The organism is Streptomyces sp. x-19 (assembly GCF_046549115.1).
Classification (GTDB): domain Bacteria; phylum Actinomycetota; class Actinomycetes; order Streptomycetales; family Streptomycetaceae; genus Streptomyces; species Streptomyces albulus_C.
Map to the genome: position 1 here is coordinate 1 of NZ_JAJPWK010000038.1, position 42,078 is coordinate 42,078.

General features: G+C 70.8%; 42 protein-coding genes, 2 pseudogenes and 1 riboswitch. Of the genes and pseudogenes, 29 read left to right on the top strand and 15 right to left on the bottom strand.

Translation table 11 applies throughout. The features are described from left to right. A partial coding sequence (locus ACLJT4_RS39315; RefSeq protein ID WP_411129851.1) for a cbb3-type cytochrome c oxidase subunit I occupies window positions 1–349 on the bottom strand: 349 nt, incomplete at its 3' end. Between the two features lie 116 nt (window positions 350–465). Between ACLJT4_RS39315 and ACLJT4_RS39320 the strand changes: the two genes are divergently transcribed. From ACLJT4_RS39320 to ACLJT4_RS39335, 4 genes are all read left to right on the top strand, one after another. Next, the gene (locus ACLJT4_RS39320; RefSeq protein ID WP_411129852.1) at window positions 466–1,005 is read left to right on the top strand and encodes an RNA polymerase sigma factor; all 540 of its coding nucleotides are present in this window, start codon (window positions 466–468) and stop codon (window positions 1,003–1,005) included. Further along, window positions 998–2,023: a CU044_5270 family protein gene (locus ACLJT4_RS39325; protein ID WP_411129853.1), complete on the top strand. Its 1,026-nt coding sequence runs from the start codon at window positions 998–1,000 to the stop codon at window positions 2,021–2,023. The genes ACLJT4_RS39320 and ACLJT4_RS39325 overlap by 8 nt, the downstream gene beginning before the upstream one ends. A gap of 472 nt (window positions 2,024–2,495) precedes the next feature. Beyond that, a complete protein-coding gene (proP, locus tag ACLJT4_RS39330) occupies window positions 2,496–3,977 on the top strand; it encodes a glycine betaine/L-proline transporter ProP (protein WP_411129854.1) in 1,482 nt (493 codons plus the stop codon). 185 nt (window positions 3,978–4,162) lie between these two features. Beyond that, entirely contained in the window at window positions 4,163–5,308 is a 1,146-nt protein-coding gene (locus ACLJT4_RS39335) for a DUF2330 domain-containing protein (protein ID WP_411129855.1), read from the top strand. 26 nt (window positions 5,309–5,334) lie between these two features. On the opposite strand, the gene ACLJT4_RS39340 is transcribed toward ACLJT4_RS39335, so the two are convergent. Then, window positions 5,335–5,571, bottom strand: a complete 237-nt coding sequence (locus tag ACLJT4_RS39340; protein ID WP_411129856.1) for a hypothetical protein — start codon at window positions 5,569–5,571, stop codon at window positions 5,335–5,337. A gap of 234 nt (window positions 5,572–5,805) precedes the next feature. Between ACLJT4_RS39340 and ACLJT4_RS39345 the strand changes: the two genes are divergently transcribed. Beyond that, a complete protein-coding gene (locus tag ACLJT4_RS39345; protein ID WP_411129857.1) occupies window positions 5,806–6,132 on the top strand; it encodes an FKBP-type peptidyl-prolyl cis-trans isomerase in 327 nt (108 codons plus the stop codon). A 194-nt stretch (window positions 6,133–6,326) separates the two neighbouring features. On the opposite strand, the gene ACLJT4_RS39350 is transcribed toward ACLJT4_RS39345, so the two are convergent. The 3 genes from ACLJT4_RS39350 to ACLJT4_RS39360 all read right to left on the bottom strand — a co-directional run bounded on the left by ACLJT4_RS39350 (window position 6,327) and on the right by ACLJT4_RS39360 (window position 8,662). Continuing rightward, the gene (locus ACLJT4_RS39350) at window positions 6,327–7,145 is read right to left on the bottom strand and encodes a phosphotransferase (protein WP_411129858.1); all 819 of its coding nucleotides are present in this window, start codon (window positions 7,143–7,145) and stop codon (window positions 6,327–6,329) included. Then, on the bottom strand, window positions 7,127–8,023 hold the full coding sequence (locus tag ACLJT4_RS39355) for a radical SAM/SPASM domain-containing protein (protein WP_411129859.1): 897 nt from the start codon (window positions 8,021–8,023) through the stop codon (window positions 7,127–7,129). Before ACLJT4_RS39355 ends, ACLJT4_RS39350 begins: the two co-directional genes overlap by 19 nt. 321 nt (window positions 8,024–8,344) lie before the next feature. Continuing rightward, window positions 8,345–8,662, bottom strand: coding sequence for a hypothetical protein (locus ACLJT4_RS39360; protein ID WP_411129860.1), 318 nt, complete (start codon window positions 8,660–8,662; stop codon window positions 8,345–8,347). A gap of 854 nt (window positions 8,663–9,516) precedes the next feature. Between ACLJT4_RS39360 and ACLJT4_RS39365 the strand changes: the two genes are divergently transcribed. The 6 genes from ACLJT4_RS39365 (at window position 9,517) to ACLJT4_RS39390 (ending at window position 12,431) form a co-directional block, all read left to right on the top strand. Further along, the gene (locus tag ACLJT4_RS39365; protein ID WP_411129861.1) at window positions 9,517–10,347 is read left to right on the top strand and encodes a helix-turn-helix domain-containing protein; all 831 of its coding nucleotides are present in this window, start codon (window positions 9,517–9,519) and stop codon (window positions 10,345–10,347) included. Next, the gene (locus tag ACLJT4_RS39370) at window positions 10,344–10,541 is read left to right on the top strand and encodes a DUF397 domain-containing protein (protein ID WP_411129862.1); all 198 of its coding nucleotides are present in this window, start codon (window positions 10,344–10,346) and stop codon (window positions 10,539–10,541) included. The genes ACLJT4_RS39365 and ACLJT4_RS39370 overlap by 4 nt, the downstream gene beginning before the upstream one ends. 243 nt (window positions 10,542–10,784) lie before the next feature. Then, window positions 10,785–10,973 (top strand): DUF397 domain-containing protein, encoded by a 189-nt coding sequence (locus ACLJT4_RS39375; protein ID WP_411129863.1) that lies wholly within the window; start codon window positions 10,785–10,787, stop codon window positions 10,971–10,973. A gap of 110 nt (window positions 10,974–11,083) precedes the next feature. Further along, on the top strand, window positions 11,084–11,272 hold the full coding sequence (locus tag ACLJT4_RS39380) for a DUF397 domain-containing protein (protein WP_411129864.1): 189 nt from the start codon (window positions 11,084–11,086) through the stop codon (window positions 11,270–11,272). Between the two features lie 179 nt (window positions 11,273–11,451). Then, window positions 11,452–11,772: an antibiotic biosynthesis monooxygenase family protein gene (locus tag ACLJT4_RS39385; RefSeq protein ID WP_411129865.1), complete on the top strand. Its 321-nt coding sequence runs from the start codon at window positions 11,452–11,454 to the stop codon at window positions 11,770–11,772. Window positions 11,773–11,885: 113 nt separating this feature from the next. Next, window positions 11,886–12,431 (top strand): GNAT family N-acetyltransferase, encoded by a 546-nt coding sequence (locus ACLJT4_RS39390; RefSeq protein WP_411129866.1) that lies wholly within the window; start codon window positions 11,886–11,888, stop codon window positions 12,429–12,431. 25 nt (window positions 12,432–12,456) lie between these two features. On the opposite strand, the gene ACLJT4_RS39395 is transcribed toward ACLJT4_RS39390, so the two are convergent. Next, window positions 12,457–14,538: an MFS transporter gene (locus ACLJT4_RS39395; protein ID WP_411129867.1), complete on the bottom strand. Its 2,082-nt coding sequence runs from the start codon at window positions 14,536–14,538 to the stop codon at window positions 12,457–12,459. 394 nt (window positions 14,539–14,932) lie between these two features. Here ACLJT4_RS39395 and ACLJT4_RS39400 point away from each other — a divergent pair, with 394 nt between their 5' ends. Together ACLJT4_RS39400 and ACLJT4_RS39405 are read left to right on the top strand one after the other, a co-directional pair. Further along, window positions 14,933–15,889 (top strand): peptidoglycan-binding domain-containing protein, encoded by a 957-nt coding sequence (locus ACLJT4_RS39400; RefSeq protein ID WP_411129868.1) that lies wholly within the window; start codon window positions 14,933–14,935, stop codon window positions 15,887–15,889. 300 nt (window positions 15,890–16,189) lie between these two features. Next, window positions 16,190–16,852: an HAD-IA family hydrolase gene (locus ACLJT4_RS39405; protein WP_411129869.1), complete on the top strand. Its 663-nt coding sequence runs from the start codon at window positions 16,190–16,192 to the stop codon at window positions 16,850–16,852. Window positions 16,853–16,942: 90 nt separating this feature from the next. Here the strand turns inward: ACLJT4_RS39405 and ACLJT4_RS39410 are convergent, their stop codons facing one another. Continuing rightward, complete coding sequence (locus ACLJT4_RS39410) at window positions 16,943–17,689, bottom strand: ABC transporter permease (protein WP_411129870.1); 747 nt, start codon at window positions 17,687–17,689, stop codon at window positions 16,943–16,945. 145 nt (window positions 17,690–17,834) lie between these two features. Between ACLJT4_RS39410 and ACLJT4_RS39415 the strand changes: the two genes are divergently transcribed. From ACLJT4_RS39415 to ACLJT4_RS39430, 4 genes are all read left to right on the top strand, one after another. Continuing rightward, entirely contained in the window at window positions 17,835–18,479 is a 645-nt protein-coding gene (locus tag ACLJT4_RS39415; RefSeq protein WP_016577384.1) for an HNH endonuclease family protein, read from the top strand. A gap of 294 nt (window positions 18,480–18,773) precedes the next feature. After that, window positions 18,774–20,696 (top strand): FAD/NAD(P)-binding protein, encoded by a 1,923-nt coding sequence (locus tag ACLJT4_RS39420; protein ID WP_411129871.1) that lies wholly within the window; start codon window positions 18,774–18,776, stop codon window positions 20,694–20,696. A 123-nt stretch (window positions 20,697–20,819) separates the two neighbouring features. Then, window positions 20,820–21,284 (top strand): DoxX family protein, encoded by a 465-nt coding sequence (locus tag ACLJT4_RS39425; RefSeq protein ID WP_411129872.1) that lies wholly within the window; start codon window positions 20,820–20,822, stop codon window positions 21,282–21,284. Between the two features lie 154 nt (window positions 21,285–21,438). Further along, entirely contained in the window at window positions 21,439–22,077 is a 639-nt protein-coding gene (locus ACLJT4_RS39430; RefSeq protein WP_411129873.1) for a DedA family protein, read from the top strand. 25 nt (window positions 22,078–22,102) lie between these two features. Here ACLJT4_RS39430 and ACLJT4_RS39435 read toward each other — a convergent pair whose 3' ends face one another. Beyond that, window positions 22,103–23,053 carry a universal stress protein gene (locus tag ACLJT4_RS39435; RefSeq protein ID WP_411129874.1) on the bottom strand — a complete coding sequence of 317 codons (951 nt, stop codon included), beginning with the start codon at window positions 23,051–23,053 and terminating at the stop codon, window positions 22,103–22,105. A gap of 254 nt (window positions 23,054–23,307) precedes the next feature. Between ACLJT4_RS39435 and ACLJT4_RS39440 the strand changes: the two genes are divergently transcribed. The 5 genes from ACLJT4_RS39440 to ACLJT4_RS39460 all read left to right on the top strand — a co-directional run bounded on the left by ACLJT4_RS39440 (window position 23,308) and on the right by ACLJT4_RS39460 (window position 28,722). Next, on the top strand, window positions 23,308–24,501 hold the full coding sequence (locus ACLJT4_RS39440; RefSeq protein ID WP_411129875.1) for a methyltransferase: 1,194 nt from the start codon (window positions 23,308–23,310) through the stop codon (window positions 24,499–24,501). Window positions 24,502–24,805: 304 nt separating this feature from the next. After that, on the top strand, window positions 24,806–25,462 hold the full coding sequence (locus tag ACLJT4_RS39445) for a nucleoside/nucleotide kinase family protein (RefSeq protein ID WP_411129876.1): 657 nt from the start codon (window positions 24,806–24,808) through the stop codon (window positions 25,460–25,462). Window positions 25,463–25,604: 142 nt separating this feature from the next. Further along, a complete protein-coding gene (locus ACLJT4_RS39450) occupies window positions 25,605–26,363 on the top strand; it encodes a MarR family winged helix-turn-helix transcriptional regulator (protein ID WP_411129877.1) in 759 nt (252 codons plus the stop codon). After that, window positions 26,360–27,208: an alpha/beta fold hydrolase gene (locus ACLJT4_RS39455; protein WP_411129878.1), complete on the top strand. Its 849-nt coding sequence runs from the start codon at window positions 26,360–26,362 to the stop codon at window positions 27,206–27,208. The genes ACLJT4_RS39450 and ACLJT4_RS39455 overlap by 4 nt, the downstream gene beginning before the upstream one ends. Before the next feature lie 69 nt (window positions 27,209–27,277). Then, window positions 27,278–27,492, top strand: a riboswitch (cobalamin riboswitch). Beyond that, window positions 27,490–28,722, top strand: a complete 1,233-nt coding sequence (locus ACLJT4_RS39460) for a HoxN/HupN/NixA family nickel/cobalt transporter (RefSeq protein WP_411129889.1) — start codon at window positions 27,490–27,492, stop codon at window positions 28,720–28,722. (Overlaps the previous riboswitch by 3 nt.) Before the next feature lie 106 nt (window positions 28,723–28,828). Here ACLJT4_RS39460 and ACLJT4_RS39465 read toward each other — a convergent pair whose 3' ends face one another. The 4 genes from ACLJT4_RS39465 to ACLJT4_RS39480 form a co-directional block, all read right to left on the bottom strand. Next, window positions 28,829–29,329, bottom strand: coding sequence for a VOC family protein (locus ACLJT4_RS39465; protein WP_016574623.1), 501 nt, complete (start codon window positions 29,327–29,329; stop codon window positions 28,829–28,831). A 106-nt stretch (window positions 29,330–29,435) separates the two neighbouring features. After that, window positions 29,436–29,987: a DoxX family protein gene (locus ACLJT4_RS39470; protein WP_411129879.1), complete on the bottom strand. Its 552-nt coding sequence runs from the start codon at window positions 29,985–29,987 to the stop codon at window positions 29,436–29,438. Window positions 29,988–30,370: 383 nt separating this feature from the next. Then, window positions 30,371–30,988, bottom strand: a complete 618-nt coding sequence (locus ACLJT4_RS39475) for a GNAT family N-acetyltransferase (RefSeq protein WP_411129880.1) — start codon at window positions 30,986–30,988, stop codon at window positions 30,371–30,373. A 146-nt stretch (window positions 30,989–31,134) separates the two neighbouring features. After that, window positions 31,135–32,043, bottom strand: a complete 909-nt coding sequence (locus ACLJT4_RS39480; protein ID WP_411129881.1) for an NAD(P)-dependent oxidoreductase — start codon at window positions 32,041–32,043, stop codon at window positions 31,135–31,137. Between the two features lie 83 nt (window positions 32,044–32,126). Here ACLJT4_RS39480 and ACLJT4_RS39485 point away from each other — a divergent pair, with 83 nt between their 5' ends. Together ACLJT4_RS39485 and ACLJT4_RS39490 are read left to right on the top strand one after the other, a co-directional pair. Then, window positions 32,127–32,498: a winged helix-turn-helix transcriptional regulator gene (locus ACLJT4_RS39485; RefSeq protein ID WP_411129882.1), complete on the top strand. Its 372-nt coding sequence runs from the start codon at window positions 32,127–32,129 to the stop codon at window positions 32,496–32,498. A 382-nt stretch (window positions 32,499–32,880) separates the two neighbouring features. Then, window positions 32,881–34,002, top strand: a complete 1,122-nt coding sequence (locus ACLJT4_RS39490; RefSeq protein WP_411129883.1) for a hypothetical protein — start codon at window positions 32,881–32,883, stop codon at window positions 34,000–34,002. A gap of 61 nt (window positions 34,003–34,063) precedes the next feature. On the opposite strand, the gene ACLJT4_RS39495 is transcribed toward ACLJT4_RS39490, so the two are convergent. Then, window positions 34,064–34,870 carry a DUF6602 domain-containing protein gene (locus tag ACLJT4_RS39495; protein WP_411129884.1) on the bottom strand — a complete coding sequence of 269 codons (807 nt, stop codon included), beginning with the start codon at window positions 34,868–34,870 and terminating at the stop codon, window positions 34,064–34,066. Between the two features lie 194 nt (window positions 34,871–35,064). Next, window positions 35,065–35,466: pseudogene (locus ACLJT4_RS39500) on the bottom strand (DUF234 domain-containing protein); the annotation flags it as partial. A 479-nt stretch (window positions 35,467–35,945) separates the two neighbouring features. On the opposite strand from ACLJT4_RS39500, the gene ACLJT4_RS39505 reads away from it, so the two are divergent. The 3 genes from ACLJT4_RS39505 to ACLJT4_RS39515 all read left to right on the top strand — a co-directional run bounded on the left by ACLJT4_RS39505 (window position 35,946) and on the right by ACLJT4_RS39515 (window position 39,972). Continuing rightward, window positions 35,946–36,971 (top strand): DUF6907 domain-containing protein, encoded by a 1,026-nt coding sequence (locus tag ACLJT4_RS39505; RefSeq protein ID WP_411129885.1) that lies wholly within the window; start codon window positions 35,946–35,948, stop codon window positions 36,969–36,971. 628 nt (window positions 36,972–37,599) lie between these two features. Then, window positions 37,600–38,775, top strand: coding sequence for an HNH endonuclease (locus ACLJT4_RS39510; RefSeq protein ID WP_411129886.1), 1,176 nt, complete (start codon window positions 37,600–37,602; stop codon window positions 38,773–38,775). Window positions 38,776–39,177: 402 nt separating this feature from the next. Next, on the top strand, window positions 39,178–39,972 hold the full coding sequence (locus tag ACLJT4_RS39515; protein ID WP_411129887.1) for an NUDIX domain-containing protein: 795 nt from the start codon (window positions 39,178–39,180) through the stop codon (window positions 39,970–39,972). On the opposite strand, the gene ACLJT4_RS39520 is transcribed toward ACLJT4_RS39515, so the two are convergent. Next, entirely contained in the window at window positions 39,956–40,963 is a 1,008-nt protein-coding gene (locus ACLJT4_RS39520; protein WP_411129890.1) for an XRE family transcriptional regulator, read from the bottom strand. The genes ACLJT4_RS39515 and ACLJT4_RS39520 overlap by 17 nt on opposite strands. 827 nt (window positions 40,964–41,790) lie before the next feature. Between ACLJT4_RS39520 and ACLJT4_RS39525 the strand changes: the two genes are divergently transcribed. Together ACLJT4_RS39525 and ACLJT4_RS39530 are read left to right on the top strand one after the other, a co-directional pair. Continuing rightward, window positions 41,791–41,931: a hypothetical protein gene (locus ACLJT4_RS39525; protein WP_411129888.1), complete on the top strand. Its 141-nt coding sequence runs from the start codon at window positions 41,791–41,793 to the stop codon at window positions 41,929–41,931. Beyond that, a pseudogene (locus ACLJT4_RS39530) lies at window positions 41,928–42,078 on the top strand (ATPase); the annotation flags it as partial. The gene ACLJT4_RS39525 and the pseudogene ACLJT4_RS39530, both read left to right, overlap by 4 nt.

Consider the following 42,078-nt stretch of genomic DNA (forward strand, 5'->3'; position numbering starts at 1 on the left):
CGTCCGGCGCACCGATCTGCAGCGGCATGATCCAGTTCGCGAACCCGGCGAACAACGGCGTCGCGAACATCAGCAGCATGATCGTGCCGTGCATCGTGAACGCCTGGTTGAACTGCTCGTTCGACATCAACTGGTGCCCTGGACGGGCTAGTTCGGCGCGCATCAACAGCGCCAGCAGGCCGCCCACGCAGAAGAAGGCGAAGGCGGTCACCAGGTAGAGCGTGCCGATGGTCTTGTGGTCGGTGGTCGTCAGCCACTTCACCGGGTTCCGCGGCGCGGCGGACCGCGCCGCGCCGTGCGGTCGCGCCGCGGACCCGGCCGCCGGTGACGACAGTGCGGGGAGCTTCATGCCCCGTTGGTGTCCGGCTCGCCGTGGAGCGTCACTCCGGGCGGCCCGCCACCGGGGTGTGAAGGGTCACCCCGGTGGGGTGTGAAGATCCAGACGTTGCCGGACACAGGGGTTCCATGAGCACGGACGACGCCTTCGCCGAGGCATATCGCGCGCACTACTGGGCGGTCAGCCGCTTCGTGGCGCGCCGGCTGGACGCCCCGGCACACGAGGTCGAGGAGGTGGTGGCGGACGTCTTCTCCATAGCGTGGCGGCGCCGGGCCGAACTCCCCGACCCGCCGCTGCCCTGGCTGTACGGAGTGGCCCGCAACTGCCTGGCCAATACGGTCCGCGGGATCGGGCGCTACCGGCGGCTGCTGCACCGGATCGGCAACCACGAGGCGGCGCACGGCCGGCAGACCGTGCAGAGCCCCGACGCCGAGCGGCCCGGCTCCTGGGTGCACGAGGCACTGGACCGGCTCCCCGCCGGCGACCAGGAGGTGCTGCGGCTGACCGCCTGGGAGGAACTGACCGTCGAGGAACTGGCGGTGGCCCTCGGCTGCGGCCGGAGCGCGGCGGCCATGCGGCTGCACCGGGCCCGGCGCCGCCTGCGCACGGAGATCGACCGCACCCGGACCACCGTGTCCGCACGAGCAGGAGGCGACGGCCATGCGTGACGAACTGGAGCTGCTGCGCGCGGCCAACCCGGTGCCGGCCGACGAGGGCCGCTGGCGGGACCGCCCGTTGGACGCCACCGCCGAACGCGGTCTGAACCGGCTGCTGCACCAGAGCCGCACCCGACGGGCCCGCCGCCGCCTGGTGCTGCGCGCCGAGGCGGCGGTGCTGGCGCTGGTCGCGGTGCTCGCCTTCACCCTCACCGACGCGGGCAGCAGCCCGGCCGTCGCGGCCCCCGCCGCCCTGGTGCCGCACGCCGCCGCTGCCGAGCCCTCGCTGGCCGGGCTCGCCCGCATCGCCCGGGCGCGGGCCCGGGCGGCCGGCCCGGCCGACGGGCCGCGGCGCGGCAGCCACCTGCAGAGCTGGACCCTGTCCATGGGGACCGGCCCGGACACCGCGTCCCCGGTGACCGTCCCCGAGGAGCGCATCACCCGGTGGAACGCCGACGGCAGCGGCTCCGAACTGGTCGTCGCCACCGACCCGCAACACCCGGGCCGCCCGGTCATCCACGATGCCGACGGCCGCTGGCGGACCGTCAGCGACGGCAAGGTGCTGCACCGCGCGACCTATCCGCCGGGGTCGGGCGCACCGCACGGGGGCCTCGCCGCCCGGACGAGGCCGCCCACCGACCCCGCGGCGCTGCGCGCGCTGCTGACCTCCCTCTACGGGGCGGCGAACGGCGACGACGGGGCGGCGACCGTCCCGCAACTGCTGATGGCGCTCTCGTCGTTCCGTCAGGAGTGGACGCCGGGCCCGCGGGAGACCGCGGCGATCGTGGAACTGCTGGCGGACACCGGGGGGCTGCGGCCGGCCGGTGCGGTCACCGACCGACTGGGCCGGCGCGGGCAGGCGTTCGTGCACGACGGGCCCGACGGCGCGATGGACGCCACCCGCCAGATGGTGATCCTCGATCCGCGCACCGGCCAACTGCTGGGCACGGAGATCACTTTCACCAAGGACCTGCCCGACTTCCGGATCACCGCGGGCGAGGTGATGTCGTACGAGGCGTGGATGCCGTGAGGCGGGCGCTTCGCGGGGAGGGGCGGCGGCCCGAGTGGCGGGACGCCCGCCCCTGGCCGATCCTGGAGGAACGCGACGATCCTTCGGCGCGGTGGGGCGCGACGCACCACCGCGCCGTTTCCGTGGGCCCCGCCGGGCCGCACCGAGAGTGGATCGTCGCGCTCCGCATCCTCACGTGCCGTTTCCGTATGCGAACGCGGAGCCTCCCCGCCCCCGCTCGCGCGTGACGCGGACCACAATCCACCCTGCGGTTGCAGCCAATCCCCGCGAGATGGATCACAAACGACACCCCGGCGAGAAAGTTCGCGGATGCACGTTTGCCCAGCGAGGAGAGGGTAGACGAGCGACTGTGCAGCCATCCGCACACCGTCCGTGATGACCCGGTCTGCCCCTATGGTCGTCCTTTGCCCCTCCACGCCATGGCGGGAGCATGCCCTTGTAGTCGTCCCAGAGAGCGCAGGCGAGCGAACACGTGCCGACGCAGTCCCCCCTCGCACCCGGGTCCCGTAAGGGCGTCGGCAAAGACTCCGACGCTGCCCCCGAGCCGCGGCAGACGGCCCCCCAGCAGCAGACACCGGGCGAGGTGACCGTCGTCGACCCCGCGATGGTGAAGCGCGCGGTGTCGGCGGCCGCCCTCGGCAATGCGATGGAGTGGTTCGACTTCGGCGTCTACAGCTACATCGCGGTCACCCTCGGCCACGTCTTCTTCCCGTCCGGGAACCCGACCGCGCAGCTGCTGTCGACCTTCGGCACCTTCGCCGCGGCCTTCCTGGTGCGCCCGCTCGGCGGGATGTTCTTCGGCCCGCTCGGCGACCGCATCGGCCGCCAGAAGGTCCTCGCCATCACCATGATCATGATGGCCGCCGGCACCTTCGCCATCGGCCTGATCCCCTCCTACGCCATGATCGGCGTCGGCGCACCGATCCTGCTGCTCCTGGCCCGCCTGGTCCAGGGCTTCTCCACCGGCGGCGAGTACGGCGGCGCCTCCACCTTCATCGCCGAGTACGCGCCCGACAAGAAGCGCGGGTTCCTCGGCAGTTGGCTGGAGTTCGGCACCCTCGCCGGCTACGTCGGCGGCGCCGGCCTGGTCACGCTGATGACCGCGCTGCTGTCCACCGAGGACCTGCACTCGTGGGGTTGGCGGATCCCGTTCCTGATCGCGGGACCGATGGGCATCATCGGCCTCTACCTGCGGATGCGGCTCGAAGAGACCCCGGCCTTCGCCCGGTTGGAGAAGGAGGCGCACGCCAAGGAGAAGGCGCGCCGCGAGGTCGAGAAGCGGATCGGGCTGCGCGAGATGATCTTCGGTCAGTGGCGCGCCATGCTGCTCTGCGTCGGCCTGGTCCTGGTCTTCAACGTCACCGACTACATGCTGCTGTCGTACCTGCCGAGCTACCTCACCTCGGAGCTGAAGTACGACGAGACGCACGGCCTGATGGTCATCCTCGTCGTCATGGTCGCGATGATGTGCGTCCAGCCGTTCGTGGGCAAGCTCTCCGACCGCTTCGGCCGCCGCCCGATCATCGCCGCCGGCTGCGTGGGCTTCCTGGTGCTGTCGGTGCCGGCGCTGCTGCTGATCCGTCAGGGTTCGCTGGCCGCCATCGCGGTGGGCACCGGCATCCTCGGCCTGCTGCTGGTGTGCTTCACCGCCGCGATGCCCTCCGCGCTGCCCGCGCTCTTCCCGACCCAGGTGCGCTACGGCTCGCTGTCCATCGGCTTCAACATCTCGGTGTCGCTCTTCGGCGGCACCACCCCGCTGGTGGTCACCGCCCTGATCGGCGCGACCGGCAACAAGATGGTGCCGGCCTACTACATGATGGCGGCGGCCGTGATCGGTGGCATCGCGGTCCTGCTGATGTCGGAGACCGCCGGCAAGCCGCTGCCCGGCTCCCCGCCTGCGGTGGAGACCGAGGCCGAGGCCCGCGAGCTGACCGCGGCGGCCGCGGCCCGCTGAACCCGCCCACACTGCACGACGGCCGGTCGCCGGACCCCACCGCGGGTCCGGCGACCGGCCGTTCGTCATGCGGCGCCACCGCGTCCGGGTGACACCGGACGGACAAGGGGAACCAGTGACACCGCTGCGCCCGTCTGTGACCCTGGCGATCGTGCGGATCGCCGGGCGCGGAACGGGAGACCACCATGACCGTGGCGACGGGCGGAACGACGGGGGCGGCGGGCACGGCGGCGCGCCGGCGGGCGCTGTGCCTGGTCCTGGTGCTGCTGGCCGTGCAGATGGGGTGGCTCGCCCGGCCCGCGTACGCCTGTGGCTGCGGGGCGATGGTGCACGGCCCGGACACCACGGTGGCGGTGCACCACGAGACGTCGGTGGTGCAGTGGGACGGCGACACCGAACGGATCGCCATGAGCCTCACCGTCGACGGCACCGCCCCGGACGCCGCCTGGATCATGCCGGTCCCGCACCGCGCCACCGTACGGCTGGGCGACCCCGAACTCCCCGACGAGCTCGGCGACATCACCGCCCCGGCCGTCGAACTCCGGCACTACTTCTGGCCGCGCGGCGGCGACTGGCCCTTCGAGGCGGACTTCGACGGTGCGGTCTCCGCCGCCCCGCCGCCCGCGGACCCGTCGGTCGGCGTCGTCGGCCGCGAACGGCTGGGACCGTTCGACGTCACCCGCCTGACCGCCACCGACCCCGGCGCGCTGCGCGGTTGGCTCGCCGCCCACGGCTTCCGTCTGCCCCCCGCGCTGGCCGAGGCGCTCCGCCCGTACGTGGCGCAGCGCTGGGAGTACGTGGCGGTCCGGCTCGCCCCCGCCGACCACGGCACCCCCCTCACCGGCACCCTGGACCCGCTCGTGCTGTCCTTCGCCTCCGACCGCCTCGTCTACCCGATGCGGCTGTCCCGCCTCGCCTCCACCCCGCAGGCGCTGAGCCTGTACCTCCTGGCCCCGCACCGGATGGCGCCGCGCGGCGCCATCGGCGGCGCACCGCCCCGCGTCGTCTACGCGGGCCGGATCCGACCCGAGGACGCCGTCCGCGACTTCGCCGGCCCCGCCCCCGTCTTCCTGACCGCCCTCGACCAGGACTTCCCGCAGCCGCAACGCATCAGCGGCGACCACGAGTTCCGGCGCGCCGCCGCGGACACCCCGTACCGGCGGGTGCGCCAGGTCGACACCCTGCTGACCGTCGGCGGCATCCCCCTCTGGATCCCCACCGCGGGCGCCGCCCTGTTCCTGCTGATGGCGGCCACCGCCGCGCTGACCGCCGGCCGCCGTCGCCGCGGCCCGGCGGTCCCCACGGCGCGGCCCCCGACGCCGCCGGGCTGACCGATGCGCCGTGGGCGGCGGCGCGACTACAGGGCCCGGTCGAGGACTTCCGCGATCACCGTGTACGACACGATGTGCGCCCGGGTCGGGTCCCCGAGGGGCGGGAACGGCATCCGCTGCCCGTCCTCGTCGTGCCAGACGCGCCCCGCCACCAGTTCCGCCGCCATCTGCCGCGCGTAGTCCCGCGCCGCCTCCAGCCGCGCCCTCGGGGCGTCCTCCGCCCCGTCAGCGCCTTCCGTGTTCCCCGCGCGTGCCTCGGCCACGTTCCGCTCCTCCCTGTCGCGTCCCTGTCACGTCCCTGTGCGGGCCCCGGACCTCCTTCGAGGGGCGGGCGGTACCTGTCCGGCCGGGCCGCCCGGTAACCGTCACAAATCAGCCGACTCGTCCGACGCCCCCGCCGGCGGACCGTCGACCGGCCCGCGCCCGTGCGGGTGTGCGAGCACGCTTCGATAGGGTCTTCTGACCGCTGTTACTGACCACTGTTGAAAGGATCTGACATGGGTGTGACCAGGGAAGTCATTACGGCCGGGGACGGCAAGAATTTTCCGAAGGCCGGTGACTCGATCACCATGCACTACACCGGAACGCTGGAGAACGGGCAGAAGTTCGACTCCAGCCGCGACCGGAACGAGCCGTTCGTCTGCGACATAGGCGTCGGCCAGCTGATCAAGGGCTGGGACGAGGGCGTTCCGCAGATGTCGCTGGGGGAGCGCGCGAAGCTCGTCATCACCGCGGACTACGGCTACGGCCCGCGCGGCGTCCCCGGCGTCATTCCGCCGAACGCCACCCTCGTCTTCGACGTGGAGCTGCTCGCGATCAACTGATCGACCGGCGGCCGGTGGGGCTGCGGGCCGGGGAGCGGTGGCTCCCCGGTCGGCCGGCCCGGCCGGCCGGCTCCGCACCGCAAGCCGCGCCGACAGTCGCACCAACTGCGCCTGGACGAGGCCCGGTTCACCCGCAGATGGCGTGCCGCTCGTCGTTCCGCAACGCAGTGCTTACCTGGACCCGCCAGAGCGACTCATGCAGTCACACCACGGTGTTCACACCATGCACGTGCGGCTTCAACCATGGACTGAAGCCATGATTCATCCGGCCGACGTTCAGCAACCGTACGATTCATACGCAGAGTTGCCGCGGCGAATGCGTCGATCTCCCGACGGCCCGCGCCAGCCCAGCCCTTACAGTCCGCAACCCAGGATTCGGCGGCCTCTGCCGTATGGCCTGCGGCGATGAGCTGAACCACCAGACACGCCGGATCGATGAAACCGGCCCCACGGGTCGGCCATGACCAGTCCACAGCCCAGGCTCTTCCGTTCCCGATCATCACGTTGTCCGGGTTGATGTCGGTGAACAGCAGCGTCGTGCCCCTGAACAAGCGGGCCTCTGCTTCGTCGGCGAAACGGTCCCACCGGGTCTCCTGCCAGTCGTGCGCTTGCTCCGGAAGAGGGAGCTCCCCGATGCGCTCAACGACGCCGACAACTGCCACAAGGTCCGGTGAGCCCGGAGCGAAGTCCGCCGATCGCCCCTCGATGGCCTCGAAGCCGAGTGCGATCCACTCGGCGTCTTCGGCGTGCCATCGCAGCTCTGCTGAAACGGCACGTACATACGGATTGACCAACCGTTCCCGGATGAGGGAGGCGCGTCGGCCTCCGGGACGGTTTCGGCAGGCTTTGACGAATACGGGCCCGTTCTCACACTGGACAAGGGCCGTAACGTCCGCACCGTATCCGCGACCTGTCGGCTGGACGTCGCGCTGTTCTCCGGTGTACGGGCGAACCAGATTCCACACTGCCTGAGCGTCCGGCGGGTTGATATTGCTCAGCTCCTCGGGCTGCAAGAACTACTCGGGAACCCCGGTGTGCACTCACCATCCCCTACCGGGTCGCAAGTGCCGTCCCCTCCCTCGTCCTCTCCGCCACCTCGACCGACCATGGTTCGAATGGACTCAGTGGCCTGGCTCATAGCGGCACCGCTGAGGATAGAGGCGAGCGGGACGTTCTTGACGTTGCCTACGCCCATCCAGCCCGAGAACACGCACGGGGATACGTCACCGGATGGGCTGACCGCTGCCCTTCCGGTACCACACCGGCCGCACAGATTGGCAGTGTCCGGCGACTGATCCTGCGCCCCTCGCCCGAAGGGCCTGACGTGATCCTCACCAATGCGGGTCACACCCAGTGCCTCCAGTTCGCGCCGTGCCTCCGAGACCCGCTGCCCTTCCCCCGCATCGACGATTCCCACCCGCAGCGGGATTCCGAGCCCCACCGCGCGTTCGATGTTCGTTCGCGTTCGTGCGTGGGACCGGCGACCGGTCATCGCGTTGTGCTGCTCAGCCTCGTCGGAGTAGTACGAGGTGGCGAGGGAGAGCCCCTCTCGCTGGAACACCTCCCAGCACTCATTGGAGACGTGCACCAAGTTGCTGTAGACCTCCACGTTCAGGCCGATGGTCAGCGCGTGGTCCACCAATTCCGCAAAGTTGGGGTGCATCGTCGGCTCACCACCGATGAATTGGATTTTGTGCACCCCGTAGGCTGCGGCCTGGTCCAGAACCCTAATCCAGTCCACGCGGCTCATGGTTCCGTGGGTGCCATCCGGGCCGGACGCGTTGTAGCAGTGGCTGCACTGAAGCTGGCACTTACGTGTCAGGTCCAGCCACAGGAGTTGCGTTCGGGTCTGTTCGGCGGTGCTGGCTTCGATGGCCGTTGTCACTTTCATGACCCTTTCGTGTTGGACGATGCACTGACTCTTGCTGCCCGCCCCGGCCCCGCCTCACAGGGGCCGGGGTAAAGTTTTTCCTGCGCTCACCGAGATTCACGGACGCCGGGCGAACGTCGAGCATCGATCGGCAGGAACGGAGTTGAAAGGGGCGTTATTCGCCATTCTTGGCGCACCCAGGCTTTCCCTACGACCGCCGGCTACTTCTTGTCTTTGTGTACGTACGCGTGGTACCGCACTTGCAGGCAGGTACCGGCGGCGGCACCGGATACCGCACGAGGGGGCATCGTGCCTCGTACACCTCGGCTGCTGAAGCGTGACCTAGCTACCGGCTTTCGCTTCGGTGTGCTCGGCGGCCGCTTTTTCGCGGAATGCCTGGAGTTCATCCATGAGGGCATCGACGTTCCGCGTCACCTCCTTGGCTTCGTCGATGGTCAGGAAGCCGACGTCGAGGCGGTATGCGAAGTCCCGGCCGTTCACCTGCACCACGCCGATGTTGGGGAAGTCGACGGCGAGGCGAAGAAAGGCGTTGACGAAGTCGGCACCGACTTCCATCGCCGCCCTGTGATCGGCCATTTCGAAGTAGTCGGTACCCACCTGGCTCACGAGGGCGCGGGATACCGGCGGCGTGTTCATCATGGTGACCTTCCTGTACGAGTTCATACCGGGGGGAGCTTGTACGCGAGAATTACCGGGGTCGCGCCCTCGTGGGGGCCTTCACATTTCGGGTTCGCCAGGCAGAAATAGGCGTTCCCGCCGCAGGGCCGACACCCCGATCCGAGGTACACCGTCACGGTCACTCCGGAGAGGGAGGGGTTTACCCGAAGGATGTGCCCCGTCACTTTTCCCCGGCCGTCACACCCCCGGCATTGCAGATGAGGGCCGGGGCAGATCATCGAGCGAGGAGGAGGGACACGGCGGGCACCGCCGCGACTCCCACCACCAGCGCGAGCACGCTCCCGACGATCCGTCCGCCGGGTGCACGGTGCGTTTTGTGGCCAGTCAACGTCAGTACCTCCGACGGGCGTTGTCATCACGCACACGGGACCGGAGATCCCGCAGGACGCGGGAGTCCCGATGGCCGTCGGGCCGCTGGCGCTCCGCCTCGTCGCCGTCAGCCGTGCGCGTCACGTCGGGGCACGTCGCGCCGCCGCAGCGGCAAGGGGGGTAGTCCAGCGCGGACCGGATCAGCACCTCGCCGCACTCGATGAAGACGTCAACCATGGTTCACCAGCCGTCGCAGTCCGGCTTCAACGTCTCGCAGAATGGCGGGCGTTGGCGCGATGTACGGTCCGCGCGGGATGTTCGCCGGCAACGGCGTCCACTTGCCGAACCAGACGGTCGCCGGGGGCGGTGCATGTTGAGTGGCGGGGTTTTCGGGGGGCATGACCCACTCCTCTCCGTAGCGGGATCGCTACCGGGAGCGTTCAGCGTGGACTACAGTCGGTGCACCCATCAACTAGGGAAACCCGATTGCTGAGTTGAGGATGGTCATGGTGAACCGCAAGGAGCTGGATCCCGAAGCATCACCCGGCGCCCGCTTCGGGACGCGTCTGCGCAGGTTACGGGACGAACAAGGTTGGACACAGGACGATTTGGGCGAGCGGATCGGCTGCACTGGGGCGCACGTTTCTGCCGTCGAAACTGGGCGGAGGCCACCAACCCATCGGTTCGCGGCAGGCGCCGACAAGGCCCTTGGGACTGGAGATCTGTTCGAGCGCGAGTGGCGCGAGATCAAACACGGGAGCCTGCTGGAGGGGTTCCCGGAGTACGTCAGCCACGAGGGCCGTGCAGCAGAGATCCGCCTGTATGAAGTGGGCGTAATCCCAGGGCTGTTGCAGACGCCGGAGTACGCATCGGTCCTCGCCGAGAGCGCGGTCAAGCGCGGCGCGATCACGCCTGAGCAGGCAGACGAACGAGTCTCGCTCGTAGCAGAACGTCAGGCCGCACTGGTCCGGCCACACCCACCGTTGGTTTTCGCGCTGCTAGACGAAAGCTGCATCCGTTGGCCCGTCGGCGGAGATGCCATCATGGGCGCACAGTTTGCGCGCCTGGTCGAGTTTGCAGAGATGCCGAACATCGTGTTCCAGGTGGCACCGTTCGACATGGGAGAGCGTCGAACGTTCAGGTTGCCGATCAATGTGCTGACGCTGCCGGATCGCTCGCTCATGTCATACGCCGAGTCAGCTCAACGGGGTCATCTCGAACGGGAAAGCACCTCGGTGTTGCCCATACTGACGGCCTACCATCAGTTGCAAGCCGACGCGTACCCCCAGGCGGCGTCTGTGGCCTTGATCAACGAGTTACGAAAGGGCACCCAGTGACCAGCTCTTCCCTCCGATGGGTCAAATCTTCCTACAGCGACAACGGCGGCCAGTGTGTCGAGTGGGCGCCGGAGCACGCCCTGAGCACCGATGAGGTTCTGGTTCGTGACAGCAAGGACCCGCACGGCCCGTACCTCACTTTGACTTCGCGCGCCTTCGCTGGCCTGGTCTCCTTCGCCAAGACGCACGGCTGAACCACCACCCGGCAGCCTCGCTACTCCCACCATCCCGGAGTAGCGGGGCTGCTCCTGCGGAACGAGGCAGCCCCTTCCGCAACGCGGTACTTACGTGCATGAACTGAACCACCAAACACGCCGGATCGATGAAGACCTGGCGTCCCTTCAGGCCCCCTGTCGGCCTACCATCGGTTGCAGGCCCGAAGCCCAGTCGCACACAGAATCCGTAGTCGTGATCGAACAGCTTCGAAAGGGCAGCCCGTGACGACCGAATCCTTTCGCTGGTTCAAGTCCTCCTACAGCAGCAACGGCGGTAACTGCGTCGAGGTCGCCGCCAACGTCCCCGGCATCGTCCCCGTCCGCGACAGCAAGGACCCGCACGGCCCGCAACTCTCACTCACCCCGCAGGCGTTCGCCGACCTGGTCGCCTTCGCCAAGGCGCACGGCTGAACCACCACCAGGCCACCCCGCTACTCCCACCGCCCCGGAGTAGCCGGGTGGTGCTGCGGAACGAGACGCCCCCTCCGGAACGCTGTACTCACGCTTCGAAAGGGCACCCCGTGACGACCGACTCCCCCCGCTGGTTCAAGTCCTCCTACAGCAACAACGGCGGTAACTGCGTCGAGGTCGCCGCCAACGTCCCCGGTATCGTCCCCGTCCGCGACAGCAAGGACCCGCGCGGCCCGCAGCTCTCGCTCACCCCGCAGGCGTTCGCCGGGCTGGTCGCCTTCGCCAAGGCGCACGGCTGAAGCACCACCAGGACGCCCCGCCACTCCCGCCACTCCGGAGTAGTGGGGTTACTGCTCTCGCGCGGGCCGGAACGATCCGTCGTGGCCTTCACGGCGTTTTGACCGGCCCGTGTAGGAGACTGCACGCAGTTGGTCGAGGTTGTGCGACCAGTCAGCGTCCGTTTCGTGAGAGGTGCCTTGTGCCCAGCGTGGTAAAGATCAACGTCCTGACCGTCCCGGCCGAGCAGCGCGAGACGCTGGAGCAGCGCTTCGCCTCCCGTGCGCACGCGGTGGAGAGTTCGGACGGCTTCGAGTGGTTCGAGCTCCTCCGCCCCGTCGAGGGCACCGACAACTACCTGGTGTACACCCGGTGGCGGGACGAGGAGTCGTTCCAGGCATGGATGGAGGGGCCGATGAAGGCCGCTCACCAGGGCGGCGGCGACCGGCCGAAGCCGGCCGCCAGCGGGTCCACGGTCTGGTCGTTCGAGGTCGTGCAGCAGGCCGCGCCGAAGAGCGAGTAGCCCCGCGCCCAACCGCCCGGCGGGAGCGGCCCGCGGCGGCGCGACCGCCCGTGCGGCGGGCGGTCGCCCCGGGCCGGCAAAACCTGTTGCGCCGGGCGTCGCCGCGGCGTGACATGACTGTCATGAGCGATGCCGCCGCCCCGTCCTGGACCGTCACCGTCGAACCGGCCGCGTCGCCGCTGGCGCTGGCCCTGTTGCGCGAGTACTACACCGATGTCGCCGACCGGTACTACGTCTTGCACGAGGGGCGCCGCTCCACGCCGCAGGAGATCGACGAGGGCGTGGCCGAGTACCCGAGCGACGCGCTGCTGCCGCCGCACGGGGTGTTGCTGGTGGCGCGGGACGCAGACGACGAGCCCGTCGGGTGCGCCGGGGTGCGGCTGTGGGACGCCCGGACCGCGGAGTTGAAGCAGGTGTTCGTCCGGCCCGCCCGGCGGGGGCGGGGCGTGGCGGGGCGGCTGCTGGAGGCCGCGGAGGCCGCCGCGGTCCGGCTGGGCGCGGAGCGGATCCGGCTGGACACCCGACGGGACCTGACGGAGGCCGTCGCCCTCTACCGGCGCCGCGGCTACGTCGAGATCGCCCCGTACCACGACGACCGCTACGCGGAGATCTTCTTCGAGAAGCGGCTGGTGGGGTCGGGGGCGCACGCCGCGGGGTGACGTCCGGCCGCGCGGTGGCGGCCGGTCACTTGGTGAGGTCCGGCGGGCGCGGCGGGGCGGCGGCCGGGGTGCGGGGCAACGGTTGGCGGGCGTCGCCGTTGTGCGGTTCCTCGTCGTCCGAGCCGCACAGCTCCGACGTCAACTCCCGGACGAGGTCAGTGAGGTCGGTGGGTCGGTCGGTGGTCCACCAGTCGCCGAGCAACTCCGCCAGCGACGCCTGACGGGCCTCGGAGAGCCGTCCGGCGGCGGCCCGCCCGTCGTCGGTGAGCAGCAGCATCAGCCCCTCGCGCCGGGCCAGGCCGCGTTCCTCGATCTGCCGGACGCCCTCGGTGATCACGCCCAGCGGCACCCGGCTGCGCTCCGCCAGCAGCGCCGGTTCCACCGAGCCGCAACGGAGGATGCGCAGCACCAGCCAACTGGCCGCCGGTTTCAGGTCGAGGCCGGCGCGGGCGGTGATCTTCTCGTAGATGTCCTTGCGGCCCGCCGCGCTGCCCAGTTTGGACAGTGCTCGGGCGACCTCCTCGCGGGAGGAGCGCTCGACGGGGTTGGAACACAGGACCTCGCTGGTGTCGGGGGCCATGACGCTGCCGCGCAACGGCTCCTCCTTGAGGAACCAGGCCAGGGCGAAGGCGACCAGGACGACGGGGACGGCGTAGAGGAAGACGTCGGTGATGGAGGAGGAGTAGGCACCGAGGACGCCGGCGGCCTGCGCGGGCGGCAGTTTGGTGATCGTCCGCGGGTCCTGGGCGATCGCCGTCGGGGAGACGCCGGACGGCAGGCGCTGCCCGGCGAGGACGTCGGCGATCCGCGGGCCGAGCCGGTTGGCGAAGATCGTGCCGAAGATCGAGACGCCGAACGAGGCGCCGATGGAGCGGAAGAACGTGGCGCCCGACGTGGCCACCCCGAGGTCCTCGTAGGGCACGGCGTTCTGCACGATGAGGACCAGGACCTGCATGACCAGGCCCAGCCCGAAGCCGAAGACGAAGAAGTAGGTGCTCATCAGCGCGACGCCGCTGGTCGGGTCGAGCTGGTGCAGGAGCAGCAGGCCGAGCGCGACCACCGCGGTGCCCGCGACGGGGAAGACCTTGTAGTGGCCGGTGCGGGAGACGATCTGCCCGGAGGCGGTCGAGGACAGCAACATGCCGAACACCATCGGCAGCATGTGCACGCCGGACATGGTCGGCGAGACCCGCTGCACGACCTGGAGGAACGTCGGCAGGTACGTCATCGAGCCGAACATCGCGAAGCCGATCACGAAGCCGATGACCGCGCAGAGGGTGAAGGTGCGCGAGGTGAACAGGCGCAGCGGGATGACCGGTTCCGCGGCCCGGCGTTCGACGACGACGAACGCGGCGAGCAGCACCACGCCGAGCCCGGCGAGCAGGGCGGTCTGCCAGGAGCCCCACGGGTAGCTGACGCCGCCGAGCGAGGTCATCAGGACGAGGCAGGCGGCGACCGCGGCGATCAGGGCGGTGCCCAGGTAGTCGATCCGGTGCGGGGTCCGGCGCGCCGGGATGTGCAGCACGGCGGCGATGACGGCGAGCGCGACGATGCCGATGGGGACGTTGATGTAGAAGACCCAGCGCCAGCTGAGGTGGTCCACGAACAGCCCGCCGAGCAGCGGTCCCAGGACGCTGGTGCCGCCGAACACGGCGCCGAACAGCCCCTGGTACTTGCCGCGTTCGCGGGGCGGCACGATGTCCCCGACGATCGCCATCGACAGCACGATCAGGCCGCCGCCGCCCAGGCCCTGCAGGGCTCGGAAGCCGATCAGCTCCCCCATGTTCCGGGCGAGGCCGCAGAGCACCGAGCCGATCAGGAAGATCACGATGGCGGCCTGGAACAGCTTCTTGCGGCCGTACTGGTCGCCGAGCTTGCCCCACAGCGGCGTCGCGGCCGTGGACGCCAGCAGGTAGGCGGTGACCACCCAGGAGAGGTGGTCCAGTCCGCCGAGGTCGCTGACGATGGTGGGCAGCGCGGTGGCGACGATGGTCTGATCGAGTGCCGCGATGAGCAGACCGAGCAGCAGCGCGCCGATCGCGACCAGGACCGTGCGTCGCGAGCGGTCCTCGCCGGGAACGGCAGGAGCAGCGGTGTCCTGCGCCATGAGCGTCGTCTCCCTCGTCTCCGGCCCGGCGTGCCGGCGCCGGCACACCCGCCCGCGGGCGGGACGGGGCGCGCGGCGGGCCGGGCCGTCGCCTGGCGTCCTTCGCTTTCTGCACTTCCTTCGTTTTCCTTCACTCCATCGTGGGCGTTTCCGCGCGAAACGGCCCGCTGAGCGCCCGCCGGCCGGCTGCCGCCCCCGGGGCGGCGCGACGGACCGCGGGCGGGCAGACGGGGCCCGGAGCGGGGGACGGGACGGGCCGGACCGGGCGATGCCGGGCGGTGCCGGGCGGACGGCGCCGGAAGAGGTCGCGCGGATCTCGTGGAGCGCCTGCGGGCGGGGGCGGGCGCTCTGCATAATCGGCTGCCGGTTCGCGCCTCCAGAGAGGGGACCCTTCGTGACGGCAGCAGCCACCTGCCCGCACTGCTTCGCCCCGGTACGCGGCGACGGCCGGCCGACCTGCCTGTGCGCGGCGGCCGAGGCGGAGGACTTTGACCCGCTGCGCTTACGGCCGTACGTCTCGTTGCCGGACCGGGACGGCGGCGGGCCGGACGGGGCCGGGGGCGGCGCCCCGCCCGGCGACGCCGGATCGGGTTCCGGCCTCGGTGACTGGGGGCGGCTGGATGCTTTGGAGGACTTACCCGGCGTGGACGCCGCGGTCCACCGGGCGTCCCGCCCCGCCGGCCCCGCGTCCCAGACGTTCCGGGCGTCCGGGCCGGGCCCCAACGATCCGCCGGTCGCCCCCCTCGCTCCGGAGCGCGCCCCCGGGGCGCCCGCCCCCACGGGGCGGCGCCGCGGCCGGCCGGCCCTCCTGGCCGTCACCGGTGCCGCGGTGGCCGCCGCGGCGATCGTGCTCGGCACCGGGGTGCTCCACGGCGGCGACCGCGACCGGGCGGCGCCCCCGGACGGCGGCGCGATCGCCCCCACCACGGCCCTCCCGACCACCGCCGGGCCCACCCGTTCCGCGCCGGCCCCCGAGCGTCCCGCCCCCGCCACCTCGCGTTCCCGGCGCCCCGGGGCAACCGTTGCCCCGCCCCGCCCGCCGACCCCGCCGCCGTCCCCGGTGCGGGCGTCCGGCAGCGTCGCGGTGCCGACGGGCGACGTCGCCCCCAGCGCGCCGCCGAGCGGACCGATCGCGCTCCGCGAGGGCTCCAGCGGCCCGGAGGTGGTCGAGCTCCAGGGGCGGCTGCGGCAGGTGGCGCTCTACGCGGGGGCGGCGGACGGCCAGTACGGCGCGGCGGTGCGGGACGCGGTGGCGCGGTACCAGCGGACCTACGGGGTGCACGGGGATCCGGACGGCGTCTACGGGCCCGCGACCCGCGCGTCCCTTGAGGCGCGCACCGGGCAGCCGTGACCGGTCGGTGGGCCCGGCGGACCCGGTGGACGCGCCCGGTTCCGCGCCCGCGGCCCGTACGGCGCGCGCCATCGGAGGACGCCGTCGGAGGACGCCGTCGGAGGGCGACATGTCCCCCGGACCGTGACGAATGCCATGCCGTTCGGAGGCGGGAGCGGTTGTCGGTGGCCCGCACCTCTTTGTATCGTGGGAAAACAAAGTGGTTCCGCCCGCACTCCCTGACCGGCGGGCGGGACCGCTTGTGTCCTTCCGCCCCCTGACAGCGCAGCTGCCAGCCCCACCGCGCCCAGGAGCCCGCCGATGCCGGCCACCACCACGCTCATAGCCCGCGCCCTGCTGCTGGACATGGACTCGACCATCGTGAACTCCGAGGCCGTCGTGGAGCGCTGTTGGCGGCGCTGGGCGGTCGAACAGGGACTGCCGGCCGAGGACGTGCTCCAGGTCGTCCACGGGCGCCAGGGCTGGGCCACCATGGCGGCGCTGCTGCCGGACCGCCCGATGGAGCAGAACCTGGCCGACAACCGGCGGATGCTGGAGCAGGAGACCGCCGACGTCGAGGGCGTGGTGCCGGTGCCCGGCGCCCCCGCCTTCATGGCCGCCCTCGCCCGGTTGCCGCACGCCCTGGTGACCTCCGCCGACATCGCGCTGGCCGAGGCCCGCATGGGCGCGGCCGCGCTGCCCATGCCGGAGGTGCGGATCACCGCGGAATCGGTGAGCGCCAGCAAGCCGGACCCGGAGGGCTTCCTCAAGGGCGCCGCCGAGCTGGGCTTCGCACCCGAGGACTGCCTGGTCTTCGAGGACTCCGAGGCGGGCATCGAGGCCGGCCGGGCCGCCGGCATGCGGGTCGTCGGGGTCGGCGAGCGGGCCGCCCGGTTCGCCCCCACCGCGCACGTCCGCGACCTCACCCAGCTCCGCGTCGAGGCGCTGGTGGACGGCGGGATCGCGGTCCGTATCAGCGCCTGAGACCCGCTCCGCCCCCTGTACGGCCCGGACGGTCGCAAGCCGCCGGGCCGTCGGCGCGCCCGCGGTCGGCGCCGGGAGGCGCCGGCGGCGTCAGCGCCCCGTCGGCACGCGGTGGATCCGTCCGCGGGCGATCAGCTCCAGTACCACCGCGCACGCGACCGCCTGCACGGCCAGGAGTGCGACCAGGACGAAGAGCTGGACCGCGCCGGCCTGCACGGGCGAGGCGCCGCCCAGCAGCATGCCGACGAACGCGCCGGGGAGGGTGACCAGCCCGACCGTCCGGGTCTGGTCGAGGCCCGGCAGCAGGGCGTCCGCCGCGGCGGGCCGGGCCACCTCCATCCGCGCCTCCCGGTCCAGTAGCCCGAGGGCCAGTCCGGCCTCGAACTCCCCGCGCCGCAGCTCCAGTTGGTCCAGCGCCCGACGCCCGGCGAGGACGGTCGCGGTCAGCGCGCCGCCGATCAGGATGCCCGCGACCGGGATCACGGCGAGCCCGCGCGGCGGCAGCAGGCCGGTGAGCAGCAGCACCCCGACGACGGGGAGGGCGCCGGCGGCGATCGGCGCCGCGGCCCACCACCAGGTGCGGTTGGCGGTGATCCGCCGGCCCGCGGTGCGGACCGCCACCGCGAACATCAGGAGCAGGAAGCACAGCAAGGCGGGCAGGACGCGCACGACCCAGCCGATGAGAAAGGAGACGGCGGCGAGTTGGACCGCCGCGCGCAGGCCGGCGAGGGCGATCGCCCGGGCGTGGCCGAGTCGGGCCAGCGCGGCGACGGCCACCGCGGCGAGCAGGAGGACGGCGAGGACGACGCCGAGGACGGGAGTGACCGGCAGCAGCACCCGCCCACTGTAGGGGGACACCAAACCCTTGAAGTGACGTGCACATGTCGCCACGCTGTCACCCGGAGCCCATGCGCCGGCAACCCCACGCACCCACCATGGGCCCGAGCGCACGTCAACTTCCCCCCATACCAAGGGAGTTCCGATGCCACTGGGCTACGCGCGTCGCGTGTCCTTCATCGCGGCCACGACCGCCGCCCTGACCTGCACCCTCATCCTGAGCGGACCGCCCGCCCAGGCCGCCCCGCCCGCCCCGCCGAGCGCCGCCACCGCGCGGACCTACCTCGGGCAGATCAAGGAGCAGGCCGAGGGCCCCCAAGACGGCTACAGCCGCGACAAGTTCCCGCACTGGATCGACCAGGGCAACAGCTGCAACACCCGCGAGGTGGTGCTCAAGCGCGACGGCAGGAACGTCCAGCAGGACGGCAGCTGCGCCGCGGTGAGCGGCACCTGGGTCTCCGCCTACGACGGGGCGACCTGGACCCAGGCGTCCGACCTGGACATCGACCACGTCGTCCCGCTGTCGGAGGCGTGGAAGTCCGGCGCCGCCCAGTGGACCACCGCGCGCCGCCAGGAGTTCGCCAACGACCTGACGCACTCCCAACTGATCGCCGTCACCGACAACGTCAACCAGGCCAAGGGCGACAAGGACCCGGCCGAGTGGCTGCCGCCGAAGGCGTCGTACCACTGCGAGTACGCCCGGATGTGGGTGTGGGTCAAGCACACCTACGGGCTGACCGCGGACCAGGCGGAGAAGGCCGCGCTGAAGAAGATCCTGGACGGCTGCTGAGCCGTCGGGCAGGGCACCGGGCACGGCGCCGCGGAGGGCTGCGGAGGGTTGCGGAGGGTTTTGGACGGGTTCCCGGCCCGATGCGTCCGTTGCCGGTGAAGCGCCGATGCGGTGCGGTTCGCCGCCACCGGTGCCCCGCCCACCTGGGATTCCGGCCGAATCTTTTGCCCACCCGGGTGCCGTGGCGGCGCATCGGACGGTGATGATGGGGCGCACATTTGCCGTCGTCCGCCCTTCGACGGCCGGAGCGCTGTCCCGCGTGCCGGTCGTCCGCCGCCCCAGGGAGAGCCGCTCGTGGCCGCCGCCGCCCACCCCGCCGACCGTCCCCCCGCCCGCCTCGCCGTCGTCGGGGCGGGTCCGCGCGGGACGAGTGTCCTGGAGCGGATCTGCGCCTCGGCCGCCGAGCTGGCGCCGGGCACCCGGCTGACCGTCCACGTCATCGACCCGGCCCCGCCCGGCGCCGGCCAGGTGTGGCGTCCCGACCAGCCCGCCGACCTGTTGATGAACACCGTGGCCTCACAGGTCACCCTCTTCACCGACGCCAGCGTGGAGTGCGCGGGGCCGATCCGCACCGGGCCGAGCCTGCACGACTGGGACGGGTGCGACGTCGGACCGGACGACTATCCGGGGCGCGCGCTCTACGGCCGCTACCTGGAGTGGGTCTTCCGGCACACGGTGCGCACCGCCCCGGACGGGGTGCGGGTCGTGGCGCACCGGGCCCGCGCGGTGCGCCTGGCCGAGGCCGCCGACGGCAGCCAGGCACTCACCCTCGACGACGGTCGGACGCTGTCCGGGCTGGGCGCCGTGGTGCTGGCCCAGGGCCACCTGCCGACCCGCCCGGACGCCGGCCAACGGAGCCTGGCCGACCACGCCGCCGCCCACGGCCTGCACTATCTGCCGCCCGCCAACCCCGCCGACCTCACCGCCGAGTTGGCGGCGCTGCCCGCGGGCCGCCCCGTACTGCTGCGCGGCCTCGGGCTGAACTTCTTCGACCACCTGGCGCTGCTGACCGCGGGCCGCGGCGGCCGGTTCACCTCCGGGCCCGACGGCACACTGGGCTACCGGCCGTCGGGGCGCGAGCCCCGGTTGTACGCCGGCTCACGGCGCGGCGTGCCGTACCACGCGCGCGGTGACAACGCGAAGGGCGCGCACGGCCGGCACCTGCCGCTGCTGCTCACCGCGGACGTGATCGCGGCGTTCCGCAAGCGGGCGGACGCCGGCGACCCACCGGACTTCCTGACGGAGGTCTGGCCGCTGGTGGCCAAGGAGGTGGAGGCGGTCTACTACGAGGCGCTGCTGGCGCGCCGCGCCACCGGCCGCGGCGGCCTGCCCGACGCCGAACGGGACCGCTTCCGGGAACGCTTCCTGGGCAGCGCGCACCGCGACCCCGGCGAGGCCGCGGTGCTCGACGCCTTCGGCCTGGCACCCGCCGACCGCTGGGACTGGGACCAAACCACCCGGCCGTGCCCGGCGGGGCCGTTCGCCGACCGGGCCGCGTTCCGCGCCTGGCTGCTGGACCGCCTGCGGGCCGACGTCGCGCACGCCCGGCAGGGCAACGTGGCCGGCCCGGTGAAGGCGGCCCTGGACGTGCTGCGGGACCTGCGCAACGAGCTGCGGCTGATCGTCGACCACGGCGGCCTGGCAGGCGCCTCCCGCCGCGACCACCTGGACCGCTGGTACACCCCGCTGAACGCCTTCCTGTCGATCGGGCCGCCGCGCCGCCGGATAGCGGAGATGGCGGCCCTCGTCGAGGCGGGGGTGCTGGAGGTCGTCGGCCCCGGCATGGAGGTCCGGGCGACCGGCACGGACGGGACGGCGCCCGGTTTCACGGCGCACTCCCCGGCCGTCCCGGGCTCGTGCGTCACCGCCGGGGCCCTGATAGAGGCCCGGCTGCCGGAGCCGGACCTGCGGCGGACCGGGGACGCGCTGCTGGCCGGGCTGCTGGCGGACGGCGGCTGCCGGCCGCACGCCGCGGACGGCTACGAGACCGGCGGCCTGGACGTGTCGCCGAGCCCGTACCACCTCATCGGGGCGGACGGCCGGCCGCATCCGCGGCGGTTCGCGGTCGGGGTGCCGACGGAGGGCGTGCACTGGGTGACGGCGGCGGGGGCACGCCCGGGGGTGGGTTCGGTCACGCTGGCCGACACCGACGCGGTGGCGCGGGCGGCACTGCGTGCCGCAAAGACCGCCTCAAATCTCATTGGTTCGGACCAATAGCTCCCGCTTTCACGCGGAATGTTGAACTTGCAAGCATTAGTTAGGTGCGCCTAATCTACAGGACTCCGTGGGCGCGACGTCCCCCGCGCCCGCACACGTCCCCGAAGTCCTAGGAGTCACCTCATGTCCGCTCCCCTGAACTCCTTCACCCAGAAATCGACGCCGCACGCCCTGGCGCTCTTCCGCATCGTCGTCGGGCTCCTCTTCGCCTGCCACGGCGCGGCCTCGATCTTCGGCGTCCTCGGCGGCGCGATGGGCACCGGACACGCCGTCCCGACCGGCACCTGGCCCGGCTGGTACGCCGCGGTCATCCAGCTGGCCGGCGGCCTCCTGGTACTGCTGGGCCTGGGCACCCGGGCGGCGGCGTTCGTCAGCTCCGGCTCGATGGCGTACGCCTACTTCACGATGCACCAGCCGCACGCGCTGTGGCCGCTCCAGAACGGCGGCGAGGCGGCCGCGATGTTCTGCTGGGCCTTCCTGCTGATCGTCTTCACCGGCCCCGGCTCCTGGGCGCTGGACCGGCTCTTCTCCAACGGCTCGGCGCAGGAGCCGGCGCCGGTCGCCGAGCGCGCCGCGAGCACCGTCTGACGCCCGCGCCGACGCCCGGGCCCGGGCCCGGGCGGGACCGCTTTCCCGCCCCGGCCCGGGCGCACTTTTCGGCCAGGCGTACGCTGTATGGCTGTAGTGCCGCCCCTGCCGCGCCGAGCGACGTCGCGGCGGGGTCCGGACCGGGAGCAAGACGTTGGTGGAGAGCCTGGGGTCGCTGAGCGGCACCCCCTGGGTGTACGTGATCGTCGGCCTCTCGGTCGTCCTCGACGTCTTCGTCCCGATCCTGCCGAGCGGGGTCCTGGTGGTCACCGCGGCCACCACGGCCGCCGGCTACGGCCCCGCCGCCGACGTCGCCGCCTCCGTCCCGCACGGCAACCACCTGGCCGAAATGGCCTCCCTGGTGCTCTGCGCGGCGTCCGCCTCGGTCCTCGGCGACCTGGTCGCCTACCGGCTGGCCTGGCGCGGCGGCGACCGCTTCGACCGCGCCATCGGGCGCTCCCGCCGCTTGGCCGCCGCCCAGCAGCGCCTGGGCACGGCGCTCACCCGGGGCGGCGGCGGCATCGTCGTACTGGCCCGCTTCGCGCCCGCCGGACGCTCCGTGGTCAGCCTGGGCGCCGGCGTGGCGCACCGGACGATCCGCGAGTTCCTCCCCTGGTCGGCACTGGCCGGCCTGGCCTGGGCCGCGTACAGCGTCAGCCTGGGCTACTTCGGCGGCCACTGGCTCGGCGCGTCCTGGATGAGCACCGCCCTCTCCGTCCTGGCGCTCTTCATAGCGGGCTCGGTCGCCGTGTACCTCATGCGGCGCCCGGAACGACAGACCGCCGCGCACTGACCGCCGGCCGGCCCCCGGAAGCGGCCTACGCGCCGCTACCCTCCGCGCCGCCGCCCTCCGCACCGCCGCCCTCCGCGTCGGCGTCGTCGGCCGGGGTCTCGGGCACCACCGCGACCGGGCAGACCGCGTGCAGCAGCACCGCGTGCGCCACCGACCCCAGCCGCGGGCCGACCGGCAACCGCCGCCGGTGCCGGGCCACCACCAGCAGATCGCTCCGCACGGACGCGGCCACCAACTGCCCCGCGGCGTCCTCGGCCCGCAACTGCACCGCCATCTCCACCCCGGGGTGGCGCGCCCGGTGCGGGGCGAGCGCGTCCGCCAGCTGAAGGCCGAGCGCGTCCTCGTACTCCGGCTGCGTGGACTCGTAGACCGCCGCGTACTCGAAGGCGGGCGGCAGCAGCATCGGCCAGGTGTAGCCCGAGACGACCCGGAGGCGGGCGCCCCGGCGCTCGGCCTCGGCGAACGCGAAGCCGATCGCCGCGGGCTCGTCGGAGGCGGCGTCCACACCCAGGGTCACCTGTCGGTCGGCCGGCGGCACCGCCTCGCCGTCCGGCCCCCGTTCGGTGCCGGCGCGGTCCGGGCGCGGCACCACCACGACCGGGCAGGCGGACCGGGCGGCGCAGGCCAGGCCGTTGGAGCCGAGCAGCAGGCTGGCGAACCCGCCGCGGCCGCGCGAGCCCAGCACGAGCAGCTGCCCCTCGGCGCCGAGCGCGGGCAGCAGGGTGTCGGCCAGTCCGCTGAGCGCCCGGAACTCCACCTCCGGCAGCGCGCTCAGGAACGGCCGGTCCGCGAAACCCGCCAGCACCGCGTCGCCGCCCCGTTCACCGGCCGCGGCCCGCTCGGCGGTGGCGTACGGCCACACGTGCACGACGCGCAGCGGCGCCGACCGCGCCCGGGCCGCGTCCGCCGCCCAGCGCAACGCCCGCTCGCTGTCCGGGGACCCGTCCACACCGACGATGACCGGCGAGGTGCCCATACATGCCTCCACCCATGAACCGTTGAGGACCGCGTACGTCTTGTTATGTCTCGGTGCGCCTGGCTAAGCATCGGTACGTACGAGTACACCCGAGTGCGTCCGCTTACGCCGCCGTACGCCCCATCCTGCCCCGGCGCCGACGGAGCGCACAGGGACGAAGGTCCCGGCGCCGGCACCGAGTAGAGTCGAACGTCCCCACCGCGCCCCTCCCCCGCTCCGGCGCGGATCCGAACCACTGACACGAGGCACTCGCGGTGAACCACCCCCCGGTCGTCGAATGGACCGAGGACGACCAGGTCCGTACCGCCCGTTGGCGTTCCGAGAACGGCGCCCGGCCACCCCGCCGGATCGTCGTCGCGGACGACCGTACCCGGGCCGACGAGGCGTACCGGCTCGCCTGCGAGGGCACCGCGCTGCTGTGGCGCGGCGACTTCCACAACGCCCGCCAGCTCCTGACCGCGCTGGCCCGCCGGGTCGACCGCCGGCCGCGCAAGACGCCGCCCGCCGACGTCACCCAGGCGTTCCACCTGCACCGCGCCGCCCAGAACCAGCGCGCCCGCGTCCTCGGCATGCTGCTGGTCCCCCTGGACGCGGAGCTGGCCGTGCCGCTGCACCGCGCCCCCGACGTCCGCGAGGCGTGCGCCCGGGCCTTCGGCCCGCCGCAGGAGGTGGCCGGGCCGCCCGCCGACACCGCCACCGACACCACCGGCACCGCCGGCACCGCCGGCACCGCCGTCCTGGTGGCCCTGCGGGAACTGCTCGGCGTGATCGGCGCCAACGAATGGCGCCGCAAGGGCGTGGAGATCCCGGCCCTCGGCGGCGACCGGATCCACCCCCACTACGGCGTCTTCTCCCCCGCCCGCGGCGAGTACGTCGACCTGGTCGCCGAGGCCCCGCTGCCCGCCCGGGAGCTGGCCTTCGACATCGGCACCGGCACCGGCGTGCTGGCCTCGGTGCTGGCGCGCCGCGGCGTGCGACGGGTGATCGCCACCGACCAGGACCCGCGCGCCCTGGCCTGCGCCCGGGAGAACACCGCCCGGTTGGGCGTCGCGGACCAGGTGGAGGTCGTCGAGGCCGACCTCTTCCCGGCCGGCCGCGCCCCGCTCGTCGTGTGCAACCCCCCGTGGGTCCCCGCCAAACCGACCTCCCCCGTGGAGCACGCGGTCTACGACCCCGGCAACCGGATGCTGCACGGCTTCCTGGGCGGGCTCGCCGACCACCTGACCCCGGGCGGCGAGGGCTGGCTGATCCTCTCCGACCTCGCCGAACACCTCGGCCTGCGGCCGCACGCCGAACTCCTCGACGCGTTCGCCGAGGGCGGCCTGACCGTCCTGGACCGGCTCGACATCGCCCCCCGCCACCCGCGCGCCCAGGACACCGCCGACCCGCTCCACGTGGCCCGGGCCGCGGAGGTCACCTCCTTGTGGCGGCTGGGCGCGGCGGGCTGACAGGACAGCGCCCACAGGAGCGCCCACCCCGCGGCACCGGGCCGACCGCACCCGAACTCCGCCCCTTCCGCCCGCCGTTGTTGCCCCACGGCCAGCAGGGCCCGGGCCCCGGGTGGCGGCGCGGGCGCGTTCGACGTCGGCCCGCGGACGCCGCCGTGGGGCGGGCCGGGGAGGCAGACCGAGGGCGAAGAGGGGCACACCGGCGATGCCGCCGGCCGCACACCGGGCGGAATCGGACGCCGGCCGCCCGGCCTCCCCGACCACCCGGCGAGCACCCCCGCCCATCAGGCACGATGGACCCATCATGAACCTCGACGACCTCGTGGCCCGGGCCCGCCGGCTCGCCGCTTCGGCGACGCCCGGCCGGCGCCGGCTGCTCGGCATAGCCGGGCCGCCGGGCGCCGGAAAGTCCACCCTCGCCGTCCGACTCGCGGCGGAGCTGACCGGCCAGGCCGTGCTCGTGCCGATGGACGGCTTCCACCTCGCCGAGGCGGAGTTGCGCCGCCTGGACCGCACGGACCGCAAGGGCGCGCCGGACACCTTCGACCCGGCCGGCTACGCCGCCCTGCTGACCCGGCTGCGCTCCCCGGAACCCGGCACGCCCGTCTACGCGCCCGCCTTCGACCGCCGCATCGAGGAGCCGGTCGCCGGCAGCATCCCGGTGGCGCCGCACATCCCGCTCGTCATCACCGAGGGCAACTACCTCCTGCTGCACTCCGACCCCTGGGCACGGATCCGCGAACTACTCGACGAGGCGTGGTACATCGAACTGGACACCCAGGAGCGGGTGCACCGGCTGATCGACCGGCACGAGCGGTTCGGCCGCCTACGGGTCGACGCCGAGGACTTCGTCCGCACCTCCGACGAGGCCAACGCCCGCCTGGTGGCGGCCACCCGCCCCCGCGCCGACCTCGTCGTCTCCTTCACCGACGACGAGGCGCCGCCCCCGCTGGACGACTGACCCCGCCCGACTCCGCCCCGCCGCACGGCACTTCACCGACCGGTGCCGGTGCCTCAACACCCCTTCCGAAATGACATCGTGGATGTCATCATGACAGCAAGGATGTCATCTGGGGGAAGGGGAACGGGGCGTGGAGGGGGCCATGGGGCGGGACGCGGGGCGGGACACCGCAGCGGACTCCGCGGCGGCCGTAGCAGGAGAAGCCGAAGAGGCTGAAGCAGCCCAGGAAGTCGGAGAAGGCGGAGAAGAAGCCGGGGAAGTCGCAGGGGAATCCGCACAAGGGGATGCGCGCGGGGGTGCGGAGACCGCCGAGGAGTTGCTGTACGACGTCATCCGGCGGCTGCGGCCGCTGCAACGGACGATCGTGCGCGCGGCGGAGCGCACGCTTGACGGCACCGGCCTGACCGCCGGCGAACGCACCCTCCTCGACGCGCTGCGCACCCACGGCCCGCGCACCGTGCCTCAGTTGGCGCGCTCCCTCGACCTGGACCGCCAGCCGGTGCAGCGCTGGGTGAACCACGCGGCGGAGCTGGGTCTGGTCGTGACGACCGCCAACCCCGCGCACCGCCGCTCGTCGCTGATCCGGCTCACCGACGAGGGCACGGCGATGATGCGCGGGGTCCAGGAAGCCGAGGCGGGGGAACTCCGCCGCGGGCTCGCCGACCTGTCCGCCGAGGAGGTCCGCACGGCGCTGCGGGTACTGGACCGGATCGGTGAGGAATTCCGGCACTTGGCGGACGGCTCGCGCGTTCCCCCGGAGGAAAGCGGCGATCCCGAAGTGCGGGACACCGCCGCCCCGGTCACCGCACAGGTCCCCATACCGTCTCGAACGGGTCACCGACCAGCGGCGCCCACCCGTCCGACCGACCGCCCCACGCGCACAGAACGGCCCGCAGAATGACCCACGACTTCCAGGCATGGTCCGAGATCGACAACGACACGGTGCCGGTCGACGACGGCGAGCTGTTCTACGAGTCGGCCGGCTCCGGCCCCGCGGTGGTGCTCCTGCACGACGGGATGCTCGACCAGCACATGTGGGACGAGCAGTTCGCCTGGCTGGTCAACTCCGGGCTGCGGGTGGTCCGCTACGACTTCCGCGGCCACGGCCTGTCCTCCACGGTGGCCGGCGACTGGGCCAACCACGACGACCTGGTGACCCTGCTGGACGCACTCGACATACCGAGCGCCGTCCTCGTCGGCCTCTCGCACGGCGCCCGGGTGGCGCTGGACACCGCGCTCGCCCACCCCGACCGGGTCACGGCCCTCTTCCTCGCCTCCCCCGGCATCAGCGGTCGCGCCTTCACCGACCCCTTCCTGCTGGAGCACATCCGGGAGCAGGTCGCCGCGCTCGACGCACCGGACGGCGTCGAGCGGTTCGTGGAGCACTTCCTGCGGATGTGGGTGGACGGGCCGCACCGCACGCCGTCCGTCGTGCACCCCGGCTTCCGGGAGCGGATGCGCGCCTCCGCGTCCGCCAATGTCGAGGTGCACGCCGACGGTGCGGGCGCGGGCATGCCCCTGGAGGTCGGCGCCTTCGACCGCCTGGGCGAGATCCGGGTGCCGACCACCGTCCTCGACGGCGACCTCGACTCCTCCGACATCTCGGCGAACGCCCACGCCATAGCGCTGGCTGTCCCCGGCGCCCGCCGGATACGCGTGCCCGCCGCAGGTCACCTGGTCAACTTGGAGAACACCCCGCTCTTCGACCACGAACTGCACGCGTTCCTCTCCGCCCTGGCCCTGTGATCCGAGCCGCCGGCACCCGGTGGCGGCCCGCACCGGCCACCGGGCGTGGCCGGTTCTCACCGGTGCCCGCTACAGTGACCGGGCCGTGGTGCTCGGGAAGACCGGTGCTGGACCTCGTGTCCGAAGCCGGCGCGGCCCTCGCCACTGTGATCGGGGAGTTTCCGCCCCTCTGCGTGCGCGCCCAGCGCGCGCACGGCGCCACTGACCGCAGCCTGCGGCCGGGAAGGCGGGGCGGACGCGGGCACCCGTAAGCCAGGAGACCGGCCACGGCATCTCACGAGATCATCCACGAGGTGCTGGAGCGTGATGGCCGGATGGCCCTGTCCACTGATACCCCGGACGATTCCCCTTCGTCCCGCAAGTCCCCCCTCCTCGGCATACCCGGCTCCCCCGGGTCGTTCCGCTGGCAACGTCGCGACACGGTCCGCACCGCGGGTCTGATGTCCGTGATCGCGGCACTGCACGTCGTCGCCTTCGGCGTGCTCTTCCTCCTGGTCGTGCCGGGCCACTACACCGTCGGCAGCCAGGTGTTCGGTGCCGGGCTCGGCATCACCGCCTACACCCTGGGCATGCGGCACGCCTTCGACGCCGACCACATCGCGGCGATCGACAACACCACCCGCAAGCTGATGGCCGACGGCAAGCGGCCCGTCTCGGTGGGCTTCTGGTTCGCCCTCGGCCACTCCAGCGTGGTGGTCGTGATGGCCGCGCTGGTGGCGGGCGGCGCCCAACTCGCCGGCACGCTGATGAGCGACGGCTCCCGCGCGCACCAGACGCTCGGCCTCGTCGGCACGACCGTCTCCGGCACCTTCCTGTACCTCATCGCCGCCCTCAACCTGGTCGCCCTGCTCGGCATCCTGAAGGTGTTCCGGGCGATGCGGGCCGGCACGTACGACGAACGGGAGCTGGAAGCCCAGTTGGATTCCCGCGGCTTCATGAACCGCATCCTGGGTCGGCTCACCAAGTCCATCAGCCGCCCCGGCCAGATGTACCCGCTGGGCTTCCTCTTCGGGATCGGCTTCGACACCGCGACCGAGGTGACGCTGATGGTGATGGCGGGCAGCGGCGCCGCGGCGGGCCTGCCCTGGTACGCGATCCTCTGCCTGCCGCTGCTGTTCGCCGCCGGGATGAGCCTGTTCGACACCCTCGACGGCACGTTCATGAACTTCGCGTACCAGTGGGCGTTCGCCAACCCGGTGCGCAAGGTCTACTACAACCTCACCATCACCGGGCTGTCGATCGCGGTCGCGTTCCTCATCGGCACCATCGAGCTGGTGACCGTCCTGCACGACAAGCTCGGCCTCGACGACCCGCTCACCGGCGGGATCTCCTCGCTCGACCTGAACAACGTGGGCTTCCTCATCGTCGGCCTGTTCGTCGTGGTGTGGGCGGCGGCGCTGGCGTACTGGCGGCTGGGCGGCGTCGAGAAGCGCTGGGCCGCCCGCGCCCAGGACCCGCCGGCCACCGCGGACGCCCTCCCGGCGCCCCGCGCACAGGGGCCCGACGCCCCCTAGTCCCGGCCCCCGCACCGGCGGAACGCCACGACCGCGTGGTGCGGCCGTCCCCACTGCCCGTGGGGGAAGGTCGCGCCACGCGGTCGGTGCGCGTGCGGGCCGCGCCTCAGGTGGCCGAGCCGGCCGCCGCGCCGGTCAGCAGGTCCGGGCCCCAGCGCTCCAGCGCCGCCGCCAGGTCGAGCGGCCGCAGCCGGTCCGCCTCGTCCGCGCCCGGCCAGTCCGCCCGGGGCACCCGCCACATCACCTCGAACTCGTTGCCGTCCGGGTCCCGGGCGTAGAGCGACTTCGAGACCAGGTGGTCGGTGGCGCCGACCAGCGCGCCCCGCTCCCGCAGCCGCGCCGCGATCGCCGCGAGGTCACCGAGGGTCCCGACCTCCCAGGCCAGGTGGTAGAGCCCGATCCGGCCGTTCTCCGGCCCCGGGGCATCGGGGCCCACCGCGAACAGGCCCAGGTCGTGGTCGTTGTCCGAACCGGGCGCGCTCAGGAAGGCCGCCCGCCCCGGAATCTCCACGTCCACCGTGAACCCCAGCACCTCGGTGTAGAACGCCACCGACCGTGCCACCTCGCGGATGTACAACACCGCATGGTTCAGCCGCCGAACCGCCATCACGCCTCCACTCTTCCGTCACGCCGCACGTCGCTCCCCCGCCGTTCCCCCGTCGTTGCCCGCCGCCACGGCCCGGACCGCCCCCGTGCCCCGGCGGCCCCCCGCGTCACTTCCGGATCAGCAGCGTGGCCGCCGCGAGCACCACGCTCAGGACGAGCGCCCCCGCCCCGTAGGCCAGCCGATGCGCGCGCAGGCCCGGCAGGAAGCGGTCGACGGCGTAGCGGCCGGGCCCGGTCAGCGCCAGCGCGGCCGCGCCGGTGGCGAGCAGCAGCTCGTACTCCACGCCCTCGGGCGCGAAGAAGCCGCCGCCCCACTTCACCGCCAACGCATTGATCATCGTGCCGACCACCGCCGCGCCGGCGAGCGGCGTCAGCAGGCCGAGCACCAGCCCGAGCCCGCCCAGCGTCTCGGTGAGGCCGGCGCACACGGCCATCACCTTGCCCGCCGGGTAGCCGCTCGCCTCGAAGAACTTGCCGGTCCCGTCGAGCCCCGGACCGCCGAACCAGCCGAACAGCTTCTGGCTGCCGTGCGCCGCCATGGTCAGCCCGAGGACGAGCCGCAGCAGGAGCAGGCCGACGGCGTAGCCGTGCGGAGAGGGGGCGTTCCGCGCCGCGCCGCCGAGCCGATCGAGACCGGACATGCTGTGGGGGGTTGTCATGACAAAAACTCATTCCTCTGCATCGTGTGCCGGAGCGACCGCACCGCGCGACGCATCCACTGCACCGCGCGACGGACCGGCCGATCGCATCGCCGGCCGAGCACTCCCTCAACAATTTACTTGAAAGTTCAAGTCATTCCCACCCTACACATCCCCCCAGAAACACCAAAGGCCCCCGATCCGAACGGATCGGGGGCCGAGGAAAGCAGCCGCTGCCCACCGCAGCGGCCCGCCGGGCTGATCAACCGGTCAGGGGAAAACCGGCGAAACCACCGACGGTCCGGTGGACGAGGCACACCACGCCCTGGGCCTTCAACAGGGCCTTGAGATCGGGGCCGGACCGGCCTCGGGAGACATCGGTACGGCCGTCGGCGCCGACAACGTCACGGTCGACTCCCCCACCGCCGCACTGCGCCGCCGCGATGCGCCGACATGCCCCCGGACCTGCCCAGATCGAGCAGCATCACGTCATGGAGGGTGGCGCCCGTTCCCCACGGCCGCGCCTCGCCGACCTTGCGGTATCCCCACGCCCGGTAGGCGGCCGCCGCCGCTTCGCTGCCCGGGTGGACGTTCAGCAGCACCCGCTCGGCCTGAACGCCGTCGAGCAGCGTGGCGTGCAGACGCCGCGCGACGCCCCGACCCCGCCACGGTCCGCGCACGGCGAGTTCCCTCAGCCCGAAGGTGCGGCGGCCGTCCTCCCGCCGCACCTCCTCGGGCACCGGTTCGGTCAGCTCGTCCCACCAGCCCGTGTCGGCGGCGAGCGGGTGGCCGTACGCCATGCCGACCGGCTCGCCGCCCTCGCCGCGCGCCAAGGCGGCGCGGAAGGCGGGCTTGCGGACCTGGGAGGGAAAACGGCGGAAGGCGGCGGCGACGTCGTCCTCGGTCTCGCCGTAGGGAGGCTCGGCGAACGCTTCGCCATAGATCACCCTGAACGCGAACTCGGCCCGCCCTGCGGCCGATCCGTCCATGCCCTCCACCACGACGGCCCCCTGCTGCGTCATCTGATGCCCCCTCCGACGCTCTCCCCGATGCGCCCGCCATCCTCGCAGGCGGCGACGCTCCAGGACCGGACCGCGTAACCCGGAAAACCACTTCGACGTACTGCTCGGAGTCGCGGCCGGGCGGGTGTTCCTCGGTCCCGCATCGGTCAGCGCGGTCCTCGGATGCCGTCGATGATGCGGGTCCAGTTGTCGCTGCCGTGCTCGTTCTCGATCGCGCGCCGGTAGTGGGCTTGCACGGCCAGGGGGAGCGCGAGGTCGAGGCCGAGTGACGTGCTGGTCTCGACGATGTGGTCGGACGTGGCGCCCATCATGGTGACCGTGCTGAGGTCACCGGGATGCTCTCCGGCATCAAGCGCGGTGCCGGGGCTCTCTTCACCCGCCCTCACCATGTCACCGATCGAGTCGGTCAAGGAGAGCAACTCCGGCAGCACTTCCTTGGCCTTCATCCCTGCGGTCCCCAGCATCGCGGTGGCGTGCATCAGTCCGGACAAGGTGGTGAGGAACACCGCGAGTTGGGCTTGGTACATCATCTGGGCGAGGCCCGGATCTTCGCCCAGATGCCTTGGTGTTCCCAGTAGCGCCAACGCCGCCCGGTGGCGCTCCAGCACGTGGGCACGGCCGCTGTAGTAGACGTAGGCCGCCGCCGTGCCGACCATCGGCGCGGGGACCATGACGCCTCCGGTGAGGAAGGCGGCGTCGTGGCCCGCTGCCCAGGTTGCCGCCTCGCGTGAGCCGTCGGGGGTATCAGAGCTCAGGTTGACCAGCGTCCGGCCTGCGAGCGATGCGGTGGCGCTGTCGAGGATGTCGTACATCGCCTGGTAGTCGGTGAGGCTGAGGATCACGAGGTCACTCGCTTCGACCGCTTCGCCGGGTGTCGCCGCGAGCGTTGCTCCGTCGGCGACGACGCCGTCGGCCCGACGGGCGGTGCGGTTCCAGACGGTGACCGGGTGGCCGGCGGCGAGGAGGGTGCGGGTCATCGCCTGGCCCATCGGGCCGAGCCCGATCACGGTGACCGTGCTGTCCTGCCTGATGGTGTCGTCCTGTTGTTCGTTCACCCCTCCATGCTCGGAGAGCGTCACTATTCTCGGAAGTACCTACTATTTGCTGCGGTACTTACCTTTCCGTAAGGGGATCAGTGATGGCGAAGGCACCGAGATGCGGGCCTTACATCTGCGGCATCGACGCTGCACTCGACGTGGTGAGCGGCAAGTGGAAGGGACTGATCCTCTGGGAACTCGACGCCCATCGCGTACGCCGCTTCGCCGAACTCCGTCGCGGTCTGCGGGGAGTGAGCGAGAAGATGCTGACGCAGCACCTGCGCGAGATGGCGGAGGACGGTCTCGTGCACCGAGAGGTGTATGCCGAGGTGCCTCCGCGGGTGGAGTACTCCCTAACTGAGCACGGGCGCACGCTCAATCAAGCGCTCGGCCCGCTCGGCGCTTGGGGGACCGAGCGGATGCGCCGCGAAGGCTTCGCGGCGGTCGACGTGGCCGAGGCCCCACACGGGTAAACGCCCCGACCACCAACCCCGCACGTGCGCGCCGCCCTTGAGGACCATGTGGAGGGGGCCGCCTCGTGGACGTGTGCAGATGGACTCTCAGCGAACTCCGATCGCGGGAACGGCTCTGCGCGCAGAGCGGCCGGACCGTTCGCAGAACGCCGACCTCTGCCTCTGCTGTGTAAGTTCGACCAAGGCTTCAATCCGCCGCGCCATAGCTGGCGTTCTCACTCCGTCGGGCACCGCTCTGATCCGCGCGTGCCCGCCGTCGTTGATGTCATGTGGGGGCGCCAGCGACCCTAGAAGAGAGCGCGTAAACAGCCCCGGGGCTGGCCGGTTGGCAACGTAAGCAGTTCAGGGCGGGACTGTCAGTGCAGTGGCCTAAGGTCAGCCCATGACCACCAGCCTTGCAGTGATCAACCCCGGAGACATCCGCACACGCACGGAGATCCGTGCAGCGTTCGGGGGAAGCCCGCAGGGAGGGATCTGCCCCTCCGAGGACATGCACAGCGTCAACCTCTACTCGGACCCCGACGTCGGCGAGCAGAACGGCTACTACGACGGTTGGTTGGCCGAGGAAGACGAACTGGGCCCTGTCTTCGAGTACACCGGTGCTGGCAAGTCCGGCGACCAGACGTTCGATGGTGTCACCGGGTCAGGGAACAGGGCGATTCTGCGGCACGCAGAGCAGGATCGGGTGCTTCGCGTGTTCACGCGCGTAGGGAAGCTGCCCGGAAGCGATACAAAGACGCACCGATACCTCGGGACGTTCACGCTGGACGGCATGGAGCCCTATGTGTGGCGCAAGGTCCATGACAAGGACGGCCACGAGCGCAATGTCATTGTGTTCCGCCTGCGCCAAGAAGGTGCTGTTGAGCGCTCCGAGCAAGACGTGATCCCTGCCGCCGGGGAGACTACGGCTGAGTTCGTGCCCTTCCGGCCGGTCACTGCGGCGATGTTCCAGTCAGACCCGGCGACCAGCGGTGCTCTGCCGGTTCCGAAGCAGCGCGTGCGCAAGGTGAGTTCTGCGCGGAGGGCAGCCCCCAACGCGGAGACCAGCGGCACGTTTGTCGTCCCTGAGGCCTTCGGCACCAAGCTGAGTGTGCGTGCTGCCTCTGCCGCCACCGTCGCCGTGCGGCATGAGGCCGAATTGACCCAGGCGTACAAGGCTCACTTGGAATCTTTCGGGCACCAGATCGGCGCGTTCCAAATCAAGGTGAAGGGCCTTACCTCAACGCTCCGTACCGACTTGTACGACGCAACGGATCACGTGCTCTATGAGGCGAAGGGGTCGAATTCCCGAGAGGACGTACGTATGGCCCTCGGGCAGGTCCTGGACTACAGCCGGTACGTCAAGACGCCAGGGCATCACGGGGAACCCAAGCGCGTCATCCTGTTGCCGGCCGCTCCTCCTGCCGACATGTACGCCCTGCTCGATCGGTATGACGTCGAGGTGGCCTACCGCGCGGACGATGGCAGCTTCGTCGGAGCGGTCGTCCCCACAACCGCCCAGTAGCGTGATGGCCTCTCTGTCGCCACGCCGCTGGCGACAGAGAGGAGTTTGCGCGGAGTCGCACCTAAATCGTCCACTGCCCCGAGAGTTGCCCCAACGGCGTGGCCCCGGAATAGGGGTTGAGGTCGAGCGGATTCATCCAGGCATCGGAGAAATGGACGTTGAGGTGAAGCGCTAGCGGGAGAAGGATGTCTTGCTCTGGATCGGCGTCGATCTGAAAGAGTGAGGCACCTGCCACCGGGGACCTGAAGAGTGAACCAGTGCGAGCGTCTCCCCACTGCAGATGCCCCTTGCCTGCCACCCATACACTGTCTGGCCACGCGATGGGATTGCGAGTCCGGCACCAGTTAACGAGATGGGTACCGATCGTTTCCAGCTTCAGGCTGTCGAAAGCAACGATCATGCCCGATGTGGGAAAGTAGTCGTGCGTCTTACCGTAGGCCTTGGTGGAGCGAGGAATCGTCCCAGAAATTGGCCGGTATGCCGTCTTCGGCATCCCGCGCATCTTGCTGATCTTGTTACAGGCGTCGGTGAGCTGATCTCCGTCCAGCTTCGTCTTGACTTCGACCATCCCGTATACACATTCATTGGGAATGATCCGAAAGCCGTTGAGGGTCGTGAACGGCGGCGTCCCGCGATCAATCAAAACAATGTCGGACTGCGGCGAGACATCGCCGTTCGCTGAAATAACTTCCACATTGTGAACCGCCTCAACATGAGCCGGCAGGTAACCGGAAAGGAATTCGTGAATGAGTACTTCGCGTGACGTCCCAGCCTCGCCATTATGATTGAAATTCTGCGATTGCTCAAAATCGGCACGCATTCTCTTTGCTACTGAACCGAGGATCTTGCCGAGCTTATCTTGGGCCATGCATGGATCTTAGGGGCTCCTGGAGGGTGGATTACAGCGCCGGTCACAGCTTGAATCCACCTGTCGGGTATGTCCGAGTCGGTCTGAGGCGTATCGAATACGGACCGGGTCAGGCGAAAACTTCACTGCGCGCGCGTGAGGCTGGTGCGTCCCACGGAGGTCGGATCCGAAATACGGCTGGTGGCTGCCCTGCAGGGTTTGTTCTCCAGCCACTTGATTGAACCGGCGAAGGTGATCTTCTTGGCGATGGGCGAGCAGTCCACACCGACGAGGTCGATCTCCGGGTCGTTGGTGCGGGTCCAGTGGCCGCCGACGACGTGGGTGTCTTCGGGAAGCCGGTCGTCGGCCAGGCGCCAGAGTGCTTCACGGATGACGGGTTCGATGGCCCGGCCGCGCCAGGATGTCCAACTGGCGCGGATGGAGTCGAGGACGCGGTCACCCCGACCGCGTTCGACGGCGGGGATGCCGGGACCGATGAAGGAGAGCCAGAAGCGCAGGTAGGGGTCATCGATGCGATAGCGGATCTCGCGGCTGGGCCTGGTGGACAGGGGCAGATCAGCGGCGACCATGCGACGGGTGGTGAGCAGCTCCACTTCCTCCACCAGCCGGGACTTGCCGACGCGGCGGCGCCCGCGGATCAGTACCGCAGGTACCGGCCGTCCGCTGCGCCCGCCGGTCTTCACGGGATGGAGCAGGTCGTCCAGCAGGCCGAGCTCAGTTTGGCATCCGATGAATCCGTTCATGTTGCACTGCCTCGCACAGCTTGCAGGTACACAGGAAAGTTGCCTTGATGACACTTCCTTTTATGCAAGCAATCGAATGCTGCCGTTTCGACCTTGCGGGCACATAGCTCGGCGGTCAGGCGCTCCCTCCCCACAGTGGGCCACACCAGGCATCGGCGAAGGGGAGAACGTCGCTGACATGGGCGCCCCGGAGGGCGCTCGACCATGTCACCGGGGCCCCAGCCTGACGCTGTTGAACGGGCCGTATAGCCGGTTTGCGAGTGTAGGGCCGAGCCCCCACGGGCGGGGTCGATTCTGCTGGACAGGAAGTCGCTCCCATCAAAGGAGACATCATGTCCGCCGCAACTGTCCTGCCCCTGCGCCCTGCTGAGCACGAGTGCCCCAACTGGTGCGCACGCGATCCGCACGCTGAGGCGACAGGAAGCCACGTCAGCACCCCCGTGCGCCTGATGCCCGCGGAAGGAGCAAGCCCGAGCATCGAAGTCCCGCTGCTGTCCGTGCAGGTCGGTCTCGGCCACGCCGAGGAGGCGGGCGGCGAGGCGCCCCGGCTCTGGCTCTCCGCCACCGACGGCACGTCCGAGTTGGACAGCGCCGCCCTGGGCTCGTTCATCGCCGGCCTGGAGCATTTCGCGTTGCAGTTGCGCGGTCTCAGGCACCGGTACAACACCGTCGTCCTCGACGGCGCGACCGAGTCTGTCGACCACTACGCGCCGGCAACTCACCCGCTCGAACTCGTCGCCCCCTGCCCGCCCTGGTGCCAGTACCGGGACGCGGAGAAGCACACCCCGACCGGACTCCTCGTCGACCACTTCCATGCCGCGCCCGAGAACAGCATGAAGCTGGAGCTCCAACCCGTGATCCGCACGAAATGGGGGCGAGAGGCCGAGTCGCTCGATCTGTTCATGGAACACCTGCCGCACGCCCGGCTCCCTCAGATCGGTCTCGACATCGGTAACAGCGAGAAGCGGCATTACGTATCCATGACGTTCGAGGAGGCCGACCAACTGCGCGCCCGCCTCAACGAGTTCATCGCGCAGGGGCGCGAGTACGCCGAACCGGATGCCGTGGCGTCCCTGCAGGAACTGGTCGACTACTGCGACGTGCGGATCGTCGAATGCGAACGCCACGCGAAGGGCTTCCACGGACACGCCGTCGGCGACACACGGCAAGGCGGACCGGTCTGGGTGACCGTCCCCAGGGACACCACCGGGCCGCGTTTGGAGGAGCTGGTGACGCATCTGCTCGCAGAGGTGCATGAAACGCAGCAGGAGCTGACCGTCCCGAGCGGCGCCGAAGTTCGCCAGGCGGGTGAACCACCCGAGCCGCCGTCGTGGCTGGTGGGGCAAGACGCCGCCTGAGTTGCCGGAAGGCCGGTCGACTCAACAGCGGCACCTGGGGGCCGGAATGCGAGGCGCCACGGTTGCCGCCGCGCATGCCGGGGCCGTATCGGATGATGTCCGATACGGCCCCGGGAGGTCACCGTGCCGTCACGCCCCCGGGACACTCGCGTCGGCCCCCATAAGCCCTCACGCGAGCAAAACGACGAGTGCTGCTTCTTCGCCCCCCGCCTGTCCCCCGGGACGCAAAAATGCCCTTCCGGATCACTCTCCGGAAGGGCATCTACTGCGTTTGCACTGGTCAGCGCAGTGGGCACAGACGGATTTGAACCGCCGACATCTGCTTTGTAAGTTCGATCAAGCGTGCTATCGGCGTTTGCGACTCTCTCCCGCAACCGAAATCGCAGTGCACCGCTGGTGCCTCATGTACGGCGGCGTCCGTCGGCGTTGCAGTCAACGGCTGCCGTCAGAACTGAGTGGCCACCCCAGCGTCTCTCGTCCACAGCTCACACGCGAGGGACGAAGTGGCCTCCCCCACCCGCCGCGCATATCGCCCTCGGCCTTCGCCCGGCACCGCACCGGGGTGCTCAACCCCGTTGTCAGCGCCCTTCTTTAGGCTCATCCGAGCAGTAGATACCTAGGGGTGGACGTGAGGATTCAGGACCTGACCAGCGCTGTAGCTGTCGAAAAGGCTCTCGCTGAGTTCGATGAGATGAGAGGCCAGGCGTTCCGGGCGAAGTACGGTTTCGGTTCGCCCACCCAGTACTACGTCAGGCGCAACGGTCGTCTCTACGACGCCAAGACGATCGCCGGCGTCGCTTATGGCTACCAGTACCCGGACATCGGGGTGCTCGCCAACGATCAGTTCTCGGATGGGGAGACGACGAACAAGGCTCTGCGCGCCGCGGGGTTCATCGTGCTCGACGCCCACTCCAAGACGGTGGATGAAGAGCGCAATTGGCGTCTGACTGTGTGGACAGACCTGCTGCAGCGGAGGAACGAGGCGGGGCTGGTTACCGCTGACGCAGTCCGATCGGTGGGTGCGTACGGAAACTACCGAGGGATCTGGACAGACAAGGCACGAACCAAGGAGATCCACCCCGACGGAGTGGCGATCGGACTCAAGCACACCGGACAGCACTACCCCGACGATCTGGATGACGACGGAGTCATCTACCACTACCCAGTCACCCGTCAGCCTGGGCGCGACAAGGGGGAGGTCGACGGGACGAAGGCGGCGGCCCAGCTCAAGCTCCCCGTCTTTGTGATCACTGAGCATGGCGATCTGCGCGGTGTGCAGCTTGCGTGGGTCGAAGGATGGGAAGACGAGAGCAGCATCTTCTACGTGAGATTCGGGGACACTCCACCCGCTCGCGTCATCGACCGCGACCGCTCGGAGGAGACACCGTTCTCGCTGCAAGGGAATCGGAGGCGCCGGCGAAGCGGAACTGTCACCGCGAGGCCTGACCAAGCGCGCTTCAAGCTTGAGGTCTTCCAGCGGTATGGCCCTCGTTGCCCTCTCTCCGACATCGGCGTTCCGGAGATGGTCGAAGCTGCGCATCTGTGCGGCGACGCCGATGGTGGCAGCTCTGACGCGCGGAACGGCTTGCCCATGAACGCTGCTCTCCACCGGGCCTTCGATGCTCATCTCTTCGCCATCAACCCCGACACACTCACTGCAGAGGTCCGGCAGAGCGGGCCGACCCTGGAAGAGCTGGGTATCCGCCACCCGAAGCTGAACCTTCCGAAGCTGCCACATCGGGATGCCCTCGCGTGGCGCTACAACGAATGGCTGCGCCGCACGGGACGTGCAGAGGGAGCCTAGGACAGCCGGCGCTCGCCCCGAGCCCCTTGCAGAGCAGGGACCCGACCTAACCCGTCCGAGCGCTCGGGGTGCGGCGCCGGCCGCTTCGGCACATCGCGAAGGCATGGACCGCCCTCCCGCGATCGTGCATCCATCGAATCCGACCAACGGGCGTCGCGTCAGCGTCAACAGTGAGATTCTCAGACTCCTGCGCGTGCCGGCGACGTGATCAACATCGAGGATCCTCAACTGATCGAGTCCGGAGCTTGGCGGCCGAACTTTTCTCGCGTATTCACCGGAGGCTGTGCTTCCGGCTGGTCTTGCACGGCGCCCGGAGAATTCTCCCCACCTACGACTGGAGGCACTGTGTCCCTTGCCTATTACCCTGGTACGCACCACCTGAGAACGGAGAGTGCTCCACGGATGGGCCCGAGGACGACGAATGCATACAAGGTGATTCGGGAACGGATCGCCTCGGGCGAGTACGCCCCCGGAAGCAAGATCCCCTCAGAGCGGGCGCTCGAAGAAGATAAGGAGCTAGGCATCCGTCGTACCGCGCTTCGGCAGGTACTGGGCCGGCTCGTGGCCGAAGGAGCCCTGGAGGTCTACGGCAGGAGTTCTTACCGGGTGCCCGGGGGCGTCAGCGTCAAGCCCCCCGAAGGACTGGAGCCCTGGCGTATCCATGGTGAGCGGGACCTCTACGACAACCGTTGGGTCAAGCTCCAGCTCTGGGATGTGGAGCCGCCAGGCGTCGAGCGCTTTGAGCATCACGTGGTGAAACTCCAACACGTCGCGGTCACTGCGATCCTGGACGACCGAGACCGCGTACTGATGTTGTGGCGGTATCGGTTCGTCCCACAGCAGTGGGGGTGGGAGCTCCCGGGAGGCATCGTGGACGAGGGAGAGGACCCCAAGGACACAGCACTGCGGGAAGTCGTGGAGGAGACCGGCTGGCGACCGAAGTCAGTGGAGCACGTCGTCACCTATCAACCCATGGTCGGCATGGTCGATGCGCCCCACGAGATCTACGTGGGGCATGGGGCTGAGCAAGTGGGCTCCCCGACCGATCTCGAAGAGGCGGGACACGTTGAATGGGTGCCGCTGACCGACGTGCCGGGGCTGATGGCCCGTGGTGAGCTGATGGGCTCCGGCACCCTCGTCGCCCTGCTCCACATCCTGGCGAGCAAGGGCAAGCAGGGCACTACAACCGCGAGCTGAGCAAGTCCACGCGGCGGCGCTGCCGCACCGACCCGGTGCGGCTCGCCAACAGCCGGGCTTGCCGCAAGTGCGTGTTCGCATCGTCGTACTCGGCTCGTGCCAGATGCGCTCGTGCGATATCGGTGTGGAGTCCGGCGTTTGCGCGGACAAAGGTTGGGTCCGCGATCTCTAGCGCGCCGTAGAGGCTGCTCACCGCGTCGTCATCGCCGAGCATCGCGAGGACGTTGCCGCGCCACCGGGCAAGGTGGCCGCCGTTCAGGAAGATGCTCAGCATGTCCGGGTCCCGGTCCTCGGGGCCGGGCGGAATGCTCGCCACAGCTGCGTCGAGCGCGCGTCGGCAGTCGTCCGGCATGCCGGCATGGGCACACAGCTCAGCTTCGGCCGCGTACAGCCATGCCCGGAGGCGAGGTGATCCGCCCTGGCCAAGAGAGCGTTGCGCGTCGCGGACCAGATCAAGGCCCAGGGAAGGCCGACCCGCCTCGCACAGCACGTACGCCTGTTCTCCCATCGCGTGGGCGAGGTACATCGGGGACTCGGCATCGCGCGCGGCCCGCTTCGCGAGCTCATAGTGCCGCCAGGCACGTTCGACCGCTCCGGCGTCAATCGCCTGCCATGCAGCCAGGGTTGAAGCCCCGGCGAGCGCAAGCGCCACGGGCCGGCGTGCACTCGGGAGCACCGCGAAGTTCAGTGCCTCCTCAAGGGCGGAGAGATGCCCTGTCATCTGATCAATCAGCCCGGAGGCGCCCCTCTGGCGGTCCATGGTGCGCAGCAGCTCGGTCTGCTCGTTGAACGACTTCACCATGGATCCGCTGACGCTGCTGGCTGAGTCGATCCTGCTCAGCAGTTCGTCATACCCGTCGGCCATCGCCGGCGCCACCGAGGCCGGACTACCCCTCAGCTCCCCGTCCGTGACGCCGAGGATCTGCCGCAGGATCGCTGCGTAGCGGTCCGAGATGCTGCGCTTGCTGTTCTCCCACTCGGACACGTACACCCGCAGACTCGCGGTCGAGGCAACGTCGGTGACGTGCCGTCGGGCGTACTGCTCGATCTCGCGCACCAGTCGCTCCTGAGACCAGCCGCGCGCCATTCGCGCACTCCGAAGTCCTGTCTTCACAGGCCACCGCCCGGTGATAGATCCACTCGCCGACCTCCTCAGCATGCCTTACATCACCGCAGGTCAACAGGGGTTAACAGTAAGGAAGTTAAGCCTTGTTGGCTACCGGCACCCCTGCCCGGACGGGTCTCCTGGAGGTGCACCGGGGCGGACGTCAGCCCGCCGAATCGGCGAAGCCCTTGACTCTGGTGCGCACCAGATGCCAACCTTCTGGTGCGCACCAGATGGCGGGTGGATCTCGCAGCCGGTGTGCAGCGCCCGGAGGTGCCCGCGGAAGCGGCTCTGAAGGAAGCGTCCGTTCTTTGAGAACTCCACAGCGTGCCGTCCCAGCCACCTGCACACGGGTGGTCGATGGGGCCGCCTCCGGCCCAGCAGCACCGGGCCCGGGAGGTGATTCATTCCAAGCGACCGCGGGCTAGCCGCGGCCGGTTGCCTCCCCCGCCCGTCCGAGCGCCCTCTTGGGCTGCCCGTACGGGCGGGGCGTGGGGAGCCGGGAGATTTCCCGCCCACCTGCACCACAACAAGGTGCGGGCCCCGGAGTTGCCCCTCCGAGGCCCGCGCACAGGCCACCTAGTTGGAGGCAGTCCTGTGTTTCCCAGTTTCGCATCCCTGATCGCTGCGAAGTCCAGCGATTCGGACCAGATGAACGAGTTCCTTCGCCGCGCCCGCCAGGCCGACTCGCAGCAGGCCGGGGGCGGTGCCCGATGAGCGAGGACTTCGAGAAGGAAGCCGCCGCGGCGCTCGACGCGCTGAGCCAGCACCACATGGACCAGGCCGCCCAGGCCGGCGCCGGTGCTGAGGACGCCCGGCAGCAGGTAGCGGCGCTGCGGGGGGAGGCCGCGTGAGCAAGCCCGTGGACATCACGGTCATCTCGTTCGGCTACCTGCACGACGCACCGCCGACGGCGCATCTCACGCTCGACCTGCGTGAGCACTTCCGGGACCCACACGTCAGCCCGGAGTTGCGGTACATGACAGCCCTGGACGTGCCGG

What these genes read in the sequence shown, in the direction of transcription:
- ACLJT4_RS39365 (WP_411129861.1), top strand. Translation starts at nt 9,517, where the DNA reads ATGGTGAACCGCAAGGAGCTGGATCCCGAAGCATCACCCGGCGCCCGC.
- ACLJT4_RS39515 (WP_411129887.1), top strand. Translation starts at nt 39,178, where the DNA reads ATGGGCCCGAGGACGACGAATGCATACAAGGTGATTCGGGAACGGATC.
- ACLJT4_RS39390 (WP_411129866.1), top strand. Translation starts at nt 11,886, where the DNA reads ATGACTGTCATGAGCGATGCCGCCGCCCCGTCCTGGACCGTCACCGTC.
- ACLJT4_RS39470 (WP_411129879.1), bottom strand. Translation starts at nt 29,987, where the DNA reads ATGACAACCCCCCACAGCATGTCCGGTCTCGATCGGCTCGGCGGCGCG.
- ACLJT4_RS39345 (WP_411129857.1), top strand. Translation starts at nt 5,806, where the DNA reads ATGGGTGTGACCAGGGAAGTCATTACGGCCGGGGACGGCAAGAATTTT.
- ACLJT4_RS39335 (WP_411129855.1), top strand. Translation starts at nt 4,163, where the DNA reads ATGACCGTGGCGACGGGCGGAACGACGGGGGCGGCGGGCACGGCGGCG.
- ACLJT4_RS39395 (WP_411129867.1), bottom strand. Translation starts at nt 14,538, where the DNA reads ATGGCGCAGGACACCGCTGCTCCTGCCGTTCCCGGCGAGGACCGCTCG.
- ACLJT4_RS39360 (WP_411129860.1), bottom strand. Translation starts at nt 8,662, where the DNA reads ATGATGAACACGCCGCCGGTATCCCGCGCCCTCGTGAGCCAGGTGGGT.
- ACLJT4_RS39490 (WP_411129883.1), top strand. Translation starts at nt 32,881, where the DNA reads ATGACCACCAGCCTTGCAGTGATCAACCCCGGAGACATCCGCACACGC.
- ACLJT4_RS39495 (WP_411129884.1), bottom strand. Translation starts at nt 34,870, where the DNA reads ATGGCCCAAGATAAGCTCGGCAAGATCCTCGGTTCAGTAGCAAAGAGA.
- ACLJT4_RS39455 (WP_411129878.1), top strand. Translation starts at nt 26,360, where the DNA reads ATGACCCACGACTTCCAGGCATGGTCCGAGATCGACAACGACACGGTG.
- ACLJT4_RS39525 (WP_411129888.1), top strand. Translation starts at nt 41,791, where the DNA reads ATGAGCGAGGACTTCGAGAAGGAAGCCGCCGCGGCGCTCGACGCGCTG.
- ACLJT4_RS39485 (WP_411129882.1), top strand. Translation starts at nt 32,127, where the DNA reads ATGGCGAAGGCACCGAGATGCGGGCCTTACATCTGCGGCATCGACGCT.
- ACLJT4_RS39320 (WP_411129852.1), top strand. Translation starts at nt 466, where the DNA reads ATGAGCACGGACGACGCCTTCGCCGAGGCATATCGCGCGCACTACTGG.
- ACLJT4_RS39465 (WP_016574623.1), bottom strand. Translation starts at nt 29,329, where the DNA reads ATGGCGGTTCGGCGGCTGAACCATGCGGTGTTGTACATCCGCGAGGTG.
- ACLJT4_RS39355 (WP_411129859.1), bottom strand. Translation starts at nt 8,023, where the DNA reads ATGAAAGTGACAACGGCCATCGAAGCCAGCACCGCCGAACAGACCCGA.
- ACLJT4_RS39445 (WP_411129876.1), top strand. Translation starts at nt 24,806, where the DNA reads ATGAACCTCGACGACCTCGTGGCCCGGGCCCGCCGGCTCGCCGCTTCG.
- ACLJT4_RS39325 (WP_411129853.1), top strand. Translation starts at nt 998, where the DNA reads ATGCGTGACGAACTGGAGCTGCTGCGCGCGGCCAACCCGGTGCCGGCC.
- ACLJT4_RS39450 (WP_411129877.1), top strand. Translation starts at nt 25,605, where the DNA reads ATGGGGCGGGACGCGGGGCGGGACACCGCAGCGGACTCCGCGGCGGCC.
- ACLJT4_RS39425 (WP_411129872.1), top strand. Translation starts at nt 20,820, where the DNA reads ATGTCCGCTCCCCTGAACTCCTTCACCCAGAAATCGACGCCGCACGCC.
- ACLJT4_RS39505 (WP_411129885.1), top strand. Translation starts at nt 35,946, where the DNA reads ATGTCCGCCGCAACTGTCCTGCCCCTGCGCCCTGCTGAGCACGAGTGC.
- ACLJT4_RS39405 (WP_411129869.1), top strand. Translation starts at nt 16,190, where the DNA reads ATGCCGGCCACCACCACGCTCATAGCCCGCGCCCTGCTGCTGGACATG.
- ACLJT4_RS39415 (WP_016577384.1), top strand. Translation starts at nt 17,835, where the DNA reads ATGCCACTGGGCTACGCGCGTCGCGTGTCCTTCATCGCGGCCACGACC.
- ACLJT4_RS39475 (WP_411129880.1), bottom strand. Translation starts at nt 30,988, where the DNA reads ATGACGCAGCAGGGGGCCGTCGTGGTGGAGGGCATGGACGGATCGGCC.
- ACLJT4_RS39435 (WP_411129874.1), bottom strand. Translation starts at nt 23,053, where the DNA reads ATGGGCACCTCGCCGGTCATCGTCGGTGTGGACGGGTCCCCGGACAGC.